46 protein-coding genes (2 of these 46 only partly in view) are annotated in these 57671 nt (G+C 61.2%); 22 read left to right on the top strand and 24 right to left on the bottom strand.

Annotated features, from left to right (window positions below; translation table 11 throughout):
* From IPM16_01770 to IPM16_01830, 13 genes are all read right to left on the bottom strand, one after another.
* On the bottom strand, positions 1 to 5473 hold the 5' portion of the coding sequence (locus IPM16_01770) for a tandem-95 repeat protein (protein ID MBK9121839.1). It extends 3191 nt beyond the left edge of the window; the window shows 5473 of its 8664 coding nt (coding positions 1-5473); it begins with the start codon at positions 5471 to 5473; its stop codon lies off the left edge, out of view.
* A 499-nt stretch (positions 5474 to 5972) separates the two neighbouring features.
* Positions 5973 to 6851 (bottom strand): DUF1616 domain-containing protein, encoded by an 879-nt coding sequence (locus IPM16_01775; protein ID MBK9121840.1) that lies wholly within the window; start codon positions 6849 to 6851, stop codon positions 5973 to 5975.
* A gap of 69 nt (positions 6852 to 6920) precedes the next feature.
* A complete protein-coding gene (locus IPM16_01780; protein MBK9121841.1) occupies positions 6921 to 8525 on the bottom strand; it encodes a hypothetical protein in 1605 nt (534 codons plus the stop codon).
* A complete protein-coding gene (locus IPM16_01785; GenBank protein MBK9121842.1) occupies positions 8522 to 11053 on the bottom strand; it encodes a hypothetical protein in 2532 nt (843 codons plus the stop codon). Before IPM16_01785 ends, IPM16_01780 begins: the two co-directional genes overlap by 4 nt.
* A 10-nt stretch (positions 11054 to 11063) precedes the next feature.
* The gene (gene asnB / locus IPM16_01790) at positions 11064 to 12971 is read right to left on the bottom strand and encodes an asparagine synthase (glutamine-hydrolyzing) (protein MBK9121843.1); all 1908 of its coding nucleotides are present in this window, start codon (positions 12969 to 12971) and stop codon (positions 11064 to 11066) included.
* A 7-nt stretch (positions 12972 to 12978) separates the two neighbouring features.
* Positions 12979 to 14112, bottom strand: a complete 1134-nt coding sequence (locus tag IPM16_01795) for a glycosyltransferase family 4 protein (protein ID MBK9121844.1) — start codon at positions 14110 to 14112, stop codon at positions 12979 to 12981.
* 67 nt (positions 14113 to 14179) lie between these two features.
* The gene (locus IPM16_01800) at positions 14180 to 15286 is read right to left on the bottom strand and encodes a glycosyltransferase (GenBank protein MBK9121845.1); all 1107 of its coding nucleotides are present in this window, start codon (positions 15284 to 15286) and stop codon (positions 14180 to 14182) included.
* A gap of 24 nt (positions 15287 to 15310) precedes the next feature.
* Positions 15311 to 16645 carry a hypothetical protein gene (locus IPM16_01805; GenBank protein MBK9121846.1) on the bottom strand — a complete coding sequence of 445 codons (1335 nt, stop codon included), beginning with the start codon at positions 16643 to 16645 and terminating at the stop codon, positions 15311 to 15313.
* Positions 16642 to 17196, bottom strand: coding sequence for a hypothetical protein (locus tag IPM16_01810; protein MBK9121847.1), 555 nt, complete (start codon positions 17194 to 17196; stop codon positions 16642 to 16644). Before IPM16_01810 ends, IPM16_01805 begins: the two co-directional genes overlap by 4 nt.
* Positions 17183 to 18277, bottom strand: coding sequence for a glycosyltransferase family 4 protein (locus IPM16_01815; GenBank protein ID MBK9121848.1), 1095 nt, complete (start codon positions 18275 to 18277; stop codon positions 17183 to 17185). Before IPM16_01815 ends, IPM16_01810 begins: the two co-directional genes overlap by 14 nt.
* Positions 18278 to 18345: 68 nt before the next feature.
* Complete coding sequence (locus IPM16_01820; GenBank protein ID MBK9121849.1) at positions 18346 to 19422, bottom strand: glycosyltransferase family 2 protein; 1077 nt, start codon at positions 19420 to 19422, stop codon at positions 18346 to 18348.
* Positions 19423 to 19435: 13 nt separating this feature from the next.
* Positions 19436 to 20416 carry a glycosyltransferase family 2 protein gene (locus IPM16_01825; GenBank protein ID MBK9121850.1) on the bottom strand — a complete coding sequence of 327 codons (981 nt, stop codon included), beginning with the start codon at positions 20414 to 20416 and terminating at the stop codon, positions 19436 to 19438.
* A gap of 421 nt (positions 20417 to 20837) precedes the next feature.
* On the bottom strand, positions 20838 to 21068 hold the full coding sequence (locus IPM16_01830) for a hypothetical protein (protein MBK9121851.1): 231 nt from the start codon (positions 21066 to 21068) through the stop codon (positions 20838 to 20840).
* Between the two features lie 95 nt (positions 21069 to 21163).
* Here IPM16_01830 and IPM16_01835 point away from each other — a divergent pair, with 95 nt between their 5' ends.
* From IPM16_01835 to IPM16_01855, 5 genes are all read left to right on the top strand, one after another.
* Positions 21164 to 22510: a CPBP family intramembrane metalloprotease gene (locus IPM16_01835; protein ID MBK9121852.1), complete on the top strand. Its 1347-nt coding sequence runs from the start codon at positions 21164 to 21166 to the stop codon at positions 22508 to 22510.
* A 21-nt stretch (positions 22511 to 22531) separates the two neighbouring features.
* Positions 22532 to 23653, top strand: coding sequence for a glycosyltransferase family 4 protein (locus IPM16_01840; protein ID MBK9121853.1), 1122 nt, complete (start codon positions 22532 to 22534; stop codon positions 23651 to 23653).
* 154 nt (positions 23654 to 23807) lie between these two features.
* Complete coding sequence (locus IPM16_01845; GenBank protein MBK9121854.1) at positions 23808 to 24395, top strand: N-acetyltransferase; 588 nt, start codon at positions 23808 to 23810, stop codon at positions 24393 to 24395.
* Between the two features lie 55 nt (positions 24396 to 24450).
* Positions 24451 to 25551 carry a DegT/DnrJ/EryC1/StrS family aminotransferase gene (locus tag IPM16_01850; GenBank protein ID MBK9121855.1) on the top strand — a complete coding sequence of 367 codons (1101 nt, stop codon included), beginning with the start codon at positions 24451 to 24453 and terminating at the stop codon, positions 25549 to 25551.
* Positions 25545 to 26561, top strand: coding sequence for a Gfo/Idh/MocA family oxidoreductase (locus IPM16_01855; protein MBK9121856.1), 1017 nt, complete (start codon positions 25545 to 25547; stop codon positions 26559 to 26561). The genes IPM16_01850 and IPM16_01855 overlap by 7 nt, the downstream gene beginning before the upstream one ends.
* An 84-nt stretch (positions 26562 to 26645) precedes the next feature.
* Here IPM16_01855 and IPM16_01860 read toward each other — a convergent pair whose 3' ends face one another.
* Complete coding sequence (locus IPM16_01860) at positions 26646 to 27944, bottom strand: oligosaccharide flippase family protein (GenBank protein ID MBK9121857.1); 1299 nt, start codon at positions 27942 to 27944, stop codon at positions 26646 to 26648.
* Positions 27945 to 28259: 315 nt separating this feature from the next.
* Between IPM16_01860 and IPM16_01865 the strand changes: the two genes are divergently transcribed.
* From IPM16_01865 to IPM16_01900, 8 genes are all read left to right on the top strand, one after another.
* Positions 28260 to 28994, top strand: a complete 735-nt coding sequence (locus IPM16_01865; protein MBK9121858.1) for a glycosyltransferase family 2 protein — start codon at positions 28260 to 28262, stop codon at positions 28992 to 28994.
* A 48-nt stretch (positions 28995 to 29042) separates the two neighbouring features.
* On the top strand, positions 29043 to 29405 hold the full coding sequence (locus IPM16_01870) for an EamA family transporter (protein MBK9121859.1): 363 nt from the start codon (positions 29043 to 29045) through the stop codon (positions 29403 to 29405).
* 15 nt (positions 29406 to 29420) lie between these two features.
* Positions 29421 to 30737, top strand: coding sequence for an NAD(P)/FAD-dependent oxidoreductase (locus IPM16_01875; protein ID MBK9121860.1), 1317 nt, complete (start codon positions 29421 to 29423; stop codon positions 30735 to 30737).
* 26 nt (positions 30738 to 30763) lie between these two features.
* The gene (locus tag IPM16_01880) at positions 30764 to 32314 is read left to right on the top strand and encodes a hypothetical protein (GenBank protein ID MBK9121861.1); all 1551 of its coding nucleotides are present in this window, start codon (positions 30764 to 30766) and stop codon (positions 32312 to 32314) included.
* A gap of 69 nt (positions 32315 to 32383) precedes the next feature.
* Positions 32384 to 33994: a hypothetical protein gene (locus tag IPM16_01885; GenBank protein MBK9121862.1), complete on the top strand. Its 1611-nt coding sequence runs from the start codon at positions 32384 to 32386 to the stop codon at positions 33992 to 33994.
* Positions 33995 to 34109: 115 nt separating this feature from the next.
* Positions 34110 to 36812: a glycoside hydrolase gene (locus IPM16_01890; protein ID MBK9121863.1), complete on the top strand. Its 2703-nt coding sequence runs from the start codon at positions 34110 to 34112 to the stop codon at positions 36810 to 36812.
* Positions 36813 to 36837: 25 nt separating this feature from the next.
* Entirely contained in the window at positions 36838 to 37278 is a 441-nt protein-coding gene (locus tag IPM16_01895; protein MBK9121864.1) for a multidrug resistance protein, read from the top strand.
* Between the two features lie 214 nt (positions 37279 to 37492).
* Positions 37493 to 39694 (top strand): hypothetical protein, encoded by a 2202-nt coding sequence (locus IPM16_01900; GenBank protein ID MBK9121865.1) that lies wholly within the window; start codon positions 37493 to 37495, stop codon positions 39692 to 39694.
* An 87-nt stretch (positions 39695 to 39781) separates the two neighbouring features.
* Here IPM16_01900 and IPM16_01905 read toward each other — a convergent pair whose 3' ends face one another.
* From IPM16_01905 to IPM16_01925, 5 genes are all read right to left on the bottom strand, one after another.
* Positions 39782 to 41017 carry a YeeE/YedE family protein gene (locus IPM16_01905; GenBank protein MBK9121866.1) on the bottom strand — a complete coding sequence of 412 codons (1236 nt, stop codon included), beginning with the start codon at positions 41015 to 41017 and terminating at the stop codon, positions 39782 to 39784.
* Between the two features lie 12 nt (positions 41018 to 41029).
* Positions 41030 to 41554 carry a YeeE/YedE family protein gene (locus IPM16_01910; GenBank protein MBK9121867.1) on the bottom strand — a complete coding sequence of 175 codons (525 nt, stop codon included), beginning with the start codon at positions 41552 to 41554 and terminating at the stop codon, positions 41030 to 41032.
* 60 nt (positions 41555 to 41614) lie between these two features.
* Positions 41615 to 44482 carry a cytochrome b/b6 domain-containing protein gene (locus tag IPM16_01915; protein MBK9121868.1) on the bottom strand — a complete coding sequence of 956 codons (2868 nt, stop codon included), beginning with the start codon at positions 44480 to 44482 and terminating at the stop codon, positions 41615 to 41617.
* An 18-nt stretch (positions 44483 to 44500) separates the two neighbouring features.
* The gene (locus IPM16_01920) at positions 44501 to 45928 is read right to left on the bottom strand and encodes a tetrathionate reductase family octaheme c-type cytochrome (protein MBK9121869.1); all 1428 of its coding nucleotides are present in this window, start codon (positions 45926 to 45928) and stop codon (positions 44501 to 44503) included.
* Positions 45929 to 46007: 79 nt separating this feature from the next.
* Positions 46008 to 46373 carry a winged helix-turn-helix transcriptional regulator gene (locus tag IPM16_01925; protein MBK9121870.1) on the bottom strand — a complete coding sequence of 122 codons (366 nt, stop codon included), beginning with the start codon at positions 46371 to 46373 and terminating at the stop codon, positions 46008 to 46010.
* 297 nt (positions 46374 to 46670) lie between these two features.
* Here IPM16_01925 and nrfH point away from each other — a divergent pair, with 297 nt between their 5' ends.
* The 4 genes from nrfH (at position 46671) to IPM16_01945 (ending at position 49887) form a co-directional block, all read left to right on the top strand.
* Positions 46671 to 47138 carry a cytochrome c nitrite reductase small subunit gene (gene nrfH, locus IPM16_01930; protein ID MBK9121871.1) on the top strand — a complete coding sequence of 156 codons (468 nt, stop codon included), beginning with the start codon at positions 46671 to 46673 and terminating at the stop codon, positions 47136 to 47138.
* 19 nt (positions 47139 to 47157) lie between these two features.
* Positions 47158 to 48465 (top strand): ammonia-forming cytochrome c nitrite reductase subunit c552, encoded by a 1308-nt coding sequence (locus IPM16_01935; GenBank protein MBK9121872.1) that lies wholly within the window; start codon positions 47158 to 47160, stop codon positions 48463 to 48465.
* 114 nt (positions 48466 to 48579) lie between these two features.
* Positions 48580 to 49056, top strand: a complete 477-nt coding sequence (locus IPM16_01940) for a DinB family protein (protein ID MBK9121873.1) — start codon at positions 48580 to 48582, stop codon at positions 49054 to 49056.
* A 12-nt stretch (positions 49057 to 49068) separates the two neighbouring features.
* A complete protein-coding gene (locus tag IPM16_01945) occupies positions 49069 to 49887 on the top strand; it encodes a YwiC-like family protein (GenBank protein ID MBK9121874.1) in 819 nt (272 codons plus the stop codon).
* An 18-nt stretch (positions 49888 to 49905) separates the two neighbouring features.
* Here the strand turns inward: IPM16_01945 and IPM16_01950 are convergent, their stop codons facing one another.
* The 3 genes from IPM16_01950 to IPM16_01960 all read right to left on the bottom strand — a co-directional run bounded on the left by IPM16_01950 (position 49906) and on the right by IPM16_01960 (position 52886).
* On the bottom strand, positions 49906 to 50304 hold the full coding sequence (locus tag IPM16_01950; protein MBK9121875.1) for a VOC family protein: 399 nt from the start codon (positions 50302 to 50304) through the stop codon (positions 49906 to 49908).
* A complete protein-coding gene (locus tag IPM16_01955; protein MBK9121876.1) occupies positions 50301 to 50684 on the bottom strand; it encodes a helix-turn-helix transcriptional regulator in 384 nt (127 codons plus the stop codon). The genes IPM16_01950 and IPM16_01955 overlap by 4 nt, the downstream gene beginning before the upstream one ends.
* Positions 50685 to 50852: 168 nt before the next feature.
* Positions 50853 to 52886 (bottom strand): hypothetical protein, encoded by a 2034-nt coding sequence (locus IPM16_01960; GenBank protein MBK9121877.1) that lies wholly within the window; start codon positions 52884 to 52886, stop codon positions 50853 to 50855.
* A gap of 486 nt (positions 52887 to 53372) precedes the next feature.
* On the opposite strand from IPM16_01960, the gene hypA reads away from it, so the two are divergent.
* From hypA to hypE, 5 genes are all read left to right on the top strand, one after another.
* Complete coding sequence (hypA, locus tag IPM16_01965) at positions 53373 to 53735, top strand: hydrogenase maturation nickel metallochaperone HypA (protein MBK9121878.1); 363 nt, start codon at positions 53373 to 53375, stop codon at positions 53733 to 53735.
* Positions 53701 to 54402 (top strand): hydrogenase nickel incorporation protein HypB, encoded by a 702-nt coding sequence (hypB, locus tag IPM16_01970; GenBank protein ID MBK9121879.1) that lies wholly within the window; start codon positions 53701 to 53703, stop codon positions 54400 to 54402. The genes hypA and hypB overlap by 35 nt, the downstream gene beginning before the upstream one ends.
* A 154-nt stretch (positions 54403 to 54556) precedes the next feature.
* Positions 54557 to 54853, top strand: a complete 297-nt coding sequence (locus tag IPM16_01975) for a HypC/HybG/HupF family hydrogenase formation chaperone (GenBank protein ID MBK9121880.1) — start codon at positions 54557 to 54559, stop codon at positions 54851 to 54853.
* Positions 54850 to 55956 (top strand): hydrogenase formation protein HypD, encoded by a 1107-nt coding sequence (hypD, locus tag IPM16_01980; GenBank protein ID MBK9121881.1) that lies wholly within the window; start codon positions 54850 to 54852, stop codon positions 55954 to 55956. The genes IPM16_01975 and hypD overlap by 4 nt, the downstream gene beginning before the upstream one ends.
* Positions 55957 to 55988: 32 nt before the next feature.
* Positions 55989 to 57029, top strand: a complete 1041-nt coding sequence (hypE, locus tag IPM16_01985; GenBank protein MBK9121882.1) for a hydrogenase expression/formation protein HypE — start codon at positions 55989 to 55991, stop codon at positions 57027 to 57029.
* 66 nt (positions 57030 to 57095) lie between these two features.
* Here the strand turns inward: hypE and IPM16_01990 are convergent, their stop codons facing one another.
* Complete coding sequence (locus IPM16_01990) at positions 57096 to 57551, bottom strand: cyclic nucleotide-binding domain-containing protein (GenBank protein MBK9121883.1); 456 nt, start codon at positions 57549 to 57551, stop codon at positions 57096 to 57098.
* A gap of 28 nt (positions 57552 to 57579) precedes the next feature.
* A protein-coding gene (locus tag IPM16_01995) for a hydrogenase maturation protease (GenBank protein MBK9121884.1) crosses the window boundary here: on the bottom strand, positions 57580 to 57671 show its end. The gene runs 424 nt beyond the window's last position; the window shows 92 of its 516 coding nt (coding positions 425-516); its start codon lies beyond the right edge, outside the window; it ends in the stop codon at positions 57580 to 57582.

The following is a 57671-nucleotide window of genomic DNA, read 5'->3' on the forward strand; positions in this document are numbered from 1 at the left end:
ACGGCGTGCTGCTGCCGAAGACGCGCGACGTGAAAGTGCACGGCGAGTTGTACGGCGTGACGCGCGCCCAATCCACGATGAGCGGCGTGACGGTGAAGAAGTCGCTGAATGCGGGGTACATCGGAGTCGCGACCGTCAGCGGTGATGTGTGGATGAGTACGCCATCGATGTAGAAGTTAAATCCAGTCGTCGTCCACTCGACCCGATACAGATGCGGCGAGCCGAGGTAGCTGGCGCCGTTCGGGATAGCGTAGTCCGCGTTACCTCCCGGTGTGTTCAGACGCGCGGACAGACCACCACCGTTTTGGGTGCTGAACATCGCCCACGGTCCATTGTTGTAGACCTCGCTGAAGTCGCCCGCGATCAGGTTGCTGCCGCCGAAGCCACCGTTCTGGAAGGCTTGCGACGTGAATGTCGCGACGAATTCGAGCGTCAGGTTGGCCGTGTACGGACTGCCAGTGGAGACGCGTTGACCATCCACGGATAGAACGCCGCTGCCGACTGTAGCAAAACCACCAGTGTTCCATGGCGCGCTGCGCTCGACCCAGCCTGCAGGGATGGACGTTCCGTTGAATTCGGACGCGGCGGTCGGCGGTAAGGTCACGGCGCCGTCGCCGATGGTCCAGACCGTGCAACCGCCTGTGCCGTTCGAGAAGTCGGCCGTGGTCGTATCGCCGACGCTCGGCATGTTCGTCGTGAACGTCAACGGTAGAGCTGGCGGCTCTGGCGACGTGGACGTATTCGCCGACAGGTCGGTCGACACCACGCGGTAGTGGAACGTCGTGTTGAGCGGGAGACCGAACAGCGTGACGCTGTGAGCGGTCGTATTCAGCGGGTTGTTTTCCGAACTGCTCAGCGTGCCCGGATCGGTGCCGAACAACACCGTGGAGTCCGACAGTTCATTCGTGGTCCATGTGATCGTCACGTCGTTGTTCGGAGCGACCGTCGCCGTCACATCCGAAATGACCGGGCCTGTGGAGTCGACCGAGTAGTCGGCGACGTATGCGCCGTTTTCCGCGTCGAACGTCACATACTGCACGCCCTTGAACGTCTCGTACGTATAGGGTATGAGCAGCCCGTTCCGTGTCAGATTCACCAACGGACCGGCGATCCCCTGTGCCGGCAGCATCGCGCGCAGGCCGCGCGCACCACTCGCCTGCGCGATATCGAACGTAAGCTGATCACCCGCCCAGTTGATGTTGTTGAACTCGGATCCGTTGCGGCCATCGAGCCACGTCAGCATCTGATAGGCGCTAACGACCGGAACGCTGTTGCCCAGTGCCATTGGCACGAGCGTGTTCGCGCCGTAGCTTAGCGCCCCGTCCGTATGCATATTGGCGGTAATGACGCCGATGTAGTGCTTGGTTGGATCGTTGGCGTTGTTGATCAACGTCTGGAAGTGCGTACCCAGAGTCTGCTGCGACTCGTCGGTAAGCTGCGTCAACGCCTGATAGACGTCGATCAACTGGCCGTTGTCTTGTGCGAAGCGCATCGGCAAGCCGCTGCCGTTGAAGTAGCCGGGGCGATCAAGCAGCCAAGCACCTGGCCAATAGTAGTAGTTGGTGTCGAGGCGGATTCCGTTTGCGAGCGACGCCTCGGCCATAGTCGAGAAGTCCGTCCACGTCACGCAGTGGTTGCGGTTCGAAGCAGGCGACCGGTTCAGCGCGTACTTCGCCTGCCATGCAGAGATCTCGTTGGCGATCGCGGTCGCGGCGGTTGCCGGGTCCCAATTCGTGCATGCGGTACCAAACGGATGGATGGATACCTCGAAGCCGTCTTGCTCGGCTTGGAACGCCTCGGCAGGAGTCAAACCGGAGTCGATGTAAATGTACGAGGTCGCACGAATGCACTCCCAGTCCTCGACTGAGCATCCCGGCAGGCCCTGAGTGCGGTAGTAGTTGAAGAAGTTCAGCGTACCGCTTGTACTGGAGTGATCGTCGCCGGTCATCAGCAGCACGATGCGTTCGCCCCGCGGCAGATACCAGAAGCGCGGCAGCGGTTTCTTGTCCGCGTTCATGTCCAGAATCATGTTCGCGAGCAGTCGCTGTTGTTCATCAGCGGTCGGAATCTGTGCCTTATTCAGGTCGATCCAATCCGGATAGAACATATCGTTGGCACGCAGCGTATCGTTGCCCGTGATGGGCAAGTCGGTGTTCACGCCTGCCAACGTGGGATTGCCTTGCCGCGTGTAGACGACCGACTTCGCCAGATCGTACGTGAACGCGGCCGCTTGACCGCCGTTAAGTCCGACGCTGCGCATTGTCACTGCGGGGTTGGCTGTGGCGGCTGCGGACGTGCTGTAGAGCCACGCCAGCGCAGAAGCGCCGTTCAGCGTGTAGCGATCGGCCGTGCCGTGGAACTGAATCGTCTCGTTGACGATTCCTTCGCCCGGTGTCCCGACAGTCGTATTGACGAGCAGCCACGCATCGGAAAGCGTCGTACCGACCGAGGTCAGGCCGAGCAGCCCCGCAAGATCGAGGTCGGGGCGCATGGCGATCAAGTTGCCGCCATTGTTGACCCACGTGGCGAACATGCTGGCCTGCGTCGAATCGAGCGGCATTTCGCCCAAGATGACGACGTCGTACGCCGACAGCAGCCCCGCGTCGACGAATGTGATGTCGGTGACGAAGAAGGCGTTGAGGCCTTCCGCGCGCAGGATTTCCGCGTAGTAGCGGCTGAACGGGTTAAGCGCCGAGGAGACTACCAGAATCGGCCCGCCCGGACCTTCGTCCGGCGGCGGGGGAGGCGAGACCTCGGTTGTAAACGACCATACCTCGTTCGCACCGAGAGGCAGCCCGGCAAGGTCCGTGACTGCGGTCGTAATAGTCGCGGTATAGGTCACGTTGTATTCAAGCGGCGATGACGGATTGAGCGTGGCGGTCTGGCCGCCCACGTCGTAAGTGACGACCGCCGGAATCAGGTTGTTGAGCGAATCGCGCAGCTCGAACGATGTACCGTTGATCGTCGCGCCGATCATCGGCTCGGAGAAGGTCGCCGATACGTTACTGCCGACCGAAACGCCGATTGCACCGTTATTCGGGATGACCGAGGTGACGGTGGGCGGCGTCGTATCCGGCACCACCTCGGTGACGAACAGGACATCGACCCAGTAGTTCCAGTACGATCCGCCGACGCTCGTGGGGAAGACCGGCGACGCGCTGTAGGCATAGACGCCGTTACCGCCATTGGCGGCGCCGAATGCGGTCAATGGCCCGCGCGTCCAATCCCCTGCCGAGAAGTAATTGATCGTTTCGGCGTGAACGCCGGTAGGAGCATGATAGGAGGCCACATACGTCGTATTGGCGGTGATGGCAACGGGACTTGGCAAATACATAGTCTGCCAGCCGCTGGCTGTTTCGTTGGTAAACGTGACTTGAGACAGCAGTGTGCCGCCTTCGGTCCACAAGCTGCCGACGTGCGTGCCCGTGTTCTGTACGCCCTTATAGAAGCGGATAGCCGTGATGAAGCCGCTCTCTGACGCCTTGAAGCGGACACCGATTTCCAGCCCGGATCCATCATCGACGTTGGGGTTGAGCGGCACGAAGCTGTTGTCCCACAGCGAGCAGGGGCAATCGCCCTCCTCGACCGTAACGGTCACGGTCGTGGACGGTACCTCGAGGTTGCCGCTATCATCGACGGCGCGGGTACGCAGTACATAGATACCCGGCGTTGACGGCGAAAACACGTACGTCCAATTCGTCGTACCGGTTGCCCATCGCCAAGTCACGCCGTTGTCGGTCGAAATCTCGATACCCGCGACAACGCCGCCACCGGAGTCCGCTGCCGTTCCGGTGACCGTCACCGGCATCTGCACGGTAGCGCCGTTTGACGGCGAGGTAATTGTGCTGGTGGGCGCGGTCGCGTCAGTTGATTGTGTGGCAGCTATCAGCCCGGCCTGCAGCGTTTCAGGTTGAACGTTGCCCATGTCGGCGAACAGGTTGACTGTTGCTTGCTGCATGTCGGCGCTAGGCGATGTCTCGCCGCGATCATGGTTGCCATCGAGGCCCCACGACCACTGAATCGTTCCAGCGCCAAACACAAGCGCGCCACTTGGCGCTTTGTACATGGTCAGATTGTGGGTGGCGATTTCGGGACCGAAGTCGGAGCTGTAGTCGAGCAGCTTCTGATCCACGAGATGGGTGGTCGAGGACATCTTGAACAAGCCGGCGGGCCGGTCGTTATTGTCCAGCGCCTCGTCCCACTCGTACCCTAACGTACTTTGTGTGAGGGTTGCCTGTGTTCCCGGCAGCAGAGTGGCGATCGACGTATTTCGCCAGAATCGTAAATTCGAGTATTCGGACGGCACTTGAATCGGATACGAACAGCAGTTGACCGTGAATATCTGGCCGACAAGCCTGTTCTCCGGGTCGGGCTCCCAGTCGTCAATGCGCGGGTCGCGCCACGTGCCGGTGTAATCCACCGGATCGATCCCCTCCGGCCAGATTTCGTCATTGTGGGAGTCTTTGTATCCCACCATCGTCCGCAGCGGCGTATTGTTGCCGTCGATGCTGTTCTCGTACCGAATTCGCCAGAAGATTTCATTTCCCGTAAAGAACGCCAGATGTTTGCCTGCCGCGAGCGCAGCTTCGACATTGTCGCGCTGCGCCTGCGACCAGTATTCGTCATGGCCGATGAAGAGCAGAATCGTCGGGTCGAGCAATTCGGCTGGGTAGCGATGCGCATCGACGCCGGAAATATAGGTGACGTCGTATCCGTTGCGCTCGAGCCAGCGGATCATCGGATATTCCGAGTTGAAGACCCAGTCCTCAGGCGCGTATTCACGGGTCGTTATCGGGCGGTTGTAGCTCACCTTGTGGGCGCGGTCCGGGTTCAGGCCCGGGGAAGTACCCGGCCCTAGCCATGCATACAGACTGCCGGTGCCGTAGCGGTTGTATGCCTGCCACGTCGTGTCCTGCGTCTGGAACAGAATGTCGGATTGGCGCGCGTCGTCACGCACGACCCACGCAATATGGCTGCCGTTGTTGATGTTGAGGGCTTGGCCGTTCGGCAGCGCCTTTGCGAAATACACGCCACTTACAGCGTTGGCCGGAATCGGCCATGTGGCCGTAACGGACCAGTTGCCACAGTCGTATAGTCCGGTGACAGGATCGGTGATGCAGGCCGGCTGTGCCGGGGAGGTCGTGCTGCCTGACGGAATGGTCGCGACCAGACGTGCACCGGCACCGTTGTAATAGCCCATGCGGTAGATATACAGCGCATAGGGGCCGGGCGCCGTGATCTTGAACTCGACCGTTTGCCCGACGTTGTAGCTGATATCTGTAGTGAATCCTTGAAGGGTGGGGTCACCTTCGCCAATGACGTCCCACTCAGAAGCAGGATTGCCTGCTAACGCATTCTCGGTCACTACTGGATTTGGGGGTTGCGCCAACGATGGAGCGCCATCGATAACGAAGATAACACCCAGAATGATCAGCACCACGCAGGTCATAATACGACGTGTGGCTAGCTGCATATTGCCCTCCGGAATCTTCCGGCCATACAACAACATTAAGGGACGCCCGTGAGTGGTACCCTGATACTATCATCTCACGGCTTGTAGTTATGCGCTACTCACTATTCGCGGCCGGACTCGCGACAGTACGACCATAGAATGGTACTTTCGTATAGATACCATTGAGGAGCAGGTGGGCATTAAGTCCTGGATGATCGTTGACGATGGTGTCGCATTTCAGACTATGCGAGCGAAATTGCGGATTTCAGGCGGAAAGTCGGCCCATAGAGGCTCGAAGGCGTGGACGAATAGAGCGTGGTTGAAGCTGGACGCTTGATTTGGGGGACAATCTAAAATTCACTTTTAGACAACGGGTTGCTAATCATATCGCCTGATTTGTTCCGGAAACCAAACAATCCAAACGACTGGGAGCGGGTAGCAAGCCCCGGTTTCACCTGCTCGCGTCTGCGCGCCTTGAGCGAGTACATACGCCGGTACGGACGGTGCAGGGCGATAAGAGTCAGGTGACGTCAAATATGAGCCTCAAGCGCCGGTACAGCTCACGTGTGGGGTCAAGGTAAAGCAGTAGCAGAACTTCGCGGTCGGGGCCGCGATCGGTCAACACAAACTCGATCGTCGTTTCAAAGCGCTCACTAGGCGCAAGACGAATGGCATCCACTGTCGCCAACACGTCCTCCCCGCTAATGACCTCCACAGAGTACTGGTTCGCTTCCCCCTCCGCGCTCACAATGCCAACGATCATCCGCAGCGGCGTATTTGCCGGAACTGATCGTGGAATGCCTTCCGTAAGTCCGCGCTCACTCAGGACGTAGAATTCGGTGTACTCCTGTGCAGGTGCCGGAAACAGCACAATCGCCCCAATGGTCGCAACGACAAGCGCGAACACGGCAGCCAGTACAAGGTTTGTTCGGCGCGAGCCGGGCGCAGAAGGCTCCGTGCCTGCGTTATCGTGCCGACGGCCCGGAATCATAATCGCGAACCGGTGCTCTCGAAGAACTCGCATCCGGCGGTAGAACGAAAATGGCCACAGCACCAACACCAATATTGCTTCGCTGATCACGATGGAAACCAGGTCGACCGCCGCAAAGGGCAGGAGATCCAGTAGCAAGGCGACTGGAGGAATGAACGCGATGCTCAGCACGAGTGAAAGCGCGCTTCGCTCGTAACCGTCGATTTGACCGATGCGGCGAAAGATGGACGCCTGCAGCAAATAGCCCGGAACGAACAGAATGAAGGCAAGACCAAGCGCAAGGCGCAAGATGCCAAGGACCGGGACACCCAGATCAACATCCAGTGCGATCAGGGTCAGGAGCAGACCACCGCCGGCTAGCAGCGCCCAAAGCTCATATCGTAGTTTCAGGCGCTGGCCCGTAACCATACATAATCCGTTTCGGCGCATGATACCGATTAGAGATCGTCTAGTATACCGGTTACAGGCTTGGCCTGCCTAAGACCCTGGCAATGAAGGACTGATGCGCTTCTGATAGACCTTCACAGCACCGTTGTCATACATCAGCATGTGTTGATCGACCCGCGGCATGGCAAGGTGCCATCGGCGCCACTTGACCTCTTCGATACGCGATACGATGAACTGGTCTTCCGACCCCACTGGCACAACCGAGTTCTGGACACGCGTCGGCTCGAGTTCCGGCATCGCCATCAGCAGGTACAGGGTCAGTCGCCACTCGGGACCTGTCCAGATCACATTGTTTTCGGCGTGCTCGACGGCCCACGATCCCGCTGCGCGTTCGGAGTCCAGCGTGAACACCCAGTTGTTGCTCAAGATCGGTTCGTTCGTAAGCTTCAGAAGGCCAGCCCCGGTAAAGAACGCTGCAACCAGCGTCAGTACGATCAATAAGACCGTGTGATACAGGCGTCCCCACGGTCTTCGCCAGATCGTGATCACGGCATTGGAGATCAGCGGCACGGCGAGGATCATGAGTGGAGTGAACAGGCGGAGCTGAAGATTGCCTCCTGCACTCGTCCTGTCTGCAATGAGTGCAAATGCCACCTGGAGTGCGAAGACGGGGTACATCAACCACAACAGAAGGCTGGGCGACCGTTCGGTATCGAATGACCGGCGGAAGATCATATTGAACATACTCGGCAGCCACACCAGAACGGAGACGCCCGCGAACGTCATGCTGACGCCGATGAGGACGAGGTAGATACGGGTATCGACCCACGTCGCGGTGACGAAGCTGTACGGGTTGCTCGCAGACGCCGCGCCATATTGGACGAACAGCGCCGCAACACGGTCAACCAGGTTGTCGAACGCATACAGCAGGCTGACACTGGGAGGGTAAACGTAGAAGAAGAACAGATACAACAGCACGCCTGTCGCCAGGGTCACGTACATGGTGCGTTGAATAAAGCGGATCATGATCGGGTCTTGCGCCCCGTCGCGATGGATTCGACGACGAATGGCAAAGACGACGAGCCCGGCGACGAAACTGAACGCGATCCCGGTTAGGAACGACGAGGCAAAGAAGGCATTGCTGCATACGAAGGCAAACGCCACGAAGTAGTACAGGCCGCTGAGGGACGCGAAACCGCGATCACGAAAGCCCTTGGCAAGAAGGTACAAGAGCGTGAGCGCCAATGCCCAAGTAATCTTCTCGTGAGAGCCTCGCCACGTGACAAACAGGAAATCGGGCTGCATAAACAACAGCAGGGTCGCCAGCAACGCCGTAGAGGGCTGCCCAACCAGTGAACGAAACGCCACGAAGACGACGAGCGCGAGGAGCGCCGCACCCAACGGCATGACCGAGCTCTGAAGCTGCTGAACGGTAATTCCGGTCACCTGCACGAGGAACGACGCTACGACCTGATAACTAAATCCGTTTCCGTACGCATCGGCGGTTTCGCGCACCGAGCCATCGTTCGTGACACTGGCGATGGTGCGCGTAATCATCGCCGTATCGCTGTCGATCCAGTCGCCCCCGTAGCGGAACGTCGCATATGCGTAGGCGCCAAACGCGAACAGAATGACGCCCAGCAGGACGGTCAGAATGGGGAATGAGCCCGAACGAGGTGCAACCTGCGTGGTCATCGGTCGTTCATGCTCGAACGCAGAATTACGGTGACCAGTATCGCGGCGCAAAGCATGACGACCCCCAGCAACGCGGGAATAAATACACCCTGCTGGGGCAGCTCGCCGGTCAGCGAAAGCATGTTGCGCCAACTGTTTTCAGTGAGTGGCTGCGTTTCAACGTCGACGAAGGTGCTCGATTGCAGCGCGCCCCCGCGGCGATAGCGCCAGGGCTGCACCGTGCTCACATCGATCCGGATCGGGTACGTCCCGGCCGATTGGGGCGTAAAGATCAACTCTACCCGGGTCTCCTCTTGGCCGTTGAGCGCAATCCGCTTTGAGTCGATGATCCGCTCGCCCCATGGTGAATCTTCGACCAGCGCGACATCCGCCTCGCGAATGTCCTGGAGTCCGCTGTTCCGTATCGTCACCCACGCCGCTTCAGGCCGCAGCTCTTCAAAGAGGGTCGATCCGAGGCTTGATCCCGTGATCTCGAGAACGGGTGGCGTGAGTGGTTGAACGACAAACGTGCCGGCAGTCGACCGCACATGATAGAGCGTTTCGTCCGCCCGCCAATTTGTGGCGAGTCCCACCTGGTCCGTCACGAGTGACGTGCTGTTTGTCGCCTGAAGCGTAAAGACTGCGCCGTCCTCGGTGAGGCGGAAGTCCGTAATCCGCGCTGATGTGGCTGCAAACTCCGGCGTACCAAATTGCGCAAACATCGCTTCGAAGTCTTGTGCCTCGGATGTCAATTCATACTGCGCAAACTGTGCGTTCTGGCTTTCCCATTCCGCCCGGCTTCGCGGTGGAAGCGTCGTGAACATCACCGTATCCGAGTCGATGCGACGTAGGCGTGTACCCTGCTCGTCATTGAGCACGATCAAGCCGCCCGCTGCGATCAGCTCGCGCACGATGCGTCCGGTGAGTTTGTCGACCAGCGACCAGGACGTAATAACGTCGCCGTCGTGGCTGGCGTACCGGATCTCGTACTTGGGGCTCAGGTTCCACACCCCGTAGCTGGCGGTACGCAGATGAAGCTTGCGATCAATGGAACTCATGTACAGTTCCGGACGGGTATACATGAGATTGGCATACTCGCCGCGAAAGCCCGGGCGGATTTCCTTATAGTGGTCATCGGGCGGGGTGTCGGTCTCACCGAAGAGGTACCGAACCTGTTCGACCGATGCGCCGCTTACCCCTGTCGACCGCGCGACATCCGTTACGACACCTTCGACGGCGTTCCACTCGTGAATCGCTTCGTTGGTCTCGTAGCCCGTTCCTTCGGTCGCGACAAAGGTGGCGAACGCCCAGGGCATCTCGGTGAAGAGTGTGGGCCACTGCTCGTACGGATACTCGTAAATGCCGAAATCCGGGAACTCGAGTACCGTCGTTGGTGCGGAATGCAAGCCTGCAAGCTCTAGCTTGTAGTCCTGCATGAGCGTGCCGGCATTTTCCGCACGATTCCACGTCATTTCGATCTGATGGGTATACATCAGTTGATCGTTGACGCGCGTCGCCGGCGCGTAATCGTTCTGCCCGAGCGAGTAGCGGATGATCAGATTGGGAATTCGACTGTCTGTATACAAATAGTGGCCGAAGCGCTCGAATGCCAGCAGGTTATCCTCGCCCGGCTCGAGCCACGAAAAACTATTGAAGTTGATGCGATTGCCGCCCCACAGCGGGACGAACGGCGTCACGCCCCGTAGTACCGCCTCCTCCCAGTCGAACAGGATGGGAGGGTGGGTATCCGCAAGATTGCGATACATCTGGTTGCGGCTGAAGGGATACTCGCGCAGATCACCAAGCAAGGGGAAAAACGCGTAGTCCTCAAAGCCGGAAAACGGGAAGTCGTTCGGGAAGTAGGACAGACCCGTGCGCTCGAACAGCCAGTCCAGCGGGATGTTCGGAAAGCCGCGCCAGCGCGTTCCATCGATCGCGCCGTCACCGTCGAAGTCGTAAACCACGTATTCGGATTGCGGCCTGCCCTCTTCATCGAATGGCACTTCGACACGGACTGTGCTGACAACTCGGCGGAAAACCTCAATCTTCACCGCGGGATTGACCCGTCCCTCCGGCGAAACGAACGGCGCTTCGGCCGTGATCACCGCCGATGGAAACGCCGCCTCGTCGATCTCAACACGACCCTCAGCCGAGATGTCAAGCGACACTCGCCGGTTTCCATCCACATCGTCCCACAACTCAGCACGATAGAGGTCGTCTTCATGCGTGAAGCGGAGCACTAGCCGTGGACCAGGCGAGTTAGCCTTCTCGTAAATCCAGATGTCATTGACGAAGTCGGTGGTGTCCTGCCAACCTGATCCCCACGCGCTGTCGTTGCCCTGATCGTACACAGACACACGCACGCGATCCGAGAACAGATCGGACTCAAATGTGACGACGTCGGGTATGCCGTCTCCGTCGAGGTCATTCTGCTGAAAGTCGAATTGCGCCGGGCCAGCTTCGTTCGCCTGCGCAAGCACCGGAGACAGACTGCACACCATCATGACGGTAAGAACAAGCCAAACCGTCCTGGTTCGTATCCATGTCATGACGAATCGCTCATATTGTCATGACATGATCATACCAAATTTGGAGATTCAGCAAGGCCCACACCTTGAACGAAAGGCGATCGTCGCCCGCAAAGAACCGGCCTACGAGGGCGGCAGTGGACTCCGGATTGAGCACCGTCCCGTCAAGGTGCGGTCCGCTCAGGAGCTCGTGGATCAGCGGGCGCAGCGGCCCGCGCAGCCATCCTTCAGTGGGGGTCGAGAAGGGACGCTTAGGCCGATTCAGGACGTGATCGGGCACGACATCTTTGAACGCCTCACGCAGCAGGTACTTGGATTGCCCGCCATGGAGCCTCGTACGGAGGGGCACGGACAACGCGGCGCGAACCACTTCGAGGTCTTGCAGTGGAACGCGCGCCTCAATCGAGTGCAACATCGTCATGCGATCGACGCGGTGGTTGAACTGCTCACGCACCCACAGCAGCAGATCTAGAAGCGCGAGCGCATCGGGCAGCTCGAGCGTGCCTAAACCTGATAAACGGTCGTTGACCAGCGCCTCGACAGCTTCGTCCGTGACCTGAGGAGCGAAATCGCGCGGCACGAGTGCCTGCTTTTCCGCCTCGGTGAGCAGCTCGAACGTATAGCGATAGTACGTGCTGACCGGCGCGTGCAGCTTGGTGCGCAGATCACGTGCCTTGATACCCAATGTCCGGCCCCGGCCAATGCGTTCCAGCAGCGGCAGCGCGGCACGCAGTGCCGGAATGCGCTCCAAGGTTTGATGCCGAAAGGCGGCTGTATGCCACGGATACCCGCCGAACAGCTCGTCGCTGCCGTCGCCGGTGAGGATTACGATAGCGCCATGCTTTCGGGCTTCTGCCGCGAGTAAGTTAAGTGACGTGAACGATGGTTCCCATGTCGGTTCGTCGAGGCCGACAACGCTGCGGACGAGCAGGTCGGGCACGTCGAGGGTCGGGCTGACCAGCAGCTCGTGATGATCCATGCCGAGGTCGCGGGCGACCTGCCGCGCGTGGATCAAGTCGCGGTTGTAGATCGAGGTCTCGTCCACGCGGCCCGCGGCGTCGGGAAACCCGATCGAGAACGACGCCATCGGCCCGTTGTGGTCGCGCATGGCGAGATGCGCAATCAGCGTCGAATCCAGCCCGCCACTGAGAAACACACCGATGGGGACATCGCTCATGAGCTGGCGGCGGACCGCGCCAGTGACGGCCTCGCGGACGCGCTGTACGGATGTCGGTATGTCGGCTTGCGGTTGAGGCGCGGGCGACGTCCAGTAGCGTTCGGTGCGCATGCCGCCAGAATCAAGCACGAGATAGGTGCCGGGCTCCAGTTTGCGAACGCCGCGCACGAGACTGTGCGGCGACGGCACATAACCCAGCGACAGGTAAAGACCGAGCGCGGTTGGGTCCATTTCGCGCTCGATGTCGCAGCTCGCCAGCAGGGCGCGCAGTTCGGAAGCGAGCAGCAGACGGTTTCCGTTCCAGTGGTAGTAAACTGGCTTGATGCCAAGCGGGTCGCGTGCGACGATCAGCCGCTGCTCGCGCTGGTCAAACAGCGCCAAGGCGAACATGCCGTTGAGCTGTTCGAGAAACGCGTCGCCGTATTCCTCGTAGGCATGGACGACTGTTTCGGTGTCCGAGTTGGAGCGGAACACGTGCCCGCGTGCTTCGAGCGCTGCGCGCATTTCAGGATGGTTGTAAAGCTCACCGTTGTAGACGATCCAAATCGAACCGTCCTCATTAGACAGCGGCATGCGGCCCGCTTCGCTCAGGTCGATGATGCTCAACCGCTTCGAACCAAGCCCGGCATGCAGCGGTCCGGCCTCGAACTGCGCGATCCCGTCCTGATCCGGCCCGCGGTGCGATATGGCGTGCGCCATGCGTGCCAGCATGTCCATGTCGATTGGTGCATTAAGCGCCGCGATGGCGGCAATTCCGCACATAGTCGTCCTATCTGCTCGACCGCGCACCCTCGGTGGGCGCGATCTCAGTGTACAAGTCGGCCAGTTCCGCGGCCGTTCTTTCCCACGTATACAGCGCAGCCCGCTGCAAGCCTCGCTCGACAAGACTTGTCCGCAGCGAAATGTCGTCGCGCAGCCGCAAGATTGCTGCGGCAACCGCCTCCGGTTCATCCGCGTTCACCAGCAGGCCGGCATCGCCCACGATTTCCGGCAGCGAACCGGCATCGGAACAAATGACGGGCGTGCCGGATGCCATTGCTTCGGCTGCAGGAAGCCCAAACCCTTCCAGCCGCGATGTCGTCACGAACACATCGGAAACGCGATACAGCAGCGGCAGATGCGCCTCGTCTACGCGCCCCGTAAAAACGACATCGCCATCGAGGCCAAGCGCGGAGATCATCTGAACTGTAGCCTGTCGCCACCGGTCTCCGCCCGCGCCGCCGGCTTTGATCAGCCGAACTGGCTGACCACGCGCTTTCAATATCGCGACGGCATTGAGCAACGTTGCAAGGTTCTTGCGCGGCAGTTCGCTGCCGACATACAGCAGGTCGAACACACCGGGCGTGCGCGGCGGTCGATACCGATCCAGCACGGCAGGATCGGCGGCGGAGGGTCGTTCGCGGTACGCGGCATCGACACCATGGAAGATCACGCGGATTCGGTCGCGGGGCACTGCCAGCGACTCTTGCAGCGTGTGCGCCGTAAATGCGGATACCGCCACCAGTCGATCGGCCCGACGCAAACCGAGGAACTGCTGTTTCATCAATGTGCGGCCAAGCGGTGTGAACAGCGAGTCGTCCTCATGGCTCACAAGCATGCCGAGGTCGTGCACGGTGACCACCGAAGGATGGATCGAGCGGTAGCGCAGCAGGGCGCTGCCCATGATCTGCATCAGGTGGACGATGCTGCCCGGTCGCCGGCCCGCGATTCCGACCGGTAGGTGGCGCAGCGTCTGGACCCGATTTGCACCGGGCAGCGACTGGAAGCGGCGGTGACATGGATCGACCGACTCTGTGTGGCGCTGCAGCGCGTCTCCTATTGCCGACGCGTAGCGGCCGATGCCAGTGGCAGCATCGCCGGCGCCGAACTCGACCAACTCGACCGGGATACGTCGCGCACTCATGAGTCATCTCCCGCGCGATTCGAGATCGCGCGAGGTTGACAGCGAGTCGATGGGACGTGCGCTTGAATTACCATCGCGTTCTGATCGCCTTGAAAGGATAGTCGAGGAGGACGAGTGCCCACACGACGAAGTCGATCAGGACAAACCACGGGATCTGCCAGTAGCCCGCGCCAAACGATGTACCGGTCAGCCGTTCGCCGGCGCGCACGTAACGCGCGCGGTTCAAGATGACGAACAGCCACGCGGCTGCTGTCAACGCGGCGGGTAATGGACCGATCAGAACTGCGACCGGCGTGCCAACAATCATCAGCATGCCAAGGATGCTGGGGGCTAGTCCGCGTGCGGCCTCCCCATACACCCCGAACCGGACACCATGCAGCACTACATTGCGAAGCCAGCGCGATTGCTGCCTGCGATACGTGCCGAAGTCCGCCGCATATTCGCTGGCGATTTGACTCGCTGGCGCATGAAGGATCGTGACACCCGCTTCGCGCAGCCGCTTCGCCATGACGTAGTCGGTCCCGGTTGGCGCTTCGTACCGGAAGCCTCCGGACGCCTCGACGGCATCCCGCATGAAGGCCGCGTTTCGGCCCAGGATGCCGTCCGTGCTGGGTCCCCAATGGGCGCGCACGTAGCGGTCGACATACCACTGCTGGACAACGAACGGAGTGGACATCTGACGATCGAGCGGGCGGCTCCCGCCGGTCGCCGCTTGTGCTGCGTCGTTCAACAGCGGCGCGAGGGTGGCCTCAAACGACTCGTCATCAAGCTCACAATCTGCGTCGGTCAAGTAGAAGAGGTCGCCTGTCGCGTGCTCGTAGGCCTTGCGCAGCGCGCGCTGCTTGCCTTCTCCGGGCTGCTGTTCGAGGACGACGACGCATTCCGAACGGGACGATGCGGCCAGTTCAACCGTGCCATCTGTGCCTCCGGCACACAACACCAGTTCGCGATTCGGGTAGCGCAGGCGCTTGAACGACTCGATGTGGCTGGGCAGCAGCGCGGCCTCATTCCATGCCGCGACCAGTACACTTACTTTAGGAGGGTGGGGTGGCAGCGCTGCCGCGACGTGACGTGCTGGCGGGACGAGCAGGCGATCGCGCGACCACCGCGACCACTGAACTGCGACGATACCGGCAGCAAGGCCGGCAACTACAAGCAGGCTAGCGTACTCCATGGCGGTTCGCAGCACAGCACGGAACTACCGCCACAGCATGGCAGGCGATACGGTGCAGGCCCACGAATCCCCCTTTCGCCATTCGTACAGAGTCGTGCCGTCCTGCGTAATGTCGAGCACGTCGTCGTCTTCGTGGAAGCGCGCCGGCTTTCCGCGGAACACGCAATCGCGCATTACCGCGCCGGTTGTCGGGGGCGGTATGTAAGTGTTGTCAGGCAGCAGCCGGCACAGCAGAGCGAACGCTTTGTCCGTCCAGCCCGCGACGGGCAGTAGGTCGAAGGCGTGTGGAAGTCCGGGCGGAGTCTGTTGACTGCTCTGTGAGGCAAACCCGTGCGCCGTCTGAAACCCGCCTGACTCCAGCTGGCCGCCCAGAATCCAGTCGAGCGTCGGCTGATAGTCGAACGCAAACCCGTGCGGGACGAGCGACAGCCCGGCCAGTACAATATCGCCCGCGCCGGCCACCCAACGCGGATAGCGATTCGCACGTCCATCCGCGTACAGCACTTGTGGTAGGCCGCCGTCCGTGTCGATGTGCCGCATAATGAATTTCATCGCCGACACTGCGGCCGACAGGTACTTGTCGCTGCCGGTCAGTTCGTGGGCCAATACGAGCGCCGGTACGATCCGTGCGTTGTAGTACGGGAAGTACCAGTTCACCGTGCGTTCCTGCTCGATATACTGCGCGAATGCGCCCCGATTTTCGTCGCGCCCGTTCTGCAGCGACAGGCAGTGGTCGAGCGCGGGCAGGCCGTACGCGTCGAGATAGCGCGAGTCTCCGCTAAGTTCACTGAGCCGCGCCAGCGCGATAAACAGCGTGGCGACCTTGTTGGGAACAATGGTGATCGAACGGGTGTCATCGAAGAAGCAGTACCGTTCGGCGTTCCACAGCCTACGAATGTAGAAGAACTCGATGTTGCGACGGGCTGCGGCGATGTAACCCTCCCATCCCTCAGCCTGCTCCGCTTTGAGGTGCGCGGCGACGTTGAGCAGCGCGATGTCGACTGCGGCCTCATGCGGCGTTCCACCGGTGTATGGATTCAACTGGAACTGCGAGTTGGCAAAGTTGCCGAACTCGTCCTGCCCGTTCACGATGTCGTTGGCCGCGGCGACCGCACGATCGAGGTAGTAATACAGCCCGGATGCACGGTAGAGGTCGAGGTATCCGCTGATGATTCCCTCGTAGCGCCAGTCGATTCCGGCGCCCGTAAACATCAGCGCGTGCTGCCACCAGTGCACAACCGGTCCGCCGAACCCGCCCTGAACCCGCATCGTTTCTAGCCAATAGGCGCAGTTGGCCGCGCTTTGTGCCAGAGCGGTGGGCGTTTCCTCGATCATCGGTTCGGCCATTTGCTGCATCATGCGTCCTTTTGCAGGGTGATCAGAGCGAGCGTGCCCAGCCAACGCCCCAGATAAGACTCGCGCGTGCGGACAACGGAACGGCCAGCGAGATCGTCACGGCCGAAGCGGCTGTATGCGCGGTAGGCCATGCTCCACAACACGCTGATTTCCCCGTGCAGGTGTAAAATTGGCGCGCTCTGCTGGTAGCCGTGCTGGTTCGCAAGCCTAAGACACGCCCGAGCACGCAGCATCGGCGTCGATCCGATAAATCGGTAGAGCGCGCCGGCCGCTACGATCAGGAGCTGGGCGGGTGGCGACGATGAAGTGACCACGGCCTCGATTTGATTGATATTCGGCAGGATCAATACAACGCGGCGCTGCGCTGCGGCGGGGTCAAACGGCTGACAAGTCGCGACTCTGCGCAGGAACTCGGTGGCGAGGCGCGCATCCGACGAGAGCACGCCGGTATCGATCGTGTCGTGTACGCATTGGACCGCCAGCCAATCGAGCGCGATCGCGTACTCAGGCAGCGGAAGCCCGAGGGTGGGGAGACCCCCATTAGCGCCGGCCATCGACGACCTCGCGATAAACGTCCACGAGGCGTTCATTGATCCGCGACCAGTCGTACTTGGCCACGACCTTGTCGCGCCCGGCCTGACCCATCACCTTGCGCCGATCGCCGGCATCCAGCATGTCACGAATGCGCGCTGCCAAGTCGTCGACGTCGTTGGGCGCGGACAAGAACCCGTCGACGCCCGGGGCGACCACGGTGCGCACGCCGGGCAAGTTGCTTGCGATGACTGGCTTGCCTGCCGCCATCGCTTCGAGCAGCACAATGCCAAACGCTTCGCCCATCGTAGTAGATGGCAGCACGAGGAAGTCCGCGGCGGCGTAGTGGCTTGGCAGGTCGCTGTCGGGCACCCGTCCGCAGAACACCGCGCGTTCGCCGAGGCCGAGGCGCTGTGCTTCCTCCATATATCGCGGCCGCAAATCGCCGTCACCGATCAGCATCAGGCGCAGGTTCGGCGCGTCGACGCGGGCAGCAGCATTCAGCAGTACGTCGACACCTTTGAAGTAGTGCGGCGTGTCCATGCCGCCGCAGAAGGCAAGCACGACGTCGTCTTCCGAGAAACCGTACCTGCCGCGAATGCCCGATGTGTCCACGTCGGCAGTGAAGCGCGAGGTATCGACGCCGTTGGGCATTTCCGTGACGCGCGGGTCGCTTGGCTTGAAGAACCGCGCGATTCGCGATGCGTTGAAATAGTCGCGCGACGTCACCAACAGGCGATCCGCGCGTGTCAGGATCAGGCGGCCAACGGTCTTTTCGTGCAGCATGACCGCACGGCCCATGGCGCCCGAGAGAATCAAGTCCTGATGGTAGGTGATAACGACCGGTATTCGCCGCAGTCCAGCCACGGCGTGCAGGATTTCCTGGCCAAATACGAACGGGTAGTGCAGATGAATGATGTCGTATTTCGCCATGCGGAACAAACCCGGAAGCAGCGGGGCATTGCCAACCTTGAACGCCGCTGGGAGGCGTTGCACGGTGAGGCCGGGCGGATCGTCGGTGACGGCCTCGTCCTTCACGGCGCTGGTGATCACGGTGACGTCGCAGCCCAGCTTGGCCGCGCCGACTGCATTCTGCAGACACACGCGCCCCGTCCCACTGGGGTAGGGGAAGAATGTCGCCGTGAGGTGAGCCACGCGCATCGCCATTGTCGCTACCACCGTACCACCCCGCGCGAGACGTGATACAGCACCCAGAACACCGGGTTGAAGACGCGCTCGGCGATCAAAGCCGCGCCGGTTCCGACCTGACGGAACCCGAGCCGATGGATGTGCTGGAACAGGATGTCGCGATCGGGTGACTTGCGCGTACGCTGCACGGTACGGCGGTGCTGCATCAGTGTGCGCCAGTGGCGGATGATCCAGCCGTAGCCGCGCAACTTCGCCGTCCAATAGCTGCGGCCACTGACGGCCGCAAAGCCCCAGCCGACGATTTCGGCAAGCACCAGCGCAGGCCCGAGTACCACCAGCGTCGGCCAGCGATAGTTCTTGAGCAGCATTTGCAGCCGGTTGCGCTCGAGGTATTCGAACTTGGCCGGGCTGAAGTGTAGGCGGTAGTCGTGGCGAATGACCGACTGTGGCACGGCATATAGCCGATAGCCCGCGATGCGCGCACGCCAAGACAGGTCGGCGTCTTCGGCATAGGCGGGAAAGAACAGATCATCGAAGCCGCCCAGCTCGCGGAACGTTTCGGCGCGCATGATAAAGGCGGCGCCGGAAATGGCCGCCACTTCCTGTGTCCGTGTGAGGCCGGCCGCTGGCTCTTGCCATGCCCGCAGGTAGCCGAACCCAGTGAAGTGGACGTCGTTGCCGTAGGTATTGACCCGCGCCGGATCGTTTAGCAGCACGATCTTCGGGGTCGCCATGCCCGCTCCCGGCTCGCGCTCCAATACGTCCACTAGCGGCGCGAGCCAGTCTGGCGACACGACGGTATCGAGATTTAAGAAGGCAAGGATTGCGCCTGATGCGTGTTGTGCGCCGAGATTGCACCCCCCGGAGAAGCCGAGGTTGGCGCCCGCCCGAATCAGGTTCGCGGAAGGAAACTGTTCAGCGACGCATTCGGCGCTGCCGTCGGTCGATTGGTTGTCGACCACGATAACTTCGACATCGGGGTACGCGGTGTCGAATACGGACGCCAAACACGGACTAACGTACGCCCCGGCGTTGTAGTTGACGAGGATTACACTCACGCGCGGCGTATCGCGGGGAGCTGCTTGCTCCGGACTGCGCATCGGCTGCGCCCCCTTAGTTTTCGCGGCTGATGACCGGCCGGATCAACTCGAGGACGAAGCCGCGCAAGGTGTGGAGAATAATGCCGGTAAACAGCGCCACCGATCCGCTGGTCAGTAGGAACACGATCAGCATTGCGAGCACGATGTCGACGGTGTTGTTTAGCCGGTACTGCTCCAGTTCGGCCAAGCCGAGCGCGAACGCGACGACCAGACTGACGCCGCCCATCAACCAGAAGAACAACAGCGGCCGGTGCTGACCCATCAAGCGCAGCACGCTCGTCAGGACGTTGAGCCCGTGTCGCACAACCGACCGCTTTGGTCGATCGAGATAACGTATCGTGATCGGCACTTCGAGGACACGGAGCTGCTGATCGGAAGCGACAAACTGCATCTCCGACTCGACGCCGAACCCCTTCGTATTGAACGTGATGTTCTTGATGGCGTTGAGGGAAAAAGCACGGAAACCGCTTTGTGAGTCGGACACCTGTGTGCCTGACAGTGCGTTGATCATCATGGTAAAGCCGCGATGGCCCATTACGCGCTGGAGTGGCACTTCGCTGGTCTGTTCGAGGTAGCGCGAGCCAATCACGATGTCAGCCTCGCCATCGGTAATCGGCTTGACGACCTTCGGAAGTTCTTCCGGCAGATGCTGCCAGTCGGCATCGAGCGTAACGACCGCATTAGGCAGAAAGAGTTCGCGCGCTTTCTTAAAACCGGTATTGAGCGCCTCGCCCTTGCCCTTGTTGACTTTATGCCGGACGACCGTTGCGCCAGCCAAATGCGCGATCTGCGCCGTGCGATCTGAGGAGCCGTCATCAACGACGACAACGGCGTCTACATAGTTTCGTGTCAGCAACACGACGCTGCCTATGAAACGCTCTTCGTTGTAAGCAGGAATGACGGCGACAACAATGCCGTCGAAGTGTGGCTGAGGGACTTCGCGGATATTCAGTCCCTCTGGAAGACTGCGATCTTGCGCCTTTACGGCAACCATAATGACTTCCCCCCAAGAAGTATGATGCGCCGAGTTCCCCGGCTTGGGCGGCGGTGCGAGGCTTGGATAAATGAGAACCAGCGTCGTCGCCCGTGCTGCACACTGGGTTGTGCAGTTCGGAAGCACACCGAACTAACCGACCGGCGTCGCCAATCAGATGAGTACGCAGCCTCCATCTGTGAATAGAGTACTATAGTTTTCGATTTGGCAACTAGTGACTCTGAGGAAGACCACTCAGTAGTTCAATGAGCGGTCTAGTACTTTTGGCGCCTGAAAGCTTCAGATTTTCGGCTGAAACGCTTCTAGATTTTGTGAAAGATGTACAGAGTTTTGCGGTGATTAAGCGACAAAGTTGGCGAAATCTGTAACATGAGAAGTTGCTTAGAAGCGCCGACGGTAGGGTCCCGGGCGCGAATTGGCCCTAACCGAGGATTTGTGCCAAACTCAATATGACGAGCACCGCGAAGATGACGCACAGCGGCACGATGAGGATATTCAATGCGGCGCTTATCACGCTGTTGCGCTGCCCGACCGGCCCGAGGACAGAGTCCTTTCCGATCAGCAGAAACAGCAGCGTAACAACCGCGATTAAGCTGAGCGCGCCCGTGAGCTCCGGCGAAAGCCGGGCGGTCATGGAGAGCAGTACTGACATATAGCCTTCACCAACCCTGCACTAAAGGTGATGTCAAGCTTTATTCTCACAGGTAAGTGATTTCGGCGCAACAACGAGGACACGATCTGCGCACCATGTTGGCAGAGCAGTTGTACGAACGTTTGCGAGACGCACAGGCCCTTTCCCGATGGATTGGGCTGTCGGAGTCCGAATTCGACATTGTAGTCGACAAGCTCGACCTGCCGGTGGCCTCGCTCAACACCGACATGAAGGCACGCAGTAGCCGGTTCGGCATTCTCGGAATGGACTACACGCCGTTCACCGCCCGCGAGAGCCTCTTGATGGTACTGTTGTGGTCGCGTCTGGGGCTGACCTACCGCGCGGTCGCAAAGCTGTTCAACGCAAACGCGTGGACAGTGCGGCGGAGAATCCGTGAGACGCGCGAGCTGCTAGTTCAGCTGTATCCGGAAATTCAAACGCAGTCCACCAAGAACGGCGTGCGCTCCGACTCCAACAGCGCCACGATGCTGTGGTCTGCGCTTGGGAATGCGGTGCGGGGAAGTCATCCGGAAGCGCGCCTGCGCGATGCGATCGACCCGGACTATGAAAGCTACTTCTTTGAAGAACTCGAAGGCGAAACCGCACCCATAGGTGACGATCGCATTCCACCGCTGACCGAAACGCGCCTTGGCGAAGGGATGCAAACCCTCTACCGCCGCATCAAGTCGAACACGATCCCAATCGAGTCGGTGGTCGGCGGGTATTTTTTCGCCATCGTCGCGGCCGAGCTATCGATTCTGCTGCTGACTCCCATCCTTGGTTTGATCCTCTATGTGCTGACGTTGTTCGTCGCGTTTATCCATGCGTCGCTGATCTGGGATCGGTCACTGTTTCGGCTGCTGGTCAGCCTTGCGATCGTCCCGCTGCTGCGAATCCTAAGCTTGATGATCGCGCTGCTGCCGCTGCCTGTCACGACGGCGCTGGTGGTCGTGGCTATCCCGCTGGCGTTCGTCACCCTCGGCGCATACAGGCTGCTTGGGTACGGCCGGCCACTCGTCGGGCTAACGTTCAAGAATCTACCCATTCAAGGGCTGACCGCCCTTTCCGGGCTGGGTCTGGGCGTGGCCCAGTACATTCTGATGCAATCGGCCCCGGTCATTCGCGTGAACTCGTTGGTCGAGATGATTTGGCCGGGACTGCTGCTAATCGCCGGGACCGGTCTACTGGACGAGTTCATCTTTCGCGGACTCATTCAACGTTCGGCGGTCAACATCATGCGCTGGCGCGGCGTCGTCTACGTGGCGATGCTTTACGCGGTGCTGCAGCTCGGCGGCGGAATCCTATTCGCTCTGCTGAGCTTCGCGACAGGGGTCGCTTTCGGTATCGTCACTCGCAGTACCCGGAGCGTGCTTGGCGCGGGCCTCGCCCACGGCATCGCTAACGTTGTGGCGCTCGTGTTCTTTCCGTATTTGTTCAATTGACATCTGACACTCGGAGCTGCGATGCGTGTCGGCATCATCGCGTACGGGCTTGATCGACCCTTTACTGGAATTGGGCGATACACGGTCGAAATGGTTCGCGCGCTCGCGGCGCTGCCAGACGCCCCTGAACTGCTTCTATTGACCGCGGGCGATGCCGGTCCTCTGTCCGACCTTCCGCTGCCGCGCGTACCGCTGCGCGGTTGCCGGCTCATGCCGGCGCTGCTGACGCATGGGCAACTGCAGCTCAGGTATCTCGCCGCGCGTCACGGACTGGATGTCATTCACGATCCGGTCGGCGTCGCCCCGTTTGGAATGGGCACAGGGCGCGCGCGTTCGGTCATCACCATTCACGACGTGATCCCGCTAAGCTTTCCGGGCGTCAGCACACGAATGGACTCGCTGATCTACCGCCACTGGCTTCCGTTTGCCGCTCGTCGCGTCGACCGCGTGTTGACCGTGAGCGAGCCGTCCAGTGCCGATATCCGGCGCCATCTCGGCGTCAAACCTGACCGTATCGAGGTGATCGCGCCGGGGGTGAACGCGCAGTTTCGAGCGGCAAGCACGGCTGATACCAGCAGCGTGCGCGAGAAGTACGATCTGCCTGAACGATTCATCCTGTCGGTGGGCAACGTGGAAGAACGCAAGAACGTCCGGCGCGTGATTGAAGCCTACGCGCAGATCCGGCGGTCGGACTTGCCGCACAAGCTCGTAATTGTGGGTCCGCATAATTGGCGCTTCAGCGAGATCATCGAGGCGGCAGACCTTTCGGCCTATCGAGATGATGTGCGTTTCACCGGATATGTGGACGCCGCCGATCTGCCTGCGATCTACCGTGCCGCCGAAGTATTCGCCTTTCCGTCACTGTACGAAGGCTTCGGGCTGCCGGTGATCGAAGCGATGGCTGCCGGCACGCCAACCGTGACATCGAACCGATCGTCGCTGCCGGAGGCGGCAGGCGACGCCGCGCTTACAGTCGATCCCGAAGATTCGAGCGCGATCGCCAATGCGGTCACACGGTTGCTGACCGACCCGGCACTCGCCGACGATCTGCGCACTCGGGGAATCGCGCGGGCGGCCGAGTTCACGTGGGAACGCATGGCCCGTGCTGTGCTCAACAGTTATCTGGCGATTGTGCACAGGTAACCAGATTCCATCTTCTCATAATTTGGCATGCAGGACGCCGGAAAATGTGCATATAATGAGGACAAGGGCTAATGCCAGTACTTTTGTACGCATTGGCCTAAACAACTACGATTCGTTTCGGAACAGTCCACGCCGCGCGTGACGGGTTCCGGTTATGGCCGCGGCAGCGCAGCATCAAGGGGGGTGCCTACACGTGTCCGCATTCGTGCACGCTTCAGCGGAGGTCGAGTCCGACACCTCGATTGGTGAAGGCTCGCGCATTTGGCACCTGTGCCATGTCCGGCGTGGTGCGTCGATCGGGACGGACTGCACGTTGGGGCGCGGCGTGTTTGTTGACGCCGGCGTGCAAATCGGCAACCGGGTCAAGATTCAGAACTACGTTTCAGTCTTTCACGGCGTGACGATTGAGGACGGCGTGTTCGTCGGGCCGCACGTGTGTTTCACCAATGACATGCGCCCGCGCGCCGTTAATCCCGATTTCTCCCCAAAGGCGGCGGACGACTGGGTTCTGGGCGAAACACGCGTCTCGGCGGGCGCGTCGATTGGTGCCAACTCCACGATCGTATGCGGGATCACGATTGGCCGCTGGGCGATGATTGGCGCCGGATCGGTTGTCACGGCCGATGTACCAGACTACGGGCTAGTCGTCGGCAATCCGGCGCGCTTAATTGGGTTCGTGTGTGCCTCAGGTGTGCGCCACGACTCGCAAGAGTCGGCGCGGCAGTGTCCCGGCTGCTTATAGCCGAAACGAGATGATTCACGGCGCGCATCACGCGCGGCCCGAAAGGATTTAGAGAGTGATCGAACGCACGCGTTTCAATATACCGATCTCGCGCCCGCAGCTCGGCGTCGAGGAAGAGGAAGCCGTTCTCGCGGTGCTCCGCAGCGGCCAGATTACGCAAGGCGAGCGCGTTGCCGCGTTCGAGGCGGCATTCGCTGCCTACCACGGTGCGGCCTATGCGATCGCCACCAGCAACGGGACAACTGCGCTCAGCACAGCGATCATGGCGCACGGTATCGGCCCGGGCGACGAGGTCATTATCCCGTCGTTCAGCTTCTTCGCTACGGCGTCGTCCGTCTCGTTTACCGGCGCGGTGCCCATCTTCGTCGACATCGATCCGAAGACGTTCAACATATTGCCGGTGGCGGTCGAGGCGGCGATTACGCCGCGCACGGCCGCGATCATGCCGGTCCACCTGTACGGTCAGCCCGCCGACATGCCCGCGCTGGAAGCGATTGCCCGCAAGCACGGGCTGATCCTGCTCGAAGACGCGGCACAAGCGCACGGCGCAAAGACCGGCGATCGCTCGGTTGGCACATGGGGCACGGCGTCGTTCAGCTTCTATGCCACGAAGAACATGACGACGACTGAAGGCGGCATGATTCTGACTAACGACGCAGAGATCGCGCGCAAAGCCCGCATTATTCGCAATCAGGGCATGGACCAGCAGTACGAGCACGTGATGATGGGCTTCAACTTGCGCATGACCAACCTTACGGCCGCGATCGGCATCGTGCAGTTGGAAAAGCTGCCGCTGTGGACGGCCAAACGGCGTGAGCATGCCGCGTTGTACGACAAGGCGCTGACCAGCGTCGACACGCCGTACGTTCAGCCAGACGTCACGCATGTGTATCACCAATACACGGTCAGGGTTAAGCCGGGAATCGATCGCGATACGGCGGTCAAGCAGTTGAACAGCAATGGCATCGGGGTTCGCACTTATTATCCGAAACCGATCCATCGTCAGCCGGTCTACGCGCGCGAAGAACGTTACGCGCGGCTAGACCTGCCGGAGACCGAGCGCGCCGTGCGCGAGGTCTTCAGCCTGCCTGTTCATCCGGGGTTATCGTCCGAAGAACTCGAATTCATCATTGACGAGGTGAACGCATTATGTTGAAAGCAGCAGTTGTCGGCGTAGGAAGCATGGGGCGCAACCACGCCCGTGTGTATCGTGAAATGGAAGGCAACGTTCAACTGGTCGGCGTTGCAGACGCCAACCCGGCCGAAGCCGCAAAGGCCGGCGCACGCACAGGCGTACCCCATTTCTCCGACTATCACGAGATGATCGACAAGGTGAAGCCGGATTTGGTGTCGCTCGCGGTGCCGACGGCGCTTCATGCTCAGATCGGGCTTGAACTGATCGAACGCGGGATCAACCTTCTGATCGAGAAGCCGATTGCCACCACTCTTGAAGAGGGCGAGGCGCTCATCGAAGCGGCGCGCAAGGCGGGGGTCGTACTGCAGGTCGGCCATATCGAGCGCTTCAACCCAGTGGTCATGGAAATGAAGCGCCGGCTGCAGGAAGGTATGGCCGGTCGCATCTACAAGATTCAGACACAGCGCCTGAGCCCGTATCCGGGCCGCATTCAGGATGCCGGGGCCGTCACCGACCTCGCCACCCATGACATCGACCTGCTGCGCAACTTGATGAACGACGAAATCAGCCGGCTGTACGGGGAAATCCTGCACACCATCAACCGCGACCGCGAAGACGGCCTAAACGGCATCCTGCGCTTCCGCAGCGGGATCATCGGCGTGTTGGACGTCAACTGGATCACGCCGGCGAAGGTGCGGCGCATCACCATTACCGGTGCGCGCGGCATGCTGCGCTGCGACTTGCTATCGCAGGAATTGTATTTCTACGAGAACGAGACCGCGCCAAGCCAGTGGGATACGCTGAGCGTCTTGCGCGGTGTCAGCGAAGGCAACGTGATCGGTTTCCGTATCGGGCGCCACGAGCCGCTTGCGGCCGAGCTTGCCGACTTCGCCGAGACCGTCCGTACAGGCCGCAAGCCGACTGTGAGCGGCGAGGACGGCCTCGAAACGCTGCGCATCGCACGCGAGTTCATCCTTTCGGCCGAGCAGCGGCGGGTTATCGACTACGAACGTCAGCCCGAGTTGGCGTAGCACCAAGCCAGCAAACCATAGAATCGAAAGCGCGCGGAACGAACCCGTTCCGCGCGCTTTTTCTTTTTTGCGACCTGCAAACTATCAGTCCGCCAGCTTCGCATGTTGGTAGATCGACATGACGAACAGGATCGCGAAGTTGCCTAGCTCGGCGCAAACGCGCGCTAGGGCCGCGCCCGCAAACCCGAAGCTCCGGATGAACACAAGCGAGAAGATGGCCGTCATGATCAGCGTTGCGGCGGCCGCAGCAGGCAGTCGCTTGTGTCGGCGCTGGGCGATGAGATAGTTGGTGAGGTAGGTGTTGGCGAAGATCAGCGGGACGACCAGCGCGAGGACACGCATCGCCGGGATCGCCTCGATGAACTGCTCGCCATAGAGGAATTCCAGGACGAGGTACCCGCCGATCAGCAGTGCGACGGTGACCAGCGCGCCGAGGAATAGGCCAAGCCCTGTGTAGCGAAGGTGAAGCCGCAGGGTCCGTTCGTCGTTGGAGACGCTCTGAGCGAGCGCGGGCAGCAAGGCTGTTCCAAGCGCGACTGGCAGCATAAAGAACGGACTGACAGTGCCGTTCGCTGCGCCAAAAAGGCCGACTTCGCGATCCGGTGCGAACCACGATAGGATGACCGTCGGAAGCTGCAAGTAGAGGCTTACGAGTGCGAGGCTTCCACCAATCGGCAGCGCGGCCCGCATCAGCTTGACCGTGCCGTGCGGTTTGCCGAGTTTCGGCCACCCTATCATGCGATAGGCCATGGCCCAACTAGCCACCAGACCCGCGACAGCCGCAGCCAAGAGCGCCAACAGGATGGCATCGAGCGCACGGACTCCGGCCGCCAGCAGGATAACGATTGTGGCCATTCCGATAAACTTGTCGAAGAGGCGCGTCAGTGTGTCGTACTGCATGCGCTGCAGCCCTTGAAACACCGCACGCCCGAGATCGGCAAGGCCGTTGATACCGAGAATCAGGGCGACGATCATAATGTAGCCCCAGACCGGCATGGCATAGTTCACTGCGGTCGCGGCGAACGCGATCAGCGCAAGCGCCAGTGGCATTGCGACGATACGCAGCCAGATGGCTGGACGGAGGCTTTCCCGTGCTTTGTCAGGATCGGACGAACGCGCGATCTCGCGGACGATCAACGCGTCGACGCCGAGGGTAAAGGCAAGCCCGAAGATCCCGGCGAACGCGAATGCGGCGGTGTACTGACCGTAGATGGCATCGCCAAGGAAGCGCGCGACGAGAATTCCGTTGAGCGCGAGAATGACCTGAATCAGAAACTGCCCGACGACCAGATACGACGCGTTGCGTGCTACACGTTGTACGGGGACGCGCATCTCAGGTTGCGTCTTGATACGGGCACGATCCACAGCGGTTTGCTGGGACATAACAGGCAAACTCCTAACGGCCCCGAGCCGTCGAATTCGATGGTGTGAAGTGACATGCTGACAAGCGCGCGTGAACGCAAATCGGAAGAAGAACGCACCGGAGACATACACATCCCATCGGCGCGGGATCATCATCGTTTTGAACCTCAGACGCCTGCATTATACAACGACCCCCCGGGGCCGAATCATTGCGAACTGTTGACAAACTCTGACAACTTCGTGGTTGATTGAGGAATCACGGGGCAGACCGGTTGGCATACGATAGTTACACGGCTATAGTTGACGCTGTGTTGGTCCTCACCGAAGTCGGACTCCATGAAGCTGTCGATTGTCATTCCCGCATATAACGAGAGTGAAAGCGTTGCACATACCGCCGAAAAGCTGCGTCCTGTGCTCGATCAGCTCGCGGCCACGTACGAGGTCGAGGTCGTCTTTGTGGACGACGGAAGCAAAGACGACACCGTGGCGAAGCTCAAAGCAGAATTTGACGGCGATACGCGAATACACGTCGTGCAGCACCTGCAGAATCAAGGCCCCGGCGCGGCCATCCGCACCGGATTTGCGGCGGCTGTCGGGGATATCGTCGTCACGACGGATTTTGACGGGACGTACCGGTTCGAGAACATCCCGGTCATCGTTGCGCAGCTTGAGCGCGACGCTGTCGATCTCGTAACGGCTTCGCCCTATCACCCAAAAGGCGGGGTGGAAGGCGTGCCACGCTACCGGCTGCTGTTCAGCATTGGTGCCTCCACGCTGTATCGAATTCTGGTATCGTGGAAAGTACATACGTGGACGTCGTTCTTCCGTGCGTACCGGCGTGAGGTCGTCAAGAGCGTGTACTTCGAAAGCAGCGGGTTCTTGGCTGTGACCGAAATCCTCGTTAATGCGCTGCGCATGGGGTTTCGGGTCTCGGAGTTTCCGACCATCCTGCATCAGCGTGCGTACGGACAGTCGAGCCTGAAGATCGCGCGCACGACATGGGCGCATCTCAAGTTTCAAGCGCGCATTCTGCTCCGCCGCGCACCGCTGCATCCGCCGGAGCAGGCTTGACTTCCGCCCAAACACCTGCCCACCGCCCATAGGAGAAACGTTTCGCTCATGGAATGGGTGATTATCGGTTTCAGCACATTGTTCAGCATCTTGGGACAGCTCGGCCTCAAGTTCGCGATGCGCCGTGTCGCGGCCGTGACGGGCGATACGCGTCCGGTCGTGGTTCGTATCTTGTTTTCGCCCCTGACCATCGGCGCGCTTTTCGTCTATGGATGCGGCGTCATCTTCTGGCTGATGGCCTTGTCGCGCATGGACGTTAGCCTGGTCCATCCTTTTGCCAGCCTGAGCTACATTGGCATTATGATCGGATCGTACTATCTATTCGGCGAAGAGATTTCACGCGTGCGTGTGATCGGCTTTGCGGTCGTCATATTCGGCGTGCTGCTCATCGGGCTTAGCGCACGGCTCTGACACGAAAGGTCAAGCATGAAGGTTGCCATCGTTGGCGGGGGTCTGATGGGAGTGACCCTCGCCTATCATCTTGCCCGTGCGGGCCACAGTATCAACGTCTACGAACGCTCCCCGAATATCGGCGGCCTGGCGACGTACCTCGATTATCATGGCGTGCGCGTCGACCGCTTTTACCACACGATCCTCAGCAGCGACATGACGATGCAAACACTCATCCGCGAGACCGGCGTCGAGGATCGGTTGCGCTTTACGGAGACCAAGCAGGGGTTTTACGACAGCGGGAACCTGTACCCGTTCAACACGCCGAAGGACTTCATGATGTTCCCGCCGCTGAACCTGTTTCAGCGGTTCCGATTGGCGCTGCAGGTGATTTTCGCCCAGTTCGAGCGCGATGCGGCCAAGATGGACACCATCCCGGTCGAGCAGTGGCTCTCTCGCGTCAGCGGGCGCGGCGTGGTCGAGAAGGTATGGCGTCCGCTGCTGCGCGCCAAGTTCGACGCCGAAGCCGTCGACGTGCCGGCTACGTACATCTGGTCGCGCTTGCGCCGTATGATGTCGACACGGCAGGGCGTCACGTCGAAGGAGATGATGTGTTACCTGATCGGCGGCTACTTCACGCTGATCGAGGCGCTGGCGAAGCACTGCGCGGACATGGGCGTGACCCTGTCGACCAGTACGCCGGTCGAGCAGGTCAACATGGAGAACGGGCGCGCCGTCGGTGTGCGTGTCGGCGGGGAAGACGTTGCGGCGGATATCGTCATCGCCACGGTGCCCTCGCCGTACATCGCCGAGCTGATCCCCGGCGGGCCGCAGGATTACCGTGCCCTGCTCGCCAAGCAGCAGTATCTGGGTGTCATGTGCCCGCTGATGATCCTCAACAAGCCGCTGACTCCGTACTACGTCCTGAACATCACCGACCCGCGTATCCCGTTTACCGCGGTTGTCGAGACGACGAACCTGATCGCGCCGGAGCATGTGGGCGGCAACCACTTGATCTATCTGCCCAAGTATCTGTCGCCCAACAGCGAGATCGCTACATGGTCGGACGAGCGCGTCCGCGACGAGTGGATGCGCTACTTCAAGCAGATGTTCCCCGACTTCGATGAGTCGAGCGTTGTCGAGTTTCTTGTGCAGCGCGCGCGCTATGTCGAGCCGTTGCGGCCGATGGGCACGACCAACGAGATCCCGCAGATCCAAAGCCCGATCCCGGGCCTGTTCGTTGCCAACACGGTCATGTTGTACCCCGACTTGAGCAACGGCGAGGCCGTGACCAGCCTCGCCAAACGGGTCATCACGGCTGTGCTGGGGCAGGGTGGGACAAGCGCTTCTTGAGTCACCGGACACCGGAGGGGGCGTAGGTGATTGACAGACTAGTCGACTATGTGGTGAGCGATACGCCGCGTGCGCGCGACTTTCGCTTGGCGGCGCTCGCGCTGGCCGTGCTCACCGTGTTTCTGTTTACGTTCCGGCAGCCCGTGTATCCGGGGCCGGACTTTGACGAGGGCGCCTACGTCAACGTTGCCAAGACGTTCGCTGAGGACGGCATCTACGCCGAGAAGAATCTCGACGGCTACAACTTTCTCGGGCCGGTGATCAGTACCGGGCCGACGGTGATCCTACCGATTGCGCTGCTGTTCAAGTTTGTCGACCCGTCGATCCCGGCGGCGCGGCTGACGATCGCCGCTTACGGCCTGTTGATGATGGCGAGCTTCACCATCCTGTGCCTGCGGCTGATGCGCCCGCAAGCCGTTCTGCTCGCCGTTCTGCTCGTACTCTTCGGCTGGGGCAATCAGATGCCCTACATGTTCCGGCTCGTGATCGGTGAAGGGCCGGGGTTGGCGCTGCTGTTCACGGCGCTCGTGCTTTGGCTCACCGAGCGACCCGGGCCGATCCGTTTGGTGTTGGTCGGCGTGCTGTTCGGGCTGGTGACGATCACGAAGGTACAGTACGCGTTTTTCGTCCTTCCTGCGCTGCTGCTGATGTGGATCGCCAACATGGTGTGGTATCGCCAGCGCCGGTGGGATTACTTCGTGATCCCCGGCATCGTGTCCGGCATCGTCTTCTTCGGCTGGACGTACTTCACGTACTTCCTCAACGGCGTCGGAATTCGCGATCCAGCGGCCGACATGAGCACGGTACAGGCTGCCGCCGGCAGCGCCTACTTCGTCCTCGACGTGACCAACAAAGTCCAGAACGTCTTTAATCTGGTCAACGGCACGATCCACGGCGGCCTGTTCATCCCGGCGGCGCTGTACGGTTTGTGGCGGTCAAGCCGCCGCAGCGGGGACGGGTTGGTGTGGGGAATCCTCACGGCGATGCTGCTGCTGAGCAGCGGGTTCTACATCCTGTCGATCGGGTGGGTGCGGCTGTCGATCGCGACCAAGATCATGGCGGCGCTGTTTGTGGCTGCGTTCGTGTTCGACGCGTTCAAGGCCGTGATTTACGCGACGCGGGGCAGCGAATCGCGCGGTTCGGCCATGACTCCGCGCTGGATTGCGCTGATGCTCGTCTCGGGGTGGCTGATCTTCACGGTCGTGCTGCCGAGCTTCCGCGCTGTCTACTACGTCGTGCGGCTCGGGGACGCGAGCGCCTATATGGTCGGCGAGTACCTTACCCAGAACGCCCCGCTCGAGACGATTGTCGAGTCGTGGGAAAAAGAACTCTCGCTCATCAGCGACCATGTCTACCATTTCCCGCCCCAGCTTGTCGAAGCGCAGGTTAACGCATACGAGCACCGTCTGAGTGACACACCCGCCGGAGAGCTGTACGACTTCCGCGACTTCGTCGATCCGGCGTATGTGGTGATTGGTCCACTGGGGCGCAAGGGCGAGCTCTACTCACCAGAGAAGCTGGCCGATTTCGAGTTGGTGGAGACGTTTGGGCCTTACGAGATCTACGCCCGACGTTAGGCACGATGCGGCGGCGCGATGCACCAATGGCTGTGTCACATGCCGTGATGAACCAGAGGGACTTCTGCGATGCCCGACCACAGTACAGACACAGACCAGCGTGACGAGATCTCGTCACGCATTGACGCACTCGCTGTTCGGGCCGGTCAATGGCTGATGGCGGTCGACCTGCGGGTCGTCGGCGTGCTGCTTGCCGCACTTGTCGCCTTCCTATTTTCGTATCGCCAACACGTGTATCCGCCGCCGGACTTTGACGAGGGCGCATACATCAATGTCGCGCGCACGTTCGCAGAAGAAGGCATCTACGCCGAGAAGAACAGCGACGGATACAACTTCCTCGGGCCGGTGATCAGCACTGGCCCTACCGTCATCCTTCCGATTGCCGCCCTGTTCAAGGTCGTCGAGCCATCATTACCCGCGGCACGCCTTGTGATCGCCCTTTATGGCTTTGTGATGATGGCGAGCCTCATGCTGTTGTGCTTGCGCCTGATGACGCCGCGTGCGGCCGTGCTCGTTATCCTGCTCGCGCTGTTCGGGTGGGGCAACTTGATGCCCTATCTGTTCCGAATCGTACTGGGCGAAGGGCCGGGTCTTGCACTGCTTTTCGCCGGGCTGCTGATTTGGCTAACGGACAATCCGGGCCGGGCCCGCTTGATTGCGGCGGGCGTATTGTTTGGCTTCGTTTCGATCACCAAGATGCAATATGCGTTCTTCGTGCTGCCATCGCTGCTCGTGCTGTGGATCGCGAACGTCGTCTGGTATCGCCAACGCCGATGGGACTACTTCGTGATTCCGGGCGTCGTGGCCGGCGCGATCTTCTTCGGCTGGACCTACTTCACATACTTCGTAAACGGATCCGGCATGCGCGACCCCGTCGCCGATTGGGAGACCGTGCGGGCCACCGCCGGCAGCGCCTACTTCGTGTTCGATCCGCTCAACAAGATCCAGAACGTCTACTGGCTGACCAACGGGCTGACACTCGGGGGCTTGTTCATCCCGGGCTTGCTGTACGGTCTGTGGCGCTCGACGGGCCGGACGCGAGACGGCCTGACATGGGGAACCGTCACGACGATGTTCGTGTTTAGCAGCCTGTTCTTCGTGCTGTCGACGGGCTGGCCGCGGATCGGAATTCCGACCAAGATGATTGCGACGATCTTCGCCGGTGCGCTTGCAGTCGATGCCTTCACCGCAATCGTACGTGCGGGGGGAAACATGCAAAAGTCGGGCGCAGCACCGGCCCTGTCGCTCCGTTGGATCGCCGTCATGCTTGCGCTCGGCTGGCTGACGATCACGATTGTGCTGCCGTCGCTGCGCGCGTTCTACTACGTTGTGCGGCTCGGCGACGACAGCGCGTATCGAGTCGGCGCGTACTTGGACGAGGTTGCCGATGTCGGTGCCGTTGTCGAAACGTGGGATCGCGAACTGGGCGTGATCTCGCGCCACAACTACCACTTCCCGCCGATCAGCGTGGATACTCAGTTCAACTCGTACGAGAACAGCCAGACCGACGTGCCGGCACGCGACGTGTACGATTTTCGCGACGTTGTCGACCCGGGCTTCGTCGTTGTCGGCCCGCGCTCGCGCGATGGCGATCTCTACGACTCCGAACGGTTAAGCAACTACGTGCTAGTCGAGACTTTCGGGGCATACAAGATCTTCGAGAAGCGCCCCGCGCCGTGAAATCGCGCAGCGGTGATGAGAGTATTCCTACGAACTCTGTACTACGCCGTACTTCGCCGGCGCCCATTTCGGAAGTCCTGTTACACTAGAGACAGGACCAAAGAGGGAACGTCTCATGGAATTCCAAGAGAAGCAGGATCCGACAGCATCCGAAGCTGCCGATCCTACCTGTGACTCGCATACCGGCCCAAGCCGCCGCGAAGCCCTTCAGATCGGGCTGGTGCTCGCCGCGGGATGGGTGCTTCCGCTGCGGATCAACGTTGTCCAGCAGGGCGTGCAGAAGCGTATCTACATCGCCACGGACGATCACACTGACTATTTCTGGACGGCCAACGACGCCGACTACCGGCAGGCGTTCATCGAGATGTTGGATTACTACCTCGACCTCGCCGACACAACCGCTGGCAATCCGTCGGATTATCAGTGCCGGTTCAACACCGATGGCACGCTGTGGATCTGGGAATACGAGCGCAACAAGTCGTCGCAGGCGTTTGCGCGGCTGATCAACCGCATCAAGGACGGCCACATCAGCGTTCCGATGAACGCGCTCGTCGTATGCTTGGGCGGCGCACCGGCCGAAGCCGTGCTGCGCGGAATGTATTACGCCGGAAAGCTCGAACGAAAGCACGACTTCCGGTTTTCGATGGCAATTGCCATGGAGAACCAGACCCTATCGCTCGGTCTGATCTCGCTGTGGGCTGGCGCCGGCGCCAGATTCAGTTGGAAAGGCATTTGCCAGTGCGACACATTGGTGAGTGCGAACATCCGCCCGCGCGAGATCTACTGGGCACAGGGGCTGGACGGCCGCCGTGTCTTGATGAAGTGGAACTCGATGCTGGGCGACAACATGGGCATCGGCGGCTATGCCGAGGCTCGTAACCCGTGGACAATCGTCGATTACCTCGATCAAGATCCGGAGTTTCGCGCTCGTTACCCGTATGACGTCATCGGCGCGTTCGGGCGGGGGTGGGACGACTTCAAAACCCTCACCGACGATTTCATCTTGGCCGCACAGAACCAGTCCAACGCGTCACGCCGGGTGATCGTCTCGAACGAACACGACTTCTTCGTGGACTTTGAGACGACGTACGGCACGCAGATCGAGACGGCTGCGCTCAGCTTCGGCAACGACTGGGATCTGTTCTGCGCGTCGCTCGCCGAGGAATCCGCCGCCGTTAAACGTGCGGTCGAACTGCTGCGGTCGTCGGAGGCGTTGGCCTCACTGGTCACGCTATACAAGCCTTTGTTCATGTCTGGCTGGAAGACGCTGCGCGATGCCGCGTGGATGGCGCTCGGCCTGTACTGGGAGCATAACTTCGGTCAGGCGTACGGCGTGTGGGACGTCTACGGTCTGCAGCGCGTGGCGTGGCAAAAAGCGCAGCGCAAAGCCGTAAAGAAGTACGGCAAGAAGCTGCTCAAGAGCGCTGCGGCGACATTGGGTGAGTTGATCAAAGGCAAAGCGACCAAGACCCGCTTCTTCGTGTTCAATCCGCTGCAGTGGGTGCGCTCGGACTACGCCGATTACAAGTACAGCGGCAGCGAGGACATTTACGTCATCGACCGCACCGACAAGAGCACGGTTCCGCATCAGTTCGTCACGATCAAGGGCAAGCGATATTTGCGAATCTTTGCCGATAACGTGCCCGCAGTCGGCTATAAAGTGTTTGAAGTCCGCGCGGGGTCGGGCGTGCCGTTCAGCGACGCCGCCACGGTGGCTGGAAACGTGCTGGAGAACGACAGGTATCGCGTTACGGTTGCCCAGAACGGAGCGATCACCAGTTGGATCGACAAGACGCGCGGAAACACGGAAATGGCGCGTGATGCCGGCGGGCGGTTCATCAACGACCTCGGCAGCGGCGGCGGAACGATCACGGTCGAGAGCGCCGGACCGGTTACGGTGACCTTGCTGGCGACGTCGAATGGACCGGTCGCCCATACGACCCGCATCACGTTGGTTCGCAACCTCGACCGGATCGACATCGACAACAACATTTCGCAGGCGTTCGACGATACGCAGACGTGGCGTTACAGCTTCAACCTCGACAACCCGGACATCTGGCACGAAGAAGTCGGCGCGATTCTGCGTGCGCGCTTGACCAGCAACGGCGGACACTACTCGACCCAGAACGCACGGTACGACTGGCTGACACTCAATCACTTCGTGCACGTGCAGGGCGGCGCCGGCACAGGCGTCACACTGTCGAACTGGGAAGCGTACTTCATGCGGCTAGGCGCCAGCACGCCGTACGAGCTGGATTCCTCGAAAGCGCGTCTGGACGTTCTCGCCGGTGGTCGGGTCGGCGGCGACGGGTCGTTCGGCATCCCGAATCAGGCCGGATATACGAAACTGCAGCAGCGGTTCGCGCTCACCGTCACGGACGGCTACAATCCAGCGGAGTGTATGCGGTTTGCGCTGGGACACCAGAATCCGTTTGTAACGGGCACGGTAGTCGGAAGCGAGCCCGTGTTGTCCGCCAAGCAGTTTTCGTTGGTGTCGATGAGCGACCCGGATGTGATGTTGTGGGCGCTCAAGCCAGCAGACGACGGTGGCGGGCTAGTGGCCCGGATGTGGAACGTGACTGACACGCCGCGCAGCGTTCAGCTTGGCTTGACGGATCACCCGATCGTCGAGGCACAGACCGTGACACATGTCGAAACGCCGACCGGCAGTGCGGTCGTTGCCGGGGGAGGACTGTCCACAACGGTCGGGGCGCATGCGATGGATTCGTATTTGCTTACCGATGCGCAAAGCGCGGCAGCGGCGCCGCTTTTGGGATTGCCCGCTGCGCCAGCGCCGCCGGCACCTGACATAACGTAGCGCACGAGCAACGTGAGGACTAGTGATGCAGACTCGACCAGTCAGTCCCGCTGAAAGCCAGACACCAGACAAGCGCAACCAGCGCGCGGCAAACGTCAGCGCAATCGGTATGATCTTGTTGAGCGTGTTCCTCTCGGCCGGGGGGCAGCTTCTGTTCAAAGCGGCGATGAATGACTTCGGCGTCCTTGAGCTATCAATTCCGGCGCTGCTCCGACTGCTCAGCAATCCGCTGCTGCTGTTAGGCTTGGCGGTGTTCTTCATCAGCGCAGTGCTGTGGCTGGTGGCGCTGCTGCGCGCCGATCTGAGCTTCGCTGTACCGTTCTTGAGCGTTGCGTATATCCTCGTCTTGCTTGGAAGCGTGGTCCTGTTTCAAGAAAACATCTCACTGCTTCGGTTGAGCGGTTTTGCTGTGATCATCCTCGGTCTGTTCGTCATAGCGCGTGGCGAGCAGCGCAAATCGCGCTAGACGTCGCTGGTGGAGACATCGAAGCTGTAGGCAATCTGGCTCGGCGAACCCCCTCGGACTCGTGTGCATGGCCCTTTTTCGCGGCGCGATCCCATCTGCGGTGCGCGCACCCCACTAGTACCTCCGACCCACTAATCGATTCCGCACGGTCATATAATGAGATTGGGGCGTGTGCAATCTCGTCGCGCCCGGACAAAAGACATGGGGGTGTACCATGGCTGAAACGAAAGGTGGTCGTCAACAACGCAAGTTCCGCCTCAATCTGGTAGGTTACGAAAAGGGAGATGAACGTCCTGCAATCTCCGTCCTTGCGGTCGATCGCGCTGGAAAAGTGCTGGTCGCCGCACCTGTCGGGGCTGACGGCAGCTTCGATCTGCCGGCCGATGTCGCCAAGAAGGCGCACCGGATTATCCTCAGCCCACGCTCCGAGTCCCCTGACGATGTTGACAAAGACGTACAAGTCGCCTATCGCACCGAGCAGTTCTTTGACTTGATCGGGAACGCCGGCGTGCTCAACGTCGCCGAAGGAATTTGGAAGAAGTGGTTCTTCTTCACCAAGTGCGTTACAGGCAGCGTGAAGCGCTGTTACCGTCCGTGGATCATCCGCCACTTTGCCAAGCAGGCCGGCGCACTTACCAACCCGCTCCTTGAAGCACGCGCCGTCACGATGAAGTCGCGGGCCGCGCTGGACGTCAGCGAACGACTGGTACCGCCCGACTTGGTGGTGGCCGTCCACTGCGACGTGATTTGCAGCGGCGTGGTTGAGGTCTACCGCCGCACGTGCTGCTGCGAGCCGTGGGTCATCGGGGATATCCGGCTGCCCGAACTGGTGCGCGATCTGGAGGACCTGATCGGCCCGATCGTCGAAGCGCCGGACCTGCCGTTCCCGCCGAGGCCGGAACCCGATCCGCCGCCCTTCGACGTACCGTTCTTGCGCAGCGGCGCCCTTGACATGAGGGTGCTCAACGCACGCCGCGACCTGCACGCGATCAAATCGCTGCCCGAAAAGCAGCTCGTGGCCTACATCAACGCGCGCCCCTATCTGCTATGTCGCAACGAGTGCAGCGCCCCGAAGAAGGTCGCCGAAGGGTTCATCAACCCGGACGGGCGGTTCCAGATCTGCTGGAGCGAATGGCCGTACCTCGTTATGGCGCACTGCAAGCAGGAGTACGCGTATAAGGTTCGCCAGCTCATTAACGGCGTCTGGACGACCATCTATGACGGCGTCGCCGCGAACATTTGGTTCGACTATGATGAGGACGCATCGCTGGTGTCGTATGACGTCCGTGCGCGTGCCTGCCGGCATAACGACTTCCCGGGCGAGGGTCCGTTTGCGCTCCTGCAAGATATCGGTGATACGAACAGCTGGCGGCTCGCAACGCCGAACGCTTCGGGCTGGGATCAGGTTGGCCCAGCGGCCTACAACAGCGGCTTGATCGACCCGGTCGCTAATCCGGCCAGTGCGCTCGGCGTGCTGAAGAATCGCAACCTCGGCGGCACGCTGAAGCTGTTGTATCACTTCAGCGAGCCGATGCGCGACATCGGCGCCGTGTACTATCGCATCAGCGTGCGCCCGACCGATGCCACCGGCCAGCCGACCGGCGCACCCGAGTATCTGTCCGACGGCCTGTCATGGAAATACTTCACGGGCGGTGGCGATGTACTGCCCGAATCGCTCGGCCCGGTGACCGTCGGGACGGAGAGCAACCTGTACAAGATCCCGTATGACTTCGATCGGGACTGGCAGGGCAATCAATACCACGGCTACCTGAACACGAAGGAAGCTCGCTTCAACACGCCGGGGCGATACCTGCTGACGCTTGAGGTCTTCAACGCAGCGGGACGCCGCTTGCGCCCGACCGGCACCGCCGATCCGGGCGACGGCGTGCCGGGTTCGACCGCCGCCTTCACGTTCCGCCGCTGGTATCAGGAGTTCGGCCCGACGGCCGTGGTGCCGTATGCGGCCCTGACCCACATGCTGTGGTGGGATAACCGCGTGGCCGAGGCGGTTATCGTCGATCTGCGCGTCGGCGGCAGCCCAAATACCAGCGAGTGTCAGTTCCTCGAGGGGCCGGGCAGCCAGACCTTCAGCGTCGGCTATCGTGCCTACCATCCGCAGGAAATGTTCCTGCTCTACCACTCGCTGTGGTGGCGGCGCGGCCTCGGCGGGCCATCCGATCATATGGTGAGCGCCAGCCCGTACAACGCAGGGTACCCACCTGCTGGTCCGCTGGCCGTCAGCCCGAGCCACACGTTCAGCCACATGCTGTCGCATCCGCCGGTTCCGCCTGACGGGCTGACCCGCTGCACGTTCTCGCTGCACCTGCGCACATGGGTCAAGACGACCGATGGCGAAGGCAGCCTCGACTACGGGGACTACGACTACGGCTCGTTCGCCTTGGCGATTACGCCGTAAGCCCTGAGCATGCCCATCCGGCAAGAAACGAAGAACCCCGGTGTTTGGCCGGGGTTCTTGTGTGTCTCGCAACCGGTCGGGCAGGCGCTATCCGCACCCTCCGCTTGTCGCGCCACGTTTGATCGTCAGCACGACTTTTGACGTGTATTCGACATCTTCAAACACGTCGTGATTCGGGTTGGCAGCCGGGAAACGCTGGCCCAGCGCCAACGGGAACGCGTAGGCGAGCCGGTCATCCGGATGGTCAGCGATGAACGACTGCTGCTTGAACTCCTCGTCTCCGAACGTCGTCAGCCACCCATTGATCCCGCCTTCGAGGATGTATACGTTGGGCACGGCCTCTGCGGTCAGGATCTTCCACGCCTCGGTGGCGGCCGTCTCGTCATTCGACGTGATGACGAACAAGGTGTTATCGGGCTGAAGGTGGAGGTCCGATACCGTCCCGAGGAGCGACGCCAGTGGAATATGGTGGGCGTCGATCAGATGGAACTGGTTGAAGTCCGATTCGCTGCGTACGTCGATGACATACGTGATGATGCCGCGATCGTTCATATAGGTGAGCAGTTCCATCGGGTGGATTTGCACCGCCCTCTCATTGAGGCGGGCCTCCTGTTCCGGCGCGATTGCGGCCCACTTGTCAGCATTCGTCGGCTGACCGACCAGCAGCGTGGTGACGCCCACGGCCAGCACGGCACCAGCTGCGCTGAACCGCCAGCGCGGGAAGGTGAGCTGAGTACGGTCGCCGAAGCGCTTTTCCATGAACTCAGCGAACGCGAAGGCCGCCAGCGCCATGATAACGACACCGACAACCACCACACCCGTATCCGCGTTGAACAGTTCGGGCAGGGTAAAGCGCCCCATATACGACGAGTGCCAGAAGCCTTCATACAGCCCGACCGTCTCGCCGAACAGGAAGATGCCGAAAAACACGCCCAGCACAAACACGATACCGTCGATCTTGAAGGTGGCGGCCGAGACGATTGACGTGCCCGGACAGAAGCCACCGACGATAAAACCGACGCCCATGATCAGGCCGCCGATGATCCCCGGCCATAGATAGGTGGGATTGACCCAGATCAGGTTGTAATCCAGCAAGCCGAGGCCCGACGTGAGGAAGATCAACACCATCGCCACGACGATGGCACTGAACATCACCTTGAGGACCGTCATATCGCGCAAGTAGAACTGCGCGGCCAGCTTGGTGGACTTGCCGAAGCCGGCAATCTCCAGCGTGTAGCCGAACGCGAACCCGATCACCAGGTAGACGAGATAGGCGCCGTTTTGGCCGAGCATGTCCGTAAGGGGAAGCGGAAACTCTCCCATGATCGTCTCTCCTTAAATCCACGCCTTGCGGACGAAATAGGCCAGCGCGTATCCGCCGGCGAATACGGCAAGCATGAACGCCCAGCTCCCGACAGACAGCACGGCACCTCCCGACAGTGCTTGCCCGGAGGTACAGCCGCGCGCAAGGCGCGCTCCATAACCCATCAGCGTGCCGCCGAGGAATGCCATGAGCAGGCGGTTGCGGTTGGAGATGCGTGGGCCTTTGTCGATTTCGACCTTGAGCCGACCGTGCCGCCAGCCCGAGAAGAAGCCGCCGAGGATGGTCCCGAGCGTGACGTATACGACCCAACTGTCGAGCGGATTGCGGTTGCCGCCGGCCATATCGATGAGATACGGAACGCGATCGACGTGCCACGGCGCGATCCAGTCCTCGACCACCACCAGCAGGCGGTTCATGCCGCCGGAAGCGCCGAGGCCGTTGCCGGTGATGAAGAACGCGGCGAACAGTACGATACCGAGCACGATCCCGCCGACGTACGGCGTGACATACGGCTTGGTCTCGCGCTGCGTAAGCATTTGGACGAATGAGCGCGTCTGTCGCGCCGGATGAACCTGAACCGCCATGGGGTTACCTCCTCACTCTACCGTAGACGTACGTGTGGACTGCTGGGCCGAACCGAGATCGGCGCTGTGTGCCGGTGCCGGCCGACCCGAAGAGGGCTCCGGCTGATGCGTTGTCATCGGCTCACCCTCGGAAAGTGGAACTTCGACCTCATCCCAGCCCGTGATCATCGCCTCGATGTTCGAGGTCGGCGTGGTGCCGGTGGTGGTGAGGTACACGTGCATGATGATGAACGTCGCGAACAGCCAGGCGATCAGCGTATGGAATGGCGCGAGGAACGGTAGACCGCCAAGCGCCGCCGTGACATCCGGGAACTGCTGCGCGCCCCACATCAGCGCGCCGGTGATGATCTGCGCCGGCAGCAGGATGTTGAGGATGGCCATGTAGGTGATCTGCTGCAGCGGGTTCATCTTGCGCTCGTGCGTCTTCTCGAACGGATGCGGCTCGCCCTTGAAGATGCCGTACAGGTAGTACTTCGCCTGCGAGAAAGCCTGGTCGAAGAAGCCGTATGGGCGTGGCAGGAACTGCCGGATTTCGCCGCTGACGAGGTGGTAAAACGCCGACAGCGCCGCATTGACAACCAGCACGATCGCCAGCGCGTTATGCACCAGCACGACGCCGTTGAAGCTGAACATGCCGAAGGTATCCGGCCGATGGATGACGAGACCGGTGAAGATCAGGCCGAAGATGGCGGCGGTCTGCAGCCAGTGCCACTGACGTTCGTAGATGCTGTACAGGTACAGCTTCTTGCGAGCCGCCGGTTGATGCTTGGCACCACGCCGCGCCGCGAAGTAGCGCAAGCCGCCGTGCAGCACGACGCCACCCAGCACGCCGAGAAATGCCAGCGTGCCGATCAGGTCGACCCACCACACGGCATCGTGGCCAAGCACGTACAGCTCGGTGGGCGCAAGCGTGTGATTGGGTGTGTACAGCAGCATGCCATCGTCGTTGCGGGTCAACGCGCCGTTGAGTGCAGCATCGTCGCTGACGAGCGTTGGCTCGACGCCACCCGGTGTGAAGCTCGCGAGGGTGAACGCTGTGCTGAGCTTGGAGTCGCCCGTATGGCAGGTGTCGCAGTCTTTCGTCGCCCACTCGCCCTGCGCAATGTTGTGATGGATCGCGTAAGGCACGGTCTCGGCGGCGATGTGTGCGCCGGCCAGCCCGCGTGCTTCGAGGCGCTGCGCGATGAGGTCGATCTTGGCGTCGCTGTCGAGCCGCAGTTCAGCGTCGTCCAGCGTGCCGCTGGTATCTGCGTCAAACGCGGCGAGGATGTCGTCCGGGTATGCGCCATCCGTCAACCAGACGGCTTCCAGATCGCGCAGGGGGACTGGACGCGCAGGCTCACCGTAGACCCAGTACCACACGCTGACGAGGTTGTACGGCGCCAACCGTGCACCGGTCTCGGCGGACGAGGGCAGGACGACCGGTTCAAAGCCGGTCAGCAGCGTACCCGACTCGTCGCTCTGCAGGCCGCGGTACGTTGAGCGAGCCGTTGACTGCGGCGTTAACACCGTCCAGTCGACCGATTCCAGCGTTGGGCCGTAAACGGTCGGGACGTGGCAGGTCTCGCATGCCAGCGCCGACGTGTGACGGTCGGCATACGGCAGCCACGTGTGGGTCGAGACGGCATCGTGACAGGTCGCACAGTCGCGGTCGGCGCCGCCGAAGCGCGTGATCGTTTCGGCATTGGCATTTGCGAACTGATGCAGCGGACGATACAGATAGTCGCCAAAGTCCATCCGGCGCGGGTCGAACTCGAGATGATCGGGGCGCGTTGCCTCGGACTCGGCGTGGAAGACTGGATTGTTCAGCGCATAGTGGCAGTCCGTGCAGCCGACAGCGCGCTCAGCGTGGACGTCCCAGGTGCGGCTCAACTCGGGCTTGTCCAGGATGTTCAGCCCAGTGCGCGAGAGCCGCTGCGGAGAGAATACCTGCCCGGTGGTCAGCGTCGTCCAGAGGGTAGGATCGCCGGTGCTGAACACCAACGGGTCTTGTGCGTCGTCATGGACGAGGCCGTGACACTGCCCGCAGTTGGAGTTGGACGGGTCTTGTACGCGGATCATATCTTCACGGACGGTGCCGTCGGCGTTGAACGCGCTCGCGTTCCATGTCCAGCCGTCGTCACTGGGCGCGACGATCCCGCTGCCGATCAGCGTCGCCGTGCTGGCCCAGCCGAACTCGCCAGCTTCCAGCGCGGAAATGCGCGAAGCGTTGTCAGGCGCGGCGGTATGGCACAGGAAGCAGTTCATTTCGACCGTGCCGCTGGCTTCCCAATCCCAGGCAACCAGGTTGCCGGTCTGCGGATCGACGACCTGAGCGGCCAGTGCAGAAGCATCGGCGGGAAGGTTTATCAGCGCGTCGCCGGACGGGGCAGTTTGGGCCGGGCCGCCGCCGACGTGCCGCCAGCCATAGGTCTGGATCCAGCTCGCAATGGTCAGGTCGATGCGAAGATCGTCGGCTGAGGCGTCTGCCTCCGGGGAGAGATAGCGGTAGCTGATCGGATCCCAGCCGCCAAACAAGCCGGAGCTGGATGCCCAGCCGTCGGCTGGTGTGGCAAAGGCACTGAGACCAGCGTCCGCATGGCCGCTGTGAGTGGCGATGAATTCCGTATCATGGCAAGAGCCGCACGTCTTCATCGTCGAGACTGCGCCGCCGGTGTCGAGGACGTTGCCACCGTCCGCATCGAGCAAGGCAAACGTTGGATGGAAGGTCGGGCTTGTCGTCTCGTCAGGTGCAGGTGTGTCCTGCGCTTGAGCCGCAAGTGCCCCAAAGGCGAGCGCAGTGCCTAGCACGGCCAGCGTCAGTCCGAAGGCGACTGCGAGTGAGAATAACCGGCGGCTAGTCGATTCGCGCGTGCGTGTAGTGAATGCTGTTCTAGTCATTGTGCGTCCGGGCCGCGGTTACCGCTGGCGCCCGCCCCATTCGATCGGATCGCCGTAGTAGCCAAGCGCTTCCCAGTCGAACCGTCCGTTATCGCTGTGGCAATCGGTGCACTGAAGCGCGTTTTCTGCCGGCTGTACCATGTGCGTGATCGGCAGGTACATGCGCGTCTCTGCAAAGCCGTAGCTTCCGCTGTAGTCGATGCTGGCAAACTGTGCGCCCAACTCCAGCGCAGAGTCCCAGTCGAACGTCGTCCAGAAGCCACCCTCGCCAGAAGTCAGTGGCTGCAGAAGGATGTTGTTGACGGTGTCGTAAGGCTGTGTGGCGTAGTGCACCTTGAATGGCATGATCTTTGCATCGGGATCGCTGATATCGCCCAGCGGCAGATTCATGTACGTCGGCTGCGTCGGGTCGATCAGGTCGCCGAGGATGTAGTGCTGAGCCGATCCGTCATACCACGCGTATTCGGGCCTGTAGTCGGTGCCGTATACGAAGCTGCCTTTGATTTGCAGATACACGTGATCGTCTTCTTCGCGGTTGGGATCGCCAGCGGTCGACCAGTCCCACTCGAGTTTGGTCGGATCGCGCAGCGCGGCTGCGGGTATATGGCACGTCTGACACGCGACGGTATCGACGTGCGCCGTGATCCGCTCGTCCGCATGCAGCGTGGTTTGATGGCAGTCGGTGCAGGCGACTTGATTGGCGTTGTCGACGCTGGACGAGATCGCGCGACCCGCAACTTGATGATCGAGCGTTCGGTGGCAATCGGTGCACAGAAAGTCGTAACGTCCCATGTGCACGTCGACGTTCTCGGTGGGGAAGTACAGGCTTGGGTCGAGATCGCCGTGCTTCACACCCGCGCCGCCACCACCGTTAAAGTGACAGCTCCCGCAATCCTCGCGGGTGGGAATGCCCACGCTTTGCGCCGCCGCTGCGAGGTCGACGCCCTCGGCAGGTAAGCCGCTCTCGGTCTTGAGGTACCCGCCGCTCTGGTCGTGGCAGACGAGACAATCGACGTTCGCGGTATTGGTGAAGTCGAAATCCGCGTCTTCCCAGCCGTAGCCGACGTGACAGCTCGTACAGCGTGCCCAGTTGCCCTGAATGCCGATGCAGAAGTTGTTGATCGTGTTGGCCTTGCCGATCGCGACCGGTTCGTCGCGCCATGCCACCTCGACCGGCTCACTCTTCCATGTCCAGTGGACGGTCTGAACCATCTCGTTGGCGGCATCTTCGTGGCACGTGAGACAGGCCGCGGTGACGTCCTGCCCGGTCTCGTACGGGCCGCTCATGAGCGAGCTGTGATCGGTGTGAATGGGATGGTCCGGGATGTACGACCACGGGTCGTCAGAGGGGTTGTTAGCGGAGGAGACCGAAAGAAAGATCGCCCCGCCAATGATGGCCGCTGTTCCCAGCAGGCCGAGGATTGGAACGATACGTTGACTTACCATAGCACTCTCTCTGGTTCGATGAGCCGCCCGGGCAAAGCGAGCTGCTGTTGGGCGGATCACTTAGTAAGGACTCAGGCACTCACAATTCATCTGACAACGGGCTGGACAACCGTTCAAACGAGTCGCGCAGGATCTGACGCATGGTGTCCAAAACGTCGATCATGCGGGGGTCGGCGAGGTCGTAGTAGACTGCGGGACCCTCGCGATCGGCGGTGACCAGTCCACGCTGACGCAGTAGGGCCAGATGCCGCGACACTGTGGACTGAGGCATGTCGAGTGCCTCAGCAATAGCGGAGACGTGCCGGCGCGACTCGGCGAGCGCATACATGATCTGAATGCGCCGGGGATCGCCGAGAGCTTGGCAGATGCGGTCGTGCAGCAGGTTCAGTTCGCTGATGTTGGGGATCGCCACAATGCGGGTACCTATTCGGATACGTGAATACATGGAAAGTATCGGCCCGAAGGGAGAAGACATCCGCTGATAAGCGTAATGACTGTTTCGTGACAAATGTCACAAACGCAGACTGCGCCGCCTGAGCGCGCAGCGTTGTGCCGCTCACAAACCTGCCTGCGCAGTTCGGTAGCGGCCTGCTGGCAACCGTATGCCGAAAGTAGGCCAGAGACTTCGCCGCAAACAAGGCATTTGAGGCGGGTTTGCGGTATACTCATACCCATCTCGAATAGATTGGAGGGCCTTGCGCGGCTACTAAACGGGGTAAGCGCGCGAGGCGGGTTGCTTGTCATGGCTAAACCGTTCTTTCGCCGGCCTACATTCTTGTTTGTGTTGGCAGGCCTGCTCTGTATCGTCGTGGGCATGGGGCTGTTCACCTTCGTATATGCGAAGGGCTACTCCTACCTGTCCGACGACCCGGCTGCGTGCAACAACTGTCACGTCATGCGTGACCAGTACGACGCGTGGCGGCACTCCGTCCACTCGCGTGTCGCAGGCTGCAACGACTGTCACACGCCGCATGACTCTGTCGTCAGCAAGTACCTCGTGAAGGCCATTAACGGCTGGAATCACAGCGTGGCGTTTACGTTCCAAACCTACGGCGAGGTGCTGCACATCCGCGATTTCAACGCGGATGTGGTGCAGGGCAACTGTCTCTATTGTCACGAGAACGTCGTGAGCGCCATTGCGCCGCATCACGACGACGCGCCGGACTGCGTGAGCTGTCACGCAGGAATCGGCCATCGGACGCGGAAATAATCGCAGGGAGAAAGATGCGATGAGGAAAATCATTTACGGTGTACTGCTGCTTGGTTTGATCTTGGTTGGGGTTGGGATCGGCGCGCTGCTGGCGAGTGTGGCGACACGGCAAACCGAAGCCGCCCAGTACCCGCTGCAAGTCGTTGAAATCAGCGAAGACGAGATTGATCCGTCGGTGTGGGGGCTCAACTTCCCCATGCACTACGACCGGTTCTCGATGACGTCGATCAACTACGGGGAGACTCCGTACGGCGGCGCCGAGCCGTACAGCAAGCTTGAGCGCTACCCGGCAATGATCCGGTTGTGGGCCGGCTACGCGTTCAGCAGAGACCACAACGAAGAGCGTGGGCACTTCTATGCGCAAATCGACCAAGAAAACACGGAGCGCGTCAAGATCGTCAGCCAACCCGGCGCGTGCATCAACTGCCATGCCGGCGAGACGCCACAGTTGATCGCGTCGATGGGCTGGGAGCAGTTCAACGCCACACCGTATAACGACTTGGTCGATCAACTGCATACCGGGTCCACCTGCGCCGACTGCCACGATCCCGAAACGATGGCGCTCCGGCTCACCCGGCCCGGACTGATCAATGCGTTGGAACAGCAGGGTAGAGACTGGACCGAGGCCAGCCGTCAGGAAATGCGGTCGCTGGTGTGCGCGCAGTGCCATGTCGAATACTATTTCGCGGGCGACAACAAAGTGTTGACCTTCCCGTGGTCGGAGGGTATGAACATCGATGAAATCGAGGCGTACTATGACGACCTCGGCTTCCGCGATTGGGTACACGCCGAGACAGGCGCGCCGATGATCAAGATTCAGCACCCGGAGACCGAACTGTACAGCACCGGGCTCCATGCCAGCTCAGACGTGGCGTGCGCGGACTGCCACATGCCGTACATCCGCACCGGCGGCATCAAAATCAGCGACCATTGGCTGCGCAGCCCGCTGACCAATGTGAGCGCCGCGTGCCAGACATGCCACAACCTGCCGGAAGAGCAGCTTGAAGCGCGCATCACGACGATTCAGGACCGCACCGCCGAACTGCTGCGCTCCAGCGAAGAGGCGCTGCTTGAAGCCATTGACACGATCGTCGCCGCGAAGGAAGCCGGCGCGACCGACGAAGACTTGGCAGAAGCGTACCAGTTCCACCGCGCGTCGCAGATGCGCTGGGACTTCATCTCGTCGGAAAACAGCACAGGCTTCCACAGCCCGCAAGAGGCGGCTCGCGTTCTTGCGAACTCCATCGACCTTGCGCATCGGGCCAAGTTCAGCGCGGCGACGGTGCTCAACACGCTGAGCGGGCAGAACGTCAACTTCACGCCGTAACGCGACGGTTGTGCGAGTCACCGAAACGCGGGGCAGGCGGTCTGCTTGCCCCGCGTTTTCGTTGAACGGGCGCTGTATACTCGTCCAATCGCCGACCGCAGGTAGGAACGACCCATGACTGCCGATCAGCACGTTCGCGAACAACTGACCAACTTGCTCATGCTCCGCCAAGCGCACATGACGTTCGAGGATGCAATCGACGGCTTTCCGGCGACTGCCCACAACATGCGACCGGCGGGTGTGAATTACAGCTTCTGGCACCTGCTCGAGCACCTGCGAATCTGCCAGTGGGACATTCTCGACTACATCCGTAACCCGGACTACAAGGAATTGAAGTTCCCCGACGATCTGTGGCCGGCGCGCGACGCCGAAGCCCGCGAGGCTGACTGGAACCGCACGGTTGAGCAGTTCCTCTCCGACCGCGACGAACTGGCGCGGATCGTGAACGACCCGGCGACAGACCTGTACGCGCAAATTCCGCACGGATACCCGGGACACACGATACTGCGCGAGATCCTCGTCGTGGCCGATCACAACGCGTATCACATCGGTGAACTGGGCATTCTGCGCCAAGTGGCAGGGTTGTGGTAGGGGGGCGGGATGATGAGTGCCGAGTCTGTGCGCAACCCTGCCAGCCGCGTGGTTATCCGGTCGGTCGCACTGCCTGCCGAGCACGGCGGGTGGGGCTTCTTGATCGAACCGATCGTGCTCGGTCTACTGGTCGCGCCGACGTTTGCCGGCTTCCTGCTCGGTGTTGCCGCCATCGCCGTGTTCCTCGTGCATCAGCCGCTAAAGGTGGCAATCAAGGATCGACGCAAAGGCGTGCGGCCCCCGCGCGCAGTGTGGGCTGAACGGTTCTCTGCCGGTTACGGATTGGTGGCTGTCGGGGCCTTCGCGGCGACGCTGGCCCTGGCTCCATCGGCTGATTTCCTCATACCGCTCGCGCTGGCGATGCCGCTTGCCGTCGTGCAACTTTTGTATGACGCGCGCAATCAGAGCCGCCGTCTTGTGCCGGAACTGAGTGGTGCCTGCGCGTTGGCGACGACTTCGACGGCGATTGCCCTGCTTGGCGGTTGGGGTCTCCTGCCGGCGCTGGTCTTGTGGTTGATCGCATCGCTGCGGGCTGTCGTATCTATCCTGTACGTGCGTGCGCGTCTCAACCTCGAGCACAGGAAACGGCAAACGCCGTGGGTCGCGTGGGCGGCGCACGGCGCAGCGCTGGTCGTCATGGTTGCCTTGGCCGTCGCAAGCAGAGGGCCGTGGCTGGGTGTCGCCGCGTTTGGGATCCTGCTGGCGCGAGCGGCGATCGGGCTGTCTTCGTATCGTACGCCGCGTCCGGCCAAGATCATCGGACTTATGGAGATGGGCTACGGCCTTCTGACCGCAGTTCTGACCGGTGTGGGCTTCCGTTTTGGCGTATGAGCCGCGTAACGGGTCAGCCTAGCCGCCGGTAAACTCGAAGAGCTGGATCAGGTTGCCGCATGTGTCGTTCATTACGGCAAGCGTTGACTGTCCCATGTTCGTCGGCTCCATCGTGAACTCGACGCCGAGACCCCGCAGTCGTTCGTACTCTGTGTTGATGTCGTCCACTTGAAACGCCGTGAAGGGGATACCATCCCGCATCAACGACTCCTTGAGCGCCTTCATGGCCGGATACTCGCCGTTCGGCTCAAGCAGGAGTTCGACGCCGTTCACGTCGCCGCGCGCGGTGAGGGTCAGCCAGCGCACGCCGGGGCCAAGCGGGATGTCATGCTTAACGACGAACCCCAGCTTGTCTTGGTAGAACGCGAGCGCGGCGTCATAGTCGGTGATTGGGATGCTGCAATACGCGATTCTCATGAATCCTGTTCCTCTCTCAGTAGACGAGTCGCCTCCCAGCAGTCAAGCTGCCGGAACGCACTGGGACTGAGACCGTACTGCTTTTTGAACGCCTTACCGAACGCGGCATGACTCGCGTAGCCGGCGGCAAGCGCAACCTCACCGATGTCGATCGCGCCGAAACGCAGCTTGTAGCCCGCTCGGCGCAGACGAAGACGCCGGATATAGCTGGCCGCGCTCTCACCCTTCGTGCCGATAAATACGCGGTGGAAGTGCGGCACAGAGTAACCCGCCATATCTGCAAGCACTCCCCGCGTTAGCGGCTGATCGATGTTGCAGCGTATGTAGCGGTCGATTGCATCAAGCGGTGCTGATGGGTCGCGTACGCTCTCAAGTTCCATGCTTCGTATCGTATCGGTTTGAGCGGGCTGGGCGTTACTCCAAACGTATCATAGTGTGCTTCACGTAACAGAGCGAGAATCAAAACAGCGGCCGGGTGCAGGATTCCCAACCGCTGCTTGTATGGCAGGTGCGCCGCTGTTCTGGCACACCTCCCCCCATACCACTGCTTACTCAGGATTGACGGTCACCGGCGGGCGAGTCATTGCAGAGACGTCGCCACCCACAGCCTCGATGCTGTCATACAGAGCCTGCATGACATAGTCGGGGTTGTGGGCGAAGTCGCCCGGATCCTTCTGCGAGTACTGGTAGTTGTACGCAGCCCGCAGCAGGGTCGGTGTCCACGACGCGTAGCGATCTGGCTCACCCTCGTCGCCGACACCGTTGCCGTTCGTGTCCACGAACCAGTACGGATAGGCATGCGAGTCGTAGTAGATGCTGGTGCCGATAGTGTTGGTCGCGTAGGCTTGCAGGGCAGCAAACAGCGCCTCTTCCATCGTCACGATCTCGTCGTGGATCGGTTCTTCGTTGTCACCGTCGCCGTCGTAGTCGATCAGTTCGACATCGTCCAGCACGCGGATGAGCACGACATCTTCCTGCTCTTCGACCTCTTCATGGCAGTCCTCGCACTCGTTGACCTGAATGAGACCGTCATGCGGGTAGTGGCAGCTCGAGCACGTGTTCGGCGCGTCTTCAGCGTGCAGGTTGCGCCCGTTGTATTCCTTGCCTTCGTACTGGTAGATGCCCTGCGCTTCGTTGCCGAAGAGCGTGGCGCCAGCGGCGAAGTAGTGGATATTGCGGAACCCGAGGCGCTCGCCGACTTCATCGTCGCCGAGGCCGCCGATGGCGCGGTTTACGCTGACCGTCGACTCACGGCCCTGATGGCAGGCGAGACACAGGTTGTTGACGTCTGCCTCGCCGAAGCCGAGTTGTGCGCCATTGGGGAAACTCACGGTGTCGACTTCGTAGATCGTAAAGTCGCTCAGACTTTCGTGACAGGTCGAGCATTCCAAACCTTGCGTCGGCTCAACAGCAATGTTGACGCCGTTGGCGATGAAGGTCGGTAGGCCGCTTGCGGAATGGCAGCGCGCGCAGGTGCCGGGGACTTCGCCTTCGGCATCCCAGTGGCGCCACGCTTCACGCGTCGGGTCGAAGTGCATCGGGGCGTCGCGGACCGCAAACTCGAGGTCCTCAATCGGATCCGCCAGCACGGCGCTCAGAGAAGCGGTGCTGTCGTACATCAACTGAATGACGTACTGCGGGTTGTGCGCGAACGCACCCGGGTCCTTCAGCACGACCTGATAGTTGTACGCCGCGCGTTCGAGGTTGGCGGTGAAGGCATTGTAGCCGTCCGCTTCATCCTCGGTACGCTCGCCGTCGCCATTGGTGTCGATGAACCAGTACGGGTACGCGGCCGAGTCGTACGCGATCGGGGTACCAGCTACTTCTTCGGCATACGCCTGGATCGCGGCGTACAGGATTTCCTGCATGCCTTCGATTTCTTCAGCGATACCTTCGAACGTGTCGCCGTCACCGTCGAAGTCCGAGCCGGAGCCAGCCATGCGAATGAACGGCAGATCCTCAACGGACTCGACGTCTTCGTGGCAGCTCGCGCAGGCTTGGATTTCGAGTTCGAGCGTGTGCGGGTTGTGGCAGTCGGCACAGGTGCCGAAGCCTTCGACGTGCACGTTGCGGCCCATGTAGACCATGCCGTCATACTGATACCCACCGCGCGCCTCGCCGCCGTACAGCGTCGCTGCCGCCGCGTAGTAGTGGATATTGATGAACCGCAGGTCCGCACTCGGCGTGTCCGGAGTCTCGGCAAGGCCGAGGTCCGCGATCCGCTGGTTGACGCTGTCGGTCGACGCACGGCCCTGATGGCAGACCATGCAGCGCGCAGAGTCGCGCGTGTCGCCCAACTCGGCGCCGGACGGGAACGATACGGTGGTTAGCGCTGCGGCGGCCGGCGCATGGCAGGCATCGCAGGTGACCGTAGTGCCGAGCGGCGCATCTGCGTCGACCACACCGAACTCCGAGCCGTCCGCGCCCATATAGTCGCGGTAGCCCGGGGTCGAGTGGCAGCGCGCGCAGCCGGCTTCGACAACACCGTCTTCGTTCCAGTGATTAAACGCCTCACCCTCAACATCATTATGCGGCGAGTTGACCCACGCTTCGTAGTACTCGGCAAGATAGGGAACTTCCATGTCCCCTTCCTGCGCGTACACCGCGGGCGTCGCCAGCAGCATTAGCCCTGATGCCACAAATAGGGCACCTGCAATCGCCATGAGATAGCTTATTCTCTTCATGCCCCCCTCCTTTCAGGATCGGGTTCGATGATGGCTTCGTTCACCGTTTGGCTCCCCTGCAAGTGCCTTAGCGGCAAACCTTTAACTGAAAATCTGCTCTTGTGGCAGAGCAATCCCCGACGTTATTGTCCCGCATCTACGGGAAGGTTTCGTCGGCCGTGAGGATGAAATTCGATCATCCGATGGTATGAACTTCGCGAACGCCGCGAAATAGGTTCGCGCGGCACAGACGGGCGTGTAACGACAGATGGGCGTACCCAATTCCGCCTGATAAACGTCACAAACGGTCAGTCGAGGCGCCTTCCGGGCGTGCGGTTAGTGCTACACTGCGCTTGATGGCCGGTGTCGCGCTAGACCGGCCGATGTCGAGGGAAGGCGGGCGCCATGCACGAGCTTTCAATCGCTTACAACATCGTCCAAATTGCAGACGACGCGGCCCGCGAGGCCGGTGTCGAGCGTGTGGATGCCGTGCATCTAAGGCTCGGACAGCTCAGCGGCGTTGTCAGCGAGGCGCTGCTATTCGGGTACGACATCGCGGCACAGGGCACGCGCTTGGAAGGTTCCCGGCTTGAGATAGAGGACGTGCCGGTGGTGATCTTCTGCGCGCAGTGCCGAGCTGAACGCGAATTGGAGAGCATCCAGGTGTTTTGCTGCCCGGAGTGCGGCACGCCGAGTATGGACATCCGAAGCGGCAACGAACTCGAAATTGGCTATGTGGAGTACAGCGATGAACCCGCGCATTCTTGAAATCCGCAAAGGCGTACTGGAAAAGAACGATGTGCTCGCCGCGAGCTTGCGCGAGCGTTTCCGCAAGGCCGGCGTGCTGGTGTTGAACGTCGTCTCCAGCCCCGGCTCCGGCAAGACGGCGCTGCTGGAGGTCACGCTGCAGCGGCTGCTGGCACAAGGCTACCGTGCCGCCGCGCTGGTCGGTGACTTGGCGACCGACAATGACGCCGCGCGCCTTGCGCGGAGCGGTGCCAGTGTCCGGCAGATCACGACGAGCGGCAACTGTCATCTCGAAGCGCACATGATCGGCGATCACTTGCGCGACTGGAAACTCGAGGTCGAAGGGCTGGACTTCCTGTTCATCGAAAACGTCGGCAACCTCGTATGCCCGTCGCATTATGACCTCGGTGAGGATATCCGCGTCGTGATGCTGTCGGTGACGGAAGGCGAGGACAAGCCGCTCAAGTACCCGCCGATGTTCAACTCGGCGGATGCTGCGGTGATCACCAAGGTGGACATCGCGGATGCCGTCGAGTTTGACCGCGCCCAGACGATCACCAACATCAACAGCGTGCGCCCCGGCATGACGATCTTCGAGACATCCGCCAAGCGTGGAACCGGCATCGACGCGTGGATCGCGTTCCTGATCGCCCAACATGACGCGCTGAAGTCGCCGGCGGCGCGCTAGGGAGACACAGTCAAATTCGCGTGACTTGGGCGCGTATCCGGTGACATCTGTCACTGGAGGCGGGCATGGGTTCCGCCGTACTATCGCCATATCGGCACCCGGCGACGAACGGCTCATCGCCGCTGTCGCCGGGGTATTCAGGGAGGAGCGAACGATGTGTCTCGGCGTTCCCGGTCAGATTAAAGACATTTACGAGCGCGACGGCGCCCGCATGGGCAAAGTGGATTTCGGCGGCATCATCAAAGAGGTCTGCCTCGACTTTGTGCCCGAGGTGATGGTGGGCGACTACACGATCGTCCACGTCGGGTTTGCCATTACCCAGTTGGACGAGCAGTCGGCCATGGAAACACTGGCGCTGTTCGAGGAGATGGGTGTGCTTGAGGAGGAACTGCTCGCCGCGCCGGAGGTCGGCACGTCGGACGAAAGCCAGTCGCCTCGAGGTGTGACGTGAAGTACCTCGAAGAATTCCGCGATCCCGAACTCGCCAGGCGGTTGCTCGACGACATCCACGGCATCGCCAAAGGCCAATGGGTGTTGATGGAGGTGTGCGGCGGGCAGACCCACAGCCTGATTCGCAACGGCATCGACACGCTGCTGCCGGACGCCATCGAGCTGATCCACGGGCCGGGTTGTCCGGTCTGTGTCACGCCCCTTGAGGTCATCGACAAGGCGCTGCGAATCGCCGCCCAGCCGAATGTAACGTTCTGCTCGTTTGGCGACATGCTGCGCGTGCCCGGCAGCGGTGAGGACTTGTTCACGGTCAGGAGCGGCGGGGGAGACGTGCGGATCGTGTATTCGCCGCTCGACGCCGTCAAGATCGCCCGCGACAACCCGGCCCGTGAAGTCGTGTTCTTCGGCATCGGCTTCGAGACGACCGCCCCGGCCAACGCCATGGCGGTCGTGCAAGCCAAACGGCTTGGCCTGAAAAACTTCTCGATGCTCGTATCGCATGTGCTGGTGCCGCCAGCGCTCGACGCGATTATGAGTTCGCCGCATACGCGGGTCAACGGATTCCTCGCCGCCGGCCACGTGTGCAGCGTGATGGGCTACTGGCAGTACGAACCGCTGGCACAGCGGTTTCGCGTGCCGATCGTCGTGACCGGGTTCGAGCCGCTCGACCTGCTGCAAGGCATCCGGATGGCGGTGCGTCAGTTGGAGGAAGGGCGATACGAGGTCGAAAACGCATACGCTCGGGCGGTGACCCGCGAAGGCAATGTGCCGGCACAGAAGCTGTTGAGCGAAGTGTTCGAGGTCACACCGCGCAAGTGGCGCGGTATCGGCGAGATTCCCAACAGCGGCTGGGGGCTGAGCTCGGCCTACCGCGAGTTCGACGCCGCGATCCGCTTCGACGTCACCGATATCAACACGGTCGAGCCTGCGATCTGCCGCAGCGGCGACGTCTTGCAAGGGCTGATCAAGCCCAACGAGTGCCCGGCGTTCGGCAAGGAGTGCACACCGCGCAAGCCGTTGGGCGCGACGATGGTCAGCAGCGAAGGGGCGTGCGCCGCCTACTACCAGTACGGCCGGTTTGTGTCGCTGGAAAGTATCGGCTGATGACGGTAGACGGTACGACCCCGGGTTTCGACATGGACGGGTGGGTGTGCCCGTTGCCACTGCGCGACCACCCGAACGTCATCCTCGGCCACGGCGGCGGCGGAAAGCTCTCGTCGGAGCTGGTCGAGCATATTTTCCTTCCCGCGTTCAGGAACGACGCCCTGCAGAACCTGGGCGATTCAGCCGTGGTGCACATCGGCGGGCAGCGGTTGGCGATGTCGACCGACTCGTTCGTGGTGCGCCCGCTGTTCTTCCCCGGCGGTTCGATTGGCGAGCTCGCGATCAACGGCACGGTCAACGACCTTGCGATGAGCGGGGCGACACCGCTGTACCTGTCGGTCGGGTTTATCGTGGAAGAAGGGCTGCCCATCGCGACGCTGGGGACCATCGTGGAGCGCATGGCGGCGGCAGCCCGCGCGGCAGGTGTCGACCTCGTCACCGGCGACACGAAGGTGGTCGACAAAGGGCATGGCGATGGGCTTTACGTGAACACGACGGGCATCGGGCTGATCCCGCCCGGTGTGAACATTGCGCCGCAGAACGCCCGCCCGGGCGACGTTGTCATCGTGAGCGGGTCGCTGGGCGATCACGGCATGGCGGTAATGAGCGTGCGCGAGGGATTGGAATTCGAGACGCAGATCGTGTCCGACTCTGCGCCACTGAACGGCCTCGTCGCGGCGCTGCTGAACGTCACACCGCACATCCACGTTCTGCGCGATCCGACGCGAGGCGGCGCGGCATCCTCGCTCAACGAGATCGCCAAAGCGTCGGGCGCTGGAATTGTGCTTGAGGAACGCGCGATCCCGGTCAAGCCCGCCGTTCGCGCCGCATGTGAGCTGTTGGGGATGGACCCGCTGTATGTGGCCAACGAAGGGAAGTTGATCGCCATGGTTCCGCGCGAGTACGCGGACGCCGTCCTGGAGGCCATGCGCGCGCACGTCTTCGGCGCAGAGGCGACGATCATCGGGCAGGTGGTCGAGAGTCATCGCGGGGTCGTGGTCGCCAAGACGGGGATCGGCGGCACGCGCGTCGTCGACATGCAGATCGGCGAACAGCTTCCGCGAATTTGCTAATCTGCACGATCTGTATACACGCAAAAGGACGGCCACCTTCGACCGTCCTTCTGGGTTGGTGTGCGACTAGGATCCGAGGCTCATCAGGCGCAAGCGCATGTTGGTCAGGCGTTCGCCAATGATCTTCGCCACGCGCTGCATCACCCGATAACCCCACTGGGGATGCGCTTCCAGCACCTCGCGCAGCTTCACGGCGTCGATGATGATGACGTGCGTTTTCGTCAGCGCGGCCGCGCTCATCGTGTATTCGTACGGCTCGATCAGCGCCGACCATCCGACGGCTTCGCCGTCTACGACCGTCTCGACCTCGCTGCGCTCGCGGCCTTCGTCATCCATATCGATCAGGAGATCGACCGACCCGCTCATGATGAGATACAGCTCGTCGGCGCTGTCGCCTTGCTCGAACAGGTACGTGTCCGGTTCAAGGGTTACCTCGTCGGAAAACTGCGCAATGGACTCAAACAGGTCGTGCGGCAGGCCCGCGAACAACCCGTAGCGCCGCAGCAGTTCAGGAGAAATCATCACATCCTCCAAGGATACAGAACATCGATCATGGCGCAGGGACCATCTGGGTAGCTTCACCGATAAGATCGAGCACGGTACGGCATGCCTGTGGGATCGCCGCACGCACGACCTCGGTCG

The organism is Candidatus Flexicrinis affinis, from assembly GCA_016716525.1.
In the GTDB taxonomy this organism is placed as follows: domain Bacteria; phylum Chloroflexota; class Anaerolineae; order Aggregatilineales; family Phototrophicaceae; genus Flexicrinis; species Flexicrinis affinis.

Bases quoted from the DNA above. Each gene is read 5' to 3' on its own strand.
- IPM16_01785 (MBK9121842.1), bottom strand. From the start codon at position 11,053: ATGACATGGATACGAACCAGGACGGTTTGGCTTGTTCTTACCGTCATG.
- IPM16_01945 (MBK9121874.1), top strand. From the start codon at position 49,069: ATGAGTGCCGAGTCTGTGCGCAACCCTGCCAGCCGCGTGGTTATCCGG.
- IPM16_01830 (MBK9121851.1), bottom strand. From the start codon at position 21,068: ATGTCAGTACTGCTCTCCATGACCGCCCGGCTTTCGCCGGAGCTCACG.
- IPM16_01940 (MBK9121873.1), top strand. From the start codon at position 48,580: ATGACTGCCGATCAGCACGTTCGCGAACAACTGACCAACTTGCTCATG.
- IPM16_01775 (MBK9121840.1), bottom strand. From the start codon at position 6,851: ATGGTTACGGGCCAGCGCCTGAAACTACGATATGAGCTTTGGGCGCTG.
- IPM16_01955 (MBK9121876.1), bottom strand. From the start codon at position 50,684: ATGGAACTTGAGAGCGTACGCGACCCATCAGCACCGCTTGATGCAATC.
- IPM16_01800 (MBK9121845.1), bottom strand. From the start codon at position 15,286: ATGGAGTACGCTAGCCTGCTTGTAGTTGCCGGCCTTGCTGCCGGTATC.
- hypB (MBK9121879.1), top strand. From the start codon at position 53,701: ATGTGGAGTACAGCGATGAACCCGCGCATTCTTGAAATCCGCAAAGGC.
- IPM16_01795 (MBK9121844.1), bottom strand. From the start codon at position 14,112: ATGAGTGCGCGACGTATCCCGGTCGAGTTGGTCGAGTTCGGCGCCGGC.
- nrfH (MBK9121871.1), top strand. From the start codon at position 46,671: ATGGCTAAACCGTTCTTTCGCCGGCCTACATTCTTGTTTGTGTTGGCA.
- IPM16_01855 (MBK9121856.1), top strand. From the start codon at position 25,545: ATGTTGAAAGCAGCAGTTGTCGGCGTAGGAAGCATGGGGCGCAACCAC.
- IPM16_01895 (MBK9121864.1), top strand. From the start codon at position 36,838: ATGCAGACTCGACCAGTCAGTCCCGCTGAAAGCCAGACACCAGACAAG.
- IPM16_01845 (MBK9121854.1), top strand. From the start codon at position 23,808: ATGGCCGCGGCAGCGCAGCATCAAGGGGGGTGCCTACACGTGTCCGCA.
- asnB (MBK9121843.1), bottom strand. From the start codon at position 12,971: ATGTGCGGAATTGCCGCCATCGCGGCGCTTAATGCACCAATCGACATG.
- IPM16_01890 (MBK9121863.1), top strand. From the start codon at position 34,110: ATGGAATTCCAAGAGAAGCAGGATCCGACAGCATCCGAAGCTGCCGAT.
- IPM16_01910 (MBK9121867.1), bottom strand. From the start codon at position 41,554: ATGCTTACGCAGCGCGAGACCAAGCCGTATGTCACGCCGTACGTCGGC.
- IPM16_01875 (MBK9121860.1), top strand. From the start codon at position 29,421: ATGAAGGTTGCCATCGTTGGCGGGGGTCTGATGGGAGTGACCCTCGCC.
- IPM16_01905 (MBK9121866.1), bottom strand. From the start codon at position 41,017: ATGGGAGAGTTTCCGCTTCCCCTTACGGACATGCTCGGCCAAAACGGC.
- IPM16_01825 (MBK9121850.1), bottom strand. From the start codon at position 20,416: ATGGTTGCCGTAAAGGCGCAAGATCGCAGTCTTCCAGAGGGACTGAAT.
- IPM16_01860 (MBK9121857.1), bottom strand. From the start codon at position 27,944: ATGTCCCAGCAAACCGCTGTGGATCGTGCCCGTATCAAGACGCAACCT.
- IPM16_01835 (MBK9121852.1), top strand. From the start codon at position 21,164: ATGTTGGCAGAGCAGTTGTACGAACGTTTGCGAGACGCACAGGCCCTT.
- IPM16_01950 (MBK9121875.1), bottom strand. From the start codon at position 50,304: ATGAGAATCGCGTATTGCAGCATCCCAATCACCGACTATGACGCCGCG.
- hypE (MBK9121882.1), top strand. From the start codon at position 55,989: ATGGACGGGTGGGTGTGCCCGTTGCCACTGCGCGACCACCCGAACGTC.
- IPM16_01805 (MBK9121846.1), bottom strand. From the start codon at position 16,645: ATGATGCAGCAAATGGCCGAACCGATGATCGAGGAAACGCCCACCGCT.
- IPM16_01900 (MBK9121865.1), top strand. From the start codon at position 37,493: ATGGCTGAAACGAAAGGTGGTCGTCAACAACGCAAGTTCCGCCTCAAT.
- IPM16_01915 (MBK9121868.1), bottom strand. From the start codon at position 44,482: ATGACTAGAACAGCATTCACTACACGCACGCGCGAATCGACTAGCCGC.
- IPM16_01810 (MBK9121847.1), bottom strand. From the start codon at position 17,196: ATGGCCGGCGCTAATGGGGGTCTCCCCACCCTCGGGCTTCCGCTGCCT.
- IPM16_01865 (MBK9121858.1), top strand. From the start codon at position 28,260: ATGAAGCTGTCGATTGTCATTCCCGCATATAACGAGAGTGAAAGCGTT.
- IPM16_01975 (MBK9121880.1), top strand. From the start codon at position 54,557: ATGTGTCTCGGCGTTCCCGGTCAGATTAAAGACATTTACGAGCGCGAC.
- IPM16_01935 (MBK9121872.1), top strand. From the start codon at position 47,158: ATGAGGAAAATCATTTACGGTGTACTGCTGCTTGGTTTGATCTTGGTT.
- IPM16_01885 (MBK9121862.1), top strand. From the start codon at position 32,384: ATGCCCGACCACAGTACAGACACAGACCAGCGTGACGAGATCTCGTCA.
- IPM16_01920 (MBK9121869.1), bottom strand. From the start codon at position 45,928: ATGGTAAGTCAACGTATCGTTCCAATCCTCGGCCTGCTGGGAACAGCG.
- IPM16_01990 (MBK9121883.1), bottom strand. From the start codon at position 57,551: ATGATTTCTCCTGAACTGCTGCGGCGCTACGGGTTGTTCGCGGGCCTG.
- IPM16_01840 (MBK9121853.1), top strand. From the start codon at position 22,532: ATGCGTGTCGGCATCATCGCGTACGGGCTTGATCGACCCTTTACTGGA.
- IPM16_01925 (MBK9121870.1), bottom strand. From the start codon at position 46,373: ATGTATTCACGTATCCGAATAGGTACCCGCATTGTGGCGATCCCCAAC.
- hypA (MBK9121878.1), top strand. From the start codon at position 53,373: ATGCACGAGCTTTCAATCGCTTACAACATCGTCCAAATTGCAGACGAC.
- IPM16_01780 (MBK9121841.1), bottom strand. From the start codon at position 8,525: ATGACCACGCAGGTTGCACCTCGTTCGGGCTCATTCCCCATTCTGACC.
- IPM16_01960 (MBK9121877.1), bottom strand. From the start codon at position 52,886: ATGGAAGTTCCCTATCTTGCCGAGTACTACGAAGCGTGGGTCAACTCG.
- IPM16_01870 (MBK9121859.1), top strand. From the start codon at position 29,043: ATGGAATGGGTGATTATCGGTTTCAGCACATTGTTCAGCATCTTGGGA.
- IPM16_01820 (MBK9121849.1), bottom strand. From the start codon at position 19,422: ATGCGCAGTCCGGAGCAAGCAGCTCCCCGCGATACGCCGCGCGTGAGT.